At 59.1% G+C, this 53,430-nt stretch carries 51 protein-coding genes and 1 tRNA gene; 29 read left to right on the top strand and 23 right to left on the bottom strand.

Translation table 11 applies throughout. The features are described 5' to 3' along the window. Positions 1-98: 98 nt before the first annotated feature. Positions 99-1,397, bottom strand: a complete 1,299-nt coding sequence (gene argA / locus QMX84_RS11500) for an amino-acid N-acetyltransferase (protein WP_048366768.1) — start codon at positions 1,395-1,397, stop codon at positions 99-101. 135 nt (positions 1,398-1,532) lie between these two features. Continuing rightward, positions 1,533-2,684: an acetylornithine deacetylase gene (gene argE / locus QMX84_RS11495; protein ID WP_048366769.1), complete on the bottom strand. Its 1,152-nt coding sequence runs from the start codon at positions 2,682-2,684 to the stop codon at positions 1,533-1,535. Between the two features lie 156 nt (positions 2,685-2,840). On the opposite strand from argE, the gene QMX84_RS11490 reads away from it, so the two are divergent. After that, positions 2,841-4,229 (top strand): CYTH domain-containing protein, encoded by a 1,389-nt coding sequence (locus QMX84_RS11490; RefSeq protein WP_282363844.1) that lies wholly within the window; start codon positions 2,841-2,843, stop codon positions 4,227-4,229. 85 nt (positions 4,230-4,314) lie between these two features. Here QMX84_RS11490 and QMX84_RS11485 read toward each other — a convergent pair whose 3' ends face one another. The 4 genes from QMX84_RS11485 to QMX84_RS11470 all read right to left on the bottom strand — a co-directional run bounded on the left by QMX84_RS11485 (position 4,315) and on the right by QMX84_RS11470 (position 9,022). Further along, positions 4,315-4,878 carry a lipocalin family protein gene (locus QMX84_RS11485; RefSeq protein WP_282363843.1) on the bottom strand — a complete coding sequence of 188 codons (564 nt, stop codon included), beginning with the start codon at positions 4,876-4,878 and terminating at the stop codon, positions 4,315-4,317. Positions 4,879-4,897: 19 nt separating this feature from the next. Beyond that, positions 4,898-5,152: an outer membrane protein assembly factor BamE gene (gene bamE, locus QMX84_RS11480; protein ID WP_153438029.1), complete on the bottom strand. Its 255-nt coding sequence runs from the start codon at positions 5,150-5,152 to the stop codon at positions 4,898-4,900. A gap of 177 nt (positions 5,153-5,329) precedes the next feature. After that, positions 5,330-6,340 (bottom strand): class 1 fructose-bisphosphatase, encoded by a 1,011-nt coding sequence (locus QMX84_RS11475; protein WP_262123320.1) that lies wholly within the window; start codon positions 6,338-6,340, stop codon positions 5,330-5,332. A gap of 234 nt (positions 6,341-6,574) precedes the next feature. Beyond that, entirely contained in the window at positions 6,575-9,022 is a 2,448-nt protein-coding gene (locus QMX84_RS11470; protein ID WP_048366774.1) for a glycogen/starch/alpha-glucan phosphorylase, read from the bottom strand. Positions 9,023-9,276: 254 nt separating this feature from the next. Here QMX84_RS11470 and QMX84_RS11465 point away from each other — a divergent pair, with 254 nt between their 5' ends. Continuing rightward, positions 9,277-9,714 carry a YkgJ family cysteine cluster protein gene (locus QMX84_RS11465; protein ID WP_048366966.1) on the top strand — a complete coding sequence of 146 codons (438 nt, stop codon included), beginning with the start codon at positions 9,277-9,279 and terminating at the stop codon, positions 9,712-9,714. Between the two features lie 124 nt (positions 9,715-9,838). After that, on the top strand, positions 9,839-10,366 hold the full coding sequence (locus QMX84_RS11460) for a hypothetical protein (RefSeq protein ID WP_282363842.1): 528 nt from the start codon (positions 9,839-9,841) through the stop codon (positions 10,364-10,366). A gap of 91 nt (positions 10,367-10,457) precedes the next feature. Here QMX84_RS11460 and typA read toward each other — a convergent pair whose 3' ends face one another. Together typA and thiI are read right to left on the bottom strand one after the other, a co-directional pair. Next, positions 10,458-12,278: a translational GTPase TypA gene (gene typA / locus QMX84_RS11455; protein ID WP_262123315.1), complete on the bottom strand. Its 1,821-nt coding sequence runs from the start codon at positions 12,276-12,278 to the stop codon at positions 10,458-10,460. Between the two features lie 139 nt (positions 12,279-12,417). Further along, positions 12,418-13,872 (bottom strand): tRNA uracil 4-sulfurtransferase ThiI, encoded by a 1,455-nt coding sequence (thiI, locus tag QMX84_RS11450; RefSeq protein WP_282363841.1) that lies wholly within the window; start codon positions 13,870-13,872, stop codon positions 12,418-12,420. Between the two features lie 324 nt (positions 13,873-14,196). On the opposite strand from thiI, the gene glnA reads away from it, so the two are divergent. From glnA to ntrC, 4 genes are all read left to right on the top strand, one after another. Further along, positions 14,197-15,603: a type I glutamate--ammonia ligase gene (gene glnA, locus QMX84_RS11445; protein WP_048386455.1), complete on the top strand. Its 1,407-nt coding sequence runs from the start codon at positions 14,197-14,199 to the stop codon at positions 15,601-15,603. 174 nt (positions 15,604-15,777) lie between these two features. Continuing rightward, positions 15,778-16,197 carry a cupin domain-containing protein gene (locus tag QMX84_RS11440; RefSeq protein WP_262123309.1) on the top strand — a complete coding sequence of 140 codons (420 nt, stop codon included), beginning with the start codon at positions 15,778-15,780 and terminating at the stop codon, positions 16,195-16,197. A 525-nt stretch (positions 16,198-16,722) separates the two neighbouring features. Next, positions 16,723-17,808 (top strand): nitrogen regulation protein NR(II), encoded by a 1,086-nt coding sequence (gene glnL, locus QMX84_RS11435; RefSeq protein WP_048366779.1) that lies wholly within the window; start codon positions 16,723-16,725, stop codon positions 17,806-17,808. After that, positions 17,805-19,238, top strand: a complete 1,434-nt coding sequence (gene ntrC / locus QMX84_RS11430) for a nitrogen regulation protein NR(I) (protein ID WP_048366780.1) — start codon at positions 17,805-17,807, stop codon at positions 19,236-19,238. The genes glnL and ntrC overlap by 4 nt, the downstream gene beginning before the upstream one ends. Positions 19,239-19,752: 514 nt before the next feature. On the opposite strand, the gene QMX84_RS11425 is transcribed toward ntrC, so the two are convergent. Beyond that, complete coding sequence (locus QMX84_RS11425; protein ID WP_282363840.1) at positions 19,753-20,190, bottom strand: hypothetical protein; 438 nt, start codon at positions 20,188-20,190, stop codon at positions 19,753-19,755. On the opposite strand from QMX84_RS11425, the gene trmL reads away from it, so the two are divergent. Further along, the gene (trmL, locus tag QMX84_RS11420) at positions 20,189-20,644 is read left to right on the top strand and encodes a tRNA (uridine(34)/cytosine(34)/5-carboxymethylaminomethyluridine(34)-2'-O)-methyltransferase TrmL (RefSeq protein ID WP_048366782.1); all 456 of its coding nucleotides are present in this window, start codon (positions 20,189-20,191) and stop codon (positions 20,642-20,644) included. The genes QMX84_RS11425 and trmL overlap by 2 nt on opposite strands. A gap of 172 nt (positions 20,645-20,816) precedes the next feature. On the opposite strand, the gene secB is transcribed toward trmL, so the two are convergent. Genes secB through QMX84_RS11405 form a run of 3 tightly spaced genes read right to left on the bottom strand, consistent with a single transcriptional unit; the run spans position 20,817 to position 22,013 of the window. Next, the gene (secB, locus tag QMX84_RS11415; protein ID WP_048366783.1) at positions 20,817-21,302 is read right to left on the bottom strand and encodes a protein-export chaperone SecB; all 486 of its coding nucleotides are present in this window, start codon (positions 21,300-21,302) and stop codon (positions 20,817-20,819) included. A gap of 40 nt (positions 21,303-21,342) precedes the next feature. Beyond that, positions 21,343-21,597 (bottom strand): glutaredoxin 3, encoded by a 255-nt coding sequence (gene grxC, locus QMX84_RS11410; protein ID WP_048386465.1) that lies wholly within the window; start codon positions 21,595-21,597, stop codon positions 21,343-21,345. Between the two features lie 2 nt (positions 21,598-21,599). Then, on the bottom strand, positions 21,600-22,013 hold the full coding sequence (locus tag QMX84_RS11405; RefSeq protein ID WP_048366785.1) for a rhodanese-like domain-containing protein: 414 nt from the start codon (positions 22,011-22,013) through the stop codon (positions 21,600-21,602). 147 nt (positions 22,014-22,160) lie between these two features. On the opposite strand from QMX84_RS11405, the gene gpmI reads away from it, so the two are divergent. The 4 genes from gpmI (at position 22,161) to QMX84_RS11385 (ending at position 27,328) form a co-directional block, all read left to right on the top strand. After that, the gene (gene gpmI / locus QMX84_RS11400; RefSeq protein WP_282363839.1) at positions 22,161-23,696 is read left to right on the top strand and encodes a 2,3-bisphosphoglycerate-independent phosphoglycerate mutase; all 1,536 of its coding nucleotides are present in this window, start codon (positions 22,161-22,163) and stop codon (positions 23,694-23,696) included. A 210-nt stretch (positions 23,697-23,906) separates the two neighbouring features. After that, positions 23,907-25,193, top strand: coding sequence for a murein hydrolase activator EnvC (locus tag QMX84_RS11395; RefSeq protein WP_048366787.1), 1,287 nt, complete (start codon positions 23,907-23,909; stop codon positions 25,191-25,193). Positions 25,194-25,229: 36 nt separating this feature from the next. Then, positions 25,230-26,543, top strand: coding sequence for a S41 family peptidase (locus tag QMX84_RS11390; protein WP_153334308.1), 1,314 nt, complete (start codon positions 25,230-25,232; stop codon positions 26,541-26,543). Between the two features lie 2 nt (positions 26,544-26,545). Beyond that, positions 26,546-27,328 carry a divergent polysaccharide deacetylase family protein gene (locus QMX84_RS11385; protein WP_282363838.1) on the top strand — a complete coding sequence of 261 codons (783 nt, stop codon included), beginning with the start codon at positions 26,546-26,548 and terminating at the stop codon, positions 27,326-27,328. A 71-nt stretch (positions 27,329-27,399) separates the two neighbouring features. Here QMX84_RS11385 and QMX84_RS11380 read toward each other — a convergent pair whose 3' ends face one another. The 7 genes from QMX84_RS11380 to QMX84_RS11350 form a co-directional block, all read right to left on the bottom strand. Further along, entirely contained in the window at positions 27,400-28,155 is a 756-nt protein-coding gene (locus QMX84_RS11380; RefSeq protein WP_262126629.1) for an ABC transporter substrate-binding protein, read from the bottom strand. Positions 28,156-28,291: 136 nt separating this feature from the next. Continuing rightward, positions 28,292-29,062: an imidazole glycerol phosphate synthase subunit HisF gene (gene hisF / locus QMX84_RS11375; protein WP_048388931.1), complete on the bottom strand. Its 771-nt coding sequence runs from the start codon at positions 29,060-29,062 to the stop codon at positions 28,292-28,294. 10 nt (positions 29,063-29,072) lie between these two features. Next, the gene (gene hisA, locus QMX84_RS11370; RefSeq protein ID WP_123751027.1) at positions 29,073-29,810 is read right to left on the bottom strand and encodes a 1-(5-phosphoribosyl)-5-[(5-phosphoribosylamino)methylideneamino]imidazole-4-carboxamide isomerase; all 738 of its coding nucleotides are present in this window, start codon (positions 29,808-29,810) and stop codon (positions 29,073-29,075) included. Positions 29,811-29,849: 39 nt separating this feature from the next. Beyond that, on the bottom strand, positions 29,850-30,110 hold the full coding sequence (locus QMX84_RS11365) for a DUF2164 domain-containing protein (protein ID WP_048366793.1): 261 nt from the start codon (positions 30,108-30,110) through the stop codon (positions 29,850-29,852). After that, entirely contained in the window at positions 30,110-30,748 is a 639-nt protein-coding gene (gene hisH, locus QMX84_RS11360; RefSeq protein WP_123751026.1) for an imidazole glycerol phosphate synthase subunit HisH, read from the bottom strand. Before hisH ends, QMX84_RS11365 begins: the two co-directional genes overlap by 1 nt. After that, positions 30,748-31,341: an imidazoleglycerol-phosphate dehydratase HisB gene (gene hisB / locus QMX84_RS11355; protein ID WP_048366795.1), complete on the bottom strand. Its 594-nt coding sequence runs from the start codon at positions 31,339-31,341 to the stop codon at positions 30,748-30,750. Before hisB ends, hisH begins: the two co-directional genes overlap by 1 nt. 178 nt (positions 31,342-31,519) lie before the next feature. Further along, positions 31,520-33,181 (bottom strand): OFA family MFS transporter, encoded by a 1,662-nt coding sequence (locus tag QMX84_RS11350; protein WP_282363836.1) that lies wholly within the window; start codon positions 33,179-33,181, stop codon positions 31,520-31,522. Positions 33,182-33,475: 294 nt separating this feature from the next. On the opposite strand from QMX84_RS11350, the gene QMX84_RS11345 reads away from it, so the two are divergent. The 8 genes from QMX84_RS11345 (at position 33,476) to QMX84_RS11310 (ending at position 40,700) form a co-directional block, all read left to right on the top strand. Then, positions 33,476-35,689 carry an AsmA family protein gene (locus tag QMX84_RS11345; protein ID WP_282363835.1) on the top strand — a complete coding sequence of 738 codons (2,214 nt, stop codon included), beginning with the start codon at positions 33,476-33,478 and terminating at the stop codon, positions 35,687-35,689. After that, positions 35,686-36,753, top strand: coding sequence for an A/G-specific adenine glycosylase (mutY, locus tag QMX84_RS11340; protein WP_048388924.1), 1,068 nt, complete (start codon positions 35,686-35,688; stop codon positions 36,751-36,753). Before QMX84_RS11345 ends, mutY begins: the two co-directional genes overlap by 4 nt. After that, a complete protein-coding gene (locus QMX84_RS11335) occupies positions 36,750-37,022 on the top strand; it encodes an oxidative damage protection protein (RefSeq protein WP_048366799.1) in 273 nt (90 codons plus the stop codon). The genes mutY and QMX84_RS11335 overlap by 4 nt, the downstream gene beginning before the upstream one ends. Before the next feature lie 104 nt (positions 37,023-37,126). Continuing rightward, positions 37,127-37,202: transfer RNA gene (locus tag QMX84_RS11330), tRNA-Phe, on the top strand. Between the two features lie 167 nt (positions 37,203-37,369). Next, positions 37,370-37,840 carry a hypothetical protein gene (locus QMX84_RS11325; RefSeq protein WP_048366808.1) on the top strand — a complete coding sequence of 157 codons (471 nt, stop codon included), beginning with the start codon at positions 37,370-37,372 and terminating at the stop codon, positions 37,838-37,840. A 59-nt stretch (positions 37,841-37,899) separates the two neighbouring features. Further along, complete coding sequence (locus QMX84_RS11320) at positions 37,900-38,769, top strand: alpha/beta fold hydrolase (protein WP_262126626.1); 870 nt, start codon at positions 37,900-37,902, stop codon at positions 38,767-38,769. Positions 38,770-39,218: 449 nt separating this feature from the next. Next, on the top strand, positions 39,219-39,470 hold the full coding sequence (locus QMX84_RS11315) for a DUF3077 domain-containing protein (protein ID WP_262126625.1): 252 nt from the start codon (positions 39,219-39,221) through the stop codon (positions 39,468-39,470). 189 nt (positions 39,471-39,659) lie between these two features. Continuing rightward, positions 39,660-40,700, top strand: coding sequence for a PDDEXK nuclease domain-containing protein (locus tag QMX84_RS11310; protein WP_262126624.1), 1,041 nt, complete (start codon positions 39,660-39,662; stop codon positions 40,698-40,700). 3 nt (positions 40,701-40,703) lie between these two features. On the opposite strand, the gene QMX84_RS11305 is transcribed toward QMX84_RS11310, so the two are convergent. Then, a complete protein-coding gene (locus tag QMX84_RS11305; protein WP_082148605.1) occupies positions 40,704-40,949 on the bottom strand; it encodes a DUF1272 domain-containing protein in 246 nt (81 codons plus the stop codon). A gap of 170 nt (positions 40,950-41,119) precedes the next feature. On the opposite strand from QMX84_RS11305, the gene QMX84_RS11300 reads away from it, so the two are divergent. Beyond that, entirely contained in the window at positions 41,120-41,725 is a 606-nt protein-coding gene (locus QMX84_RS11300; RefSeq protein WP_262126623.1) for a biliverdin-producing heme oxygenase, read from the top strand. Further along, positions 41,722-43,959, top strand: coding sequence for an ATP-binding protein (locus QMX84_RS11295; RefSeq protein ID WP_282363834.1), 2,238 nt, complete (start codon positions 41,722-41,724; stop codon positions 43,957-43,959). The genes QMX84_RS11300 and QMX84_RS11295 overlap by 4 nt, the downstream gene beginning before the upstream one ends. Positions 43,960-44,049: 90 nt before the next feature. On the opposite strand, the gene gabP is transcribed toward QMX84_RS11295, so the two are convergent. Next, entirely contained in the window at positions 44,050-45,441 is a 1,392-nt protein-coding gene (gene gabP / locus QMX84_RS11290; RefSeq protein WP_123751017.1) for a GABA permease, read from the bottom strand. Positions 45,442-45,992: 551 nt separating this feature from the next. Here gabP and QMX84_RS11285 point away from each other — a divergent pair. The 5 genes from QMX84_RS11285 to QMX84_RS11265 are packed head-to-tail and all read left to right on the top strand — an operon-like array spanning position 45,993 to position 50,179. After that, entirely contained in the window at positions 45,993-46,766 is a 774-nt protein-coding gene (locus QMX84_RS11285; RefSeq protein WP_048366815.1) for an ABC transporter ATP-binding protein, read from the top strand. Between the two features lie 13 nt (positions 46,767-46,779). Beyond that, positions 46,780-47,535, top strand: coding sequence for a transporter substrate-binding domain-containing protein (locus QMX84_RS11280; RefSeq protein ID WP_282363833.1), 756 nt, complete (start codon positions 46,780-46,782; stop codon positions 47,533-47,535). Positions 47,536-47,593: 58 nt separating this feature from the next. Continuing rightward, a complete protein-coding gene (locus tag QMX84_RS11275; protein ID WP_123751016.1) occupies positions 47,594-48,286 on the top strand; it encodes an ABC transporter permease in 693 nt (230 codons plus the stop codon). A 2-nt stretch (positions 48,287-48,288) separates the two neighbouring features. After that, positions 48,289-48,978, top strand: coding sequence for an ABC transporter permease (locus tag QMX84_RS11270; RefSeq protein WP_048388939.1), 690 nt, complete (start codon positions 48,289-48,291; stop codon positions 48,976-48,978). Further along, complete coding sequence (locus QMX84_RS11265) at positions 48,959-50,179, top strand: methyltransferase (protein ID WP_282363832.1); 1,221 nt, start codon at positions 48,959-48,961, stop codon at positions 50,177-50,179. The genes QMX84_RS11270 and QMX84_RS11265 overlap by 20 nt, the downstream gene beginning before the upstream one ends. Positions 50,180-50,259: 80 nt before the next feature. Here QMX84_RS11265 and uraH read toward each other — a convergent pair whose 3' ends face one another. Together uraH and QMX84_RS11255 are read right to left on the bottom strand one after the other, a co-directional pair. Further along, complete coding sequence (gene uraH / locus QMX84_RS11260; RefSeq protein ID WP_048366820.1) at positions 50,260-50,670, bottom strand: hydroxyisourate hydrolase; 411 nt, start codon at positions 50,668-50,670, stop codon at positions 50,260-50,262. Positions 50,671-50,685: 15 nt separating this feature from the next. Beyond that, positions 50,686-51,168, bottom strand: a complete 483-nt coding sequence (locus QMX84_RS11255; protein WP_262126618.1) for a heme-binding protein — start codon at positions 51,166-51,168, stop codon at positions 50,686-50,688. Positions 51,169-51,303: 135 nt separating this feature from the next. On the opposite strand from QMX84_RS11255, the gene QMX84_RS11250 reads away from it, so the two are divergent. Next, positions 51,304-51,978 carry a heavy metal response regulator transcription factor gene (locus QMX84_RS11250; protein ID WP_123751012.1) on the top strand — a complete coding sequence of 225 codons (675 nt, stop codon included), beginning with the start codon at positions 51,304-51,306 and terminating at the stop codon, positions 51,976-51,978. Then, a complete protein-coding gene (locus tag QMX84_RS11245) occupies positions 51,971-53,401 on the top strand; it encodes a heavy metal sensor histidine kinase (protein WP_282363831.1) in 1,431 nt (476 codons plus the stop codon). The genes QMX84_RS11250 and QMX84_RS11245 overlap by 8 nt, the downstream gene beginning before the upstream one ends. The last annotated feature ends 29 nt before the right edge of the window (positions 53,402-53,430 follow it).

Raw genomic sequence — 53,430 nt, 5'->3', positions numbered from 1 at the left:
CGAAGGCGGCGATGGGTTGCGAAGCGACCCCGGACGGCGGTCCTGCGGCCCGCATCGCAGCCTTCGTGCCTCGTCAGCGGCTACAAGGCTTGGGTGTTTTACAGCGCCTTTTCAAAGATCTTGGAGTTGCGCTGGAAGTTGTACAGCGACGCTCGCGCTGCTGGCAGGCGTTCGACGCTGCTAGGCTCAAAGCCGCGCTCGCGGAACCAGTGAGCCGTGCGTGTCGTGAGGACGAACAGGGTTTTCAGCCCCTGCGCCCGTGCACGGCTTTCGATGCGCTCCAGCAACTCATCACCCCGACGGCCATGACGGTACTCCGGGTTGACCGCCAGACACGCCAGTTCACCAGCATCCGAATCCGCAATCTGATACAGCGCCGCACAGGCGATGATCATGCCTTCGCGCTCAACCACGCTGAATTGCTCGATCTCACGCTCCAGCACTTCCCGTGAACGACGCACCAAGATGCCCTGCTCTTCCAGCGGGCTGATCAGGTCCAGCAAACCGCCCACGTCTTCAATCGCCGCTTCGCGGGTGACTTCGAATTGTTCCTGGGCGACCAGGGTGCCGCCACCGTGGCGGGTAAACAGTTCGGTCAGCAGCGCGCCGTCTTCGGCGTAGCTGACGATATGGCTGCGGGCCACGCCACCGCTGCACGCCTCGGCAGCCGCTTCAAGCAATTCAGCCTGGTAATCGCTGCCCAGACGCTTCATGTGCGCCGGAATTTGTTGTGGCCGCAACTCACGCACCAACCGCCCTTGTTCATCGAGCAACCCGGACTCAGCGCCAAACAACAGCAGTTTGTCAGCGCCCAGGTCGATGGCGGCGCGGGTGGCGACGTCTTCGCAGGCCAGGTTGAAGGTTTCGCCGGTGGGCGAATAGCCCAAGGGTGACAGCAGCACGATGGAGCGCTCGTCCAGCAGGCGGTTGATGCCCTTGCGGTCGACCCGGCGCACTTCGCCGGTGTGGTGGTAGTCCACGCCATCGAGGACGCCAATCGGCCGTGCGGTCACCAGGTTGCCGCTGGCCACGCGCAAACGCGAGCCCTGCATGGGCGATGAGGCCATGTCCATGGACAAGCGCGCTTCAATTGCGATGCGCAATTGGCCCACGGCGTCCATCACGCACTCCAGCGTCGCGGCGTCGGTGATGCGCATGCCTTTGTGGTAATGCGGCTGCAGGCCACGGGCTTCAAGGCGGCTTTCGATTTGCGGACGAGAGCCGTGAACCAGCACCAGCCGCACGCCCAGGCTGTGCAGCAGCACCAGGTCATGAACGATGTTGCCAAAGTTAGGGTGCGCTACACCGTCGCCAGGGAGCATGACAACAAAGGTGCAGTCGCGGTGAGCATTGATGTAAGGGGAAGCATGACGCAGCCAGTTAACGTAATCGTGCATAACCAAAGCCTGTAAAAAATGAGCCGCCTAAAAAGGGCAAAAACAGCAAACGCACAGCAGGCTGGTAGTTATCGTCGAAACAAACTTGGCAACACGCGTGCTCTCCTTGTGTATACGGGTCGGGCCTGCGGCCATTTACTGGGCCGGGGTCAGGCAATAATGTTCGATCAGTTGGCTTAGTAGACGCACTGTCGGCTGCAAACGTGACATTTCGAGGTGTTCACCGGGCTGATGCGCGCAGGTGATGTCACCCGGGCCCAACACGATGGTCTCGCAGCCAAGCTGCTGAAGATAAGGTGCTTCGGTGCCAAACGCTACTGCTTCGGCGCGATGCCCGGTGAGGCGCTCGGCCACGCGCACCAGTTCGCTGTCAGCCGCCTGCTCGAACGGCGCCACACCCGCCGCAATCGGGGCGAAGTCGATTTTGACCTGATGGCGCTCGGCCAACGGGTCGAGTTTGCTGCGAATGATTGAACGCAACAGCGCCGGGTCCATGCCTGGCAAAGGCCGCAGGTCGAATTCCAGCGAGCATTGACCACAAATCCGGTTCGGGTTGTCACCACCATGGATGCAGCCAAAGTTGAGGGTCGGTTGCGGCACGCTGAACTGCGGGTTGCGGTACTCGTTCAGCCATTGCTGGCGCAGCCCTTTGAGCTCGGTGATTGCGTCGTGCATGGCGTCCAGCGCGCTGTGGCCCAGGCTTGGGTCCGATGAATGGCCGCTGCGCCCCAGAATGTCGATGCGCTCCATCATCACGCCTTTGTGCATGCGGATGGGTTTGAGCCCGGTCGGTTCGCCAATCACCGCGGCACGCCCCAGCGGCCGCCCGGCCTCGACCAGCGCACGCGCACCGGCCATGGAGGTTTCTTCGTCGCAGGTGGCCAGAATCAACAGCGGCTGCTTGAACGGTTGGTCCAGCAGCGGGCGCACGGCTTCGATGATCAAGGCGAAAAAGCCCTTCATGTCGCAACTGCCCAGGCCTACCCAGCGATTGTCCACTTCGGTCAACTTGAGCGGATCGGTCTGCCACAGGGCTTCGTCATACGGCACCGTGTCGCTGTGGCCGGCCAGTACCAGACCGCCGGGGCCGCTGCCGAAACTGGCGAGCAAGTTGAACTTGCCAGGGCTGACCTGCTGGATATCGCAACTGAAGCCCAACTCACCCAGCCACGTGGCCAGCAAATCGATCACGGCGCGGTTGGACTGATCCAGATGGGGCTGAGTACAACTGACCGACGGCGTGCCGATCAACGCAGCGAATTGCTCTTTGAGGGACGGTAAGGGCATGCGCTGGCTTCCTGTTGGCTGGGCGAAGCCCATCATAGAGCCATCTGCGCCACAGAATAAACCCGCGCAACGCGCCGGGGCGGTGAGTCCTGTACACTGCACGGCCTTGGCAGCCACACTTTCCCCGGCTGCGCACCGTTCCTGGATTTTCCGGCCATGCAAAAAGAAACCGAAATCAAGCTCCGCGTCAGCCGAGAAACCCTCGCCGCCTTGCGCGAGCACCCTTTGCTGAAAAAACGCAACAAAAGTGGCTGGGAAAGCCGTGAGTTGTTAAACCAGTACTTCGACACGCCTGAGCGCGATCTGGCCAAGGCCAAGGTTGCCCTGCGCCTGCGCCGCGATGGCGAAGAGGTGATTCAAACCCTCAAGACCCGCGGCCAAAGCATTGCCGGGCTGTCGGAGCGCAACGAATACGACTGGCACTTGCCCAAGGCCAAGCTCGACATCAAAAAGCTCGAAGGCGAATGCTGGCCTGACGAACTGGCCGAGCTGGACAAAAAAACCCTGAAGCCGATCTTCACCACCGATTTCGTTCGCGAGCGCGCTGAAATCTCGTGGGGCCGTGGCAAAGCCAAGGTGGTGATCGAAGCCGCGCTGGACCTGGGCCATGTGATTGCCGGCAAGCAGAAAGAAGAAATCTGCGAGCTGGAACTCGAACTGCGCGAAGGCGAGCCGGCTGCCCTGCTGGAGCTGGCTGCCGAACTGGCGGAAAAACTGCCGCTGATGCCTTGCGACATCAGTAAGGCTGAGCGCGGCTACCGCCTGTTCGACGCCAACAGCTACAACGTCACCCTGCCCGCTCCTGAATTGACCCCGGAAACGCCGCTGGACGACGCCTTTGCCGCGTTGGCCTGGCACTTGTTGGGCAACAGCCAGCGCTTGGCTGAGCAATACCGTTTCAATGGTCACTGGCGCTTGCTGCAAGACTGGCTGCACCAGTTGATTGACCTGCGTGCGTTGGTCAGCAGCCTCGGCCAGGCCGCCCCGCGCCAGTCGACCCACACCCTGCGGGCCGAGCTGGATGCCCTGCTTGAAGACTGGCGCCCGATTGTGCAAATTGGTCAGGACGATGAAGACGTGCGTAAAGCCGCCCCTGAGCAGTTCCTTGAAGAGCTGCAAGACCCGCGCTGGGGCCAGTTCTCGCTGAACACCTCACGCTGGCTGCTGGCCCGCAGCTGGACCATTGACCGTGGCACCACCCGTGGCAACCGTCAGGGCGCTGCACAATTGGCCAGCTGGCTGCCACGCCTGCTGTCGGACGAAGCCATTGCCCTGCGTCTGAACCGCTACCAGCAGCAGCCAGAAGACTTGGCCGAGCAACTGCCACGCATTGAGCGCATTCAGGCCTGGTTGCGCCTGGCGCGCGGCGTGCTGGAGATCCCGGAAGTGGATCGCTTGTACGGCGAGATGAACAAGTTGCAAGAATTGGCGAACTTGCCAATCACTGACGACGCCGAGAGCAATGACCTGCTGCTCAACGCGCGCAAGCAACAAGCCATTGCCGTGTACCAGAACCGCGCCTGGAAAACCCTGCTGCGCGCCTAAGCCAATAGCGCCCACCTCCCTGTAGGAGCGAGCTTGCCTCGCGATCTTTTGATCTTTAAAAGATCGCGAGCTCCTACACAGGGTTTTACTCTTTTGGCATATCCGCGTCGGGGGTTCGCCAGATCAGGCGGGTGGTGTCATAACCCTGCTGCTGAGCCTTGCTGAGCAGTTCGTCGCGGGTTTGCTGATCGATCTGCGGCTTGCGTGACAGCAACCACAGGTAGCGCCGGTCCGGGTTGCCGACCAGCGCGGTGCTGTAGCCATCCCCCAGATACAACACCCAGTAATCGCCCTTGGTCGCGCCGGGCAACAGCCTGGACACCCAGTTATCGAACTCGACCCACAGCTTGTCGGTTTTGCCCGGCACTTGCGGGCTAGCGGTGCCCTTGGCCTCTTCCCACTTGCCTTCTGCCGTTCGGCAACGGTTCAACACCGCGACATTGCCGTCAGATTTGAGCGTGTACTGAGCCTCGGATTGCGCGCAGTTACGCTGGAAGAACATCGGCAACCGCGCCTGCTCATACCACGTGCCCTGATAGCGCTGTAAGTCGACGCTACCCACCGTGTTCGGTGCCAGCGCGTCGTTGTTGGATGTCGAGCACCCGGCCAATAACCAGGCAGCCCCGAGGCAAACTAAAAGACGTTTCATCGTAAACGCTCCCTGCGCTTTATTTGAGGCCCTGCCCCGAGAACATCAGCACTTTGTCACCGGCGTATTGCACGCTGATAAAGCTGCTCTTATCGCCCCAGGTGCAACTCGACATTCCCAGCGCACCCGAGCAATCGGTTGGGCTGCCCAGCAGTTGCTCCACCTCGGCCTTGGTCATGCCCGCCGACAGTTTGGAGTAGTTTTCTTGATTGACCTTGCTGCAAGCCGCCAGCAACACACAGAACGACAACAACGCCAAAGAACGCAACCTCATGGAAAAGCTCCTGAATAAAAGAATCGGCATCGCTGCCTGCTGCAAGCTTAGAAGAGAAAAGCGCGGGCGGGTTCCCTGACCCAGAAACGACTGTAGGAGCGAGCTCGCCTCGCGATCTTTTAAACAGTCAAAAGATCGCGAGACAAGCTCGCTCCTACAGAGGGTGCGGCGATGTATTTACGCTTTGTGGTACGAGGTCACGCGCGCCACTTCTTCTTTCGAACCCAGGAACACCGCTACGCGCTGGTGCAGGCCTTCTGGCTGGATGTCGAGGATGCGCTGATGGCCGTCAGTCGACGCGCCGCCCGCCTGCTCCACGAGGAACGACATCGGGTTGGCTTCGTACATCAAGCGCAGTTTGCCCGGCTTGGACGGCTCGCGGCTGTCGCGCGGGTACATGAACAGACCACCGCGGGTCAGGATGCGGTGCACGTCAGCGACCATCGCGGCCACCCAACGCATGTTGTAGTTCTTGTTCAGCGGGCCGTCTTCGCCAGCCAGCAATTCGTCAACGTAGCGCTGTACCGGGGCTTCCCAGTGACGCTGGTTAGACATGTTGATGGCAAATTCCTGGGTAGTTTGCGGAATGCTGATGTTTTCGTGGGTCAGCACGAAGCTGCCCATTTCGCGGTCCAGGGTGAAGCCTTTTACGCCGTCGCCCAGGGTCAGAACCAGCATGGTCTGTGGACCGTAGATGGCATAACCGGCAGCAACCTGCTGGGTGCCTGGCTGCAAGAAGGCCTTTTCATTCAACGGCTCGTTCTGGCTCAGGTATTCGTTCGGGCAACGCAGTACCGAGAAGATCGTGCCGACCGGAGCGTTGATGTCGATGTTCGACGAACCGTCCAGCGGGTCGAATACCAGCAGGTAGGCGCCTTTCGGGTATTTGCCCGGGATCTGGTAGGCATTGTCCATTTCTTCGGACGCCATGCCGGCCAAGTGACCGCCCCATTCGTTGGCTTCGAGCAGGATTTCGTTGGAAATCACGTCGAGCTTCTTCTGCACTTCACCTTGCACGTTTTCAGTGCCCATGCTGCCCAGAACACCACCCAGGGCGCCTTTGGACACGGCGTGGCTGATCTCTTTGCAAGCACGCGCCACCACTTCGATGAGGAAACGCAAATCAGCAGGGGTGTTGTTGCTACGGGTCTGCTCGATCAAATAGCGACTCAGGGTAACGCGGGACATGTAAGGCTCCGAACAATGGGGAGGGGGCGAAAAAACCCGCGCAGTTTAACGCGTGTTGCCGTGCAAATCTTCTAAACAGACTCACAACCGACGGAGAGGCCGGTGCTGAACCCTTAAATCAACTTAAAACAGTAGCCGCTGCCGCAGGCTGCGATAAGGCCCGAAGGGGCTTCGTTGTTAAAAACGCGAGCCCTGCGGACTCGATCGCAGCCTTCGGCAGCGGCTACAGAGGTATTACAACGCCTTCCAGATGTCGGTCGCGTATTCACGAATGGTCCGGTCCGATGAGAACCAGCCCGCCCGTGCGGTGTTCAACACGGCCTTGCGCCACCATTCGTCCGGGTTGTGCCACAGGTGTTCAACGCGCATCTGCGCATCCCAGTAGGCATCAAAGTCGGCACACACCAAAAAGCGGTCGTACTCGATCAGAGAATCGACAAAACCGGTGTAACGCGCCGGGTCGTCGTGGGAGAACACCCCGCCGCGTATGGCTTGCAGCACATCATTGAGCCGATGCGACGCCGCAACGTCCGCCGAGGCGTGGAACTCGCCATTGAGCTTGCGGGCTTCGACCTGCTCGGAGGTCAGGCCGAAAATAAACATGTTTTCAGCGCCGATGCGTTCACTCATCTCCACGTTGGCACCGTCCATGGTGCCGATGGTCAGCGCACCATTGAGGGCGAACTTCATGTTGCTGGTGCCCGACGCCTCGTAGCCGGCAGTAGAGATTTGCTCGGACAGGTCCGCCGCCGGAATGATGTTCTCGGCCAGGCTGACGTTGTAGTTGGGGATAAACACCACTTTGAGCAGGCCGCGCACCGTGGGGTCGCTGTTGACGGTGCGGGCGATGTCGTTGGCCAGCTTAATAATCAGTTTGGCCTGTGTATAACTGGCCGCCGCCTTGCCCGCGAAGATCTTCACCCGGGGCACCCAGTTGTTGCTCGGCTCGGCACGAATGGCCTGATACAGCGCCACAGTGTGCAGCAGGTTGAGCAACTGGCGCTTGTATTCGTGGATCCGCTTGATCTGCACGTCGAACATCGCTTCAGGGCTGACCACAACACCGAGCCGCTCGTAGATCAGCGCCGCCAGGGTGCATTTGCTCTGCAGACGTTGCTCGGCAAACTGTTTGCGGAAGTCAGCGCGCTCGGCAAAGGGTTCGAGCTTGATCAATTTATGTTCAGTTTCATCCAGTACATCTTCGCCCAGTGCGTTTTTGAGCATCGCGGTCAGCGGCGGGTTGGCCTGGAACAGCCAGCGGCGGAAGGTCACGCCGTTGGTTTTGTTGTTGATACGGTCGGGGTACAGCTTGTGCAGATCGGCAAACACCGTGCTGCGCATCAGTTGGGTGTGCAAGCCCGACACGCCGTTGACGCTGTGCGAGCCGAGAAACGCCAGATTGCCCATGCGCACCCGGCGGCCGTTGTCTTCTTCGATCAGCGACACGGCCCGCAGTACGCCAAAATCGTGAATGCCTTTCTCGCGCAGTTGGTCGATGTGGTAGCCGTTGATCAGGTAGATGATCTGCATGTGGCGCGGCAGCAGGCGCTCCATCAGGCCCACCGGCCAGGTCTCCAGCGCCTCGGGCAGCAAGGTGTGGTTGGTGTACGACAGCGTGTCGACGGTGACCTGCCAGGCGGTGTGCCACTCGATGCCGTGCTCATCGACCAGAATGCGCATCAACTCGGCGACAGCGATGGAAGGGTGCGTGTCGTTGAGCTGGATCGAGACATGCTCGGCCAGGTTGAGCAGGGTGTCATGGACGTTCAGGTGGCGGCGCAGCAAGTCTTGCAGCGAGGCCGAAACAAAGAAGAACTCCTGACGCAAACGCAACTCTTGGCCAGCCTCGTTACTGTCAGCCGGGTACAGCACGCGCGAGATGCTCTCGGCCCGCACCACTTCGGCCACCGCGCCCAAGTGGTCACCGGCGTTAAAGCGCCCCAGGTTCAAGTCATGCAGCGCCCTTGCACGCCACAGGCGCAAGGTATTGACGCTCGCCCCGCGCCAGCCGACCACCGGCGTGTCGTAGGCGATGGCGCGCACGGTTTCGTTGGGCCACCAGATTTGCCGTGACAGGCCTTGTTCGTCCTGTTTGGTTTCAACCGAGCCGCCAAAGCCTACTGAGTACAGCACCTCGGCGCGTTCAAACTCCCAGGGGTTACCGAAGTCGAGCCAATTTTCGGTTTGCTCTTGCTGCCAGCCGTCGACGATGCTCTGGCGGAACAACCCGTGCTCGTAGCGAATGCCATAACCGTGAGCGGCGACGCCCAAGGTCGACATGCTTTCCATAAAGCACGCAGCCAGTCGGCCCAGGCCGCCGTTGCCCAGGGCCGCGTCGGGCTCCAGCAGGCGGATGCGTTCCAGGTCTACGCCCAGCTCGGTCAACGCCTCACGTGCGACGTCGAGCAGGCCCAGATTGCTCAGGCTGTCGTAGAGCAAACGGCCGATCAAAAACTCCAGAGACAGGTAGTACACCCGCTTCTGGTCTTTGCGGTAAATCTGCCGGGTATGGTCCATCCAGTGCTCGACCATATGGTCGCGAGCGGCCAGTGCAATGGCTTCAAACCAGTCATGGTCAAACGCGTGATCCGGGTCTTTACCCACCGCGTAAGTCAGTTTGGCCAGTACAGCGTCACGAAAAGCCGTTACCTGCGCGTCACGAACAAGCGGTTCCTGGGGCATCGATACAACCTCTGGCGGGATGGAGCGATTAGAAGGACGAGTGGTGTCAGCCTAGACCGTTCGACAGGAACAACGCGCGTTGATTCGGGCTTTTTTTTATTAAAAACAGACGAAATGAACAGCGCCCCAAAACGATGCACCCCGCCTGCTAAACGCTTCAACGCACACTTTGTACAAAAAACCGGCAAATGGTGATTCACTCTGCCATCAACCCCGGTATGATCGCGCGCCCTGATGCACGCTGGAATACACCCCTGATGAAGTCCAACCTGATTGCTGCCGCGGAAATCGACCGTCTCGATACCTGGGCCAAATACTCCGCACCCATGTGCGGCTCCTGCATTTCCAGCTGCTGCACCCTGCCGGTTGAGGTCAAGGTCAAAGACCTGATCCGCATTGGCCTGGTGGACGAATTCGAGCTGGGCGACCCACCGAAAAACATCGCCAAGCGCCTGCAAAAAGAAGGGATCGTGGAGCGTTTCAACCAGAAGTCAGGGATTTTCACCCTGCAGCGCATGAGCAATAACGATTGCCTGTACCTGGACCGCAAGTCGCGTATGTGCACCATCTACGACAAACGCCCCGACACCTGCCGCAACCACCCGCGAGTAGGTCCGCGCCCAGGGTATTGCGCGTACGTGCCCAAAGCTGTCGAGCGTAAAAACAGCAGCGAACGGCTGATGAATTTTTAAAGCAGCCACCAAGGCCGTAGCTCCACAACAAGCCCGCTCCTACGGCCAGCAGGTCAATCACCTGACAGAGAGCATGATCTGCAAACGCTAGTGTTGAGCATCTTTCATTCCAGGAATGATGCTCATGCTCTATTTAAAAGTAACTGCACAGGACCGCAGCGGTAACGGCAAGGCAGATACTGTGCTGCTGCATTTTCATGACGGACCGGGAAAACTGACGCACGAAGCCGTGGCGCTGGATATTTCAGGCAATGGCTCTATTGATTTCGGCTTTGCTGGTGACATCAACCATGATGGAAAGCAGACCTTTACGGATCAAACCCTGCTGACCACCTTTGCAGAGGCGTTTCTCCAGCTCAACTGGTTTAACACCGGCGATAACTGGGAACGCTACCTCAATATTCAGGCACACAACTATCATCAAGACGGCACACCCAATGTCGTCACGCTCCAGTTCAGCGAAGACGATGGCACGCCTTGCTGTCCTATCCGCATAAAGTCTGCCGCTGCCTATGATGGCGACAACGATGGCTATTTCGACTCGTTTACCAACAGCGACGTGAATATGGATGGGGTGGCCAACAAGGCAGACAAGGCTCTATTGCGCAAAATCGTCTTAAGCTTCCTGCCCTTTAAATGGTTCAGACCATAACCCGGTTAAAACGCGCACCGCTGCAGCGCGCATAAAAAAACGCCCCCGACCGCAAGGTCGGGGGCGTTTTTGTAACCGCTAACTAATTAACTTAGTTTTTGGCCTTTTTAGCAGCGCGGGTACGCTCGCCTTCGTCCAGGATCTTCTTACGAAGACGGATGGACTTAGGCGTTACTTCGCACAGCTCGTCGTCCTGGATGAATTCCAGTGCTTGTTCCAGAGTGAAGCGAACAGGCGGAACCAGAGCGATGGTTTCGTCTTTACCCGAAGCACGCATGTTGTCGAGCTTCTTGCCCTTGGTAGGGTTAACGCCCATGTCGGTGTCACGGCTGTTCAGACCAACGATTTGACCGTTGTAGATCTCTTGACCGTGCTCAACAAACAGCTTGCCGCGTGCTTGCAGAGTTTCCAGGGAGTAGGTCAGTGCCTTGCCAGTTTCAACCGAAACCAGAACGCCGTTCTGACGGCCAGACATTTGGCCCGACTTCATCACGTCGTAACGGTCGAAGATCGAGGTCAGGATGCCAGCACCGTTGGTCAGGGTCAGGAACTGGTTACGGAAACCGATCAGACCACGAGCAGGGATGTTGTATTCCAGACGAACACGGCCTTTGCCATCCGGCACCATGTTGGTCAGGTCGCCTTTACGCAGACCCATCTCTTCCATCACCTTGCCCTGAGATTCTTCTGGCAGGTCGATGGTGACGTTTTCGAACGGTTCGTGCTTCACGCCGTCAACCAGACGGATGATCACTTCTGGACGGCCAACGCCCATTTCGAAGCCTTCACGACGCATGGTTTCGATCAGTACCGACAGGTGCAGCTCACCACGGCCAGAAACCTTGAACTTGTCAGCCGAGTCGCCTTCTTCAACGCGCAGAGCAACGTTGTACAGCAGCTCTTTGTCCAGACGTTCCTTGATGTTACGGGAAGTCACGAACTTGCCTTCTTTACCGCAGAATGGCGAGTCGTTTACCTGAAAGGTCATGGAAACGGTTGGCTCGTCAACGGTCAACGGCTTCATCGCTTCAACGTTCAGCGGGTCGCACAGAGTGTCGGAGATGAACAGCGAGTCCATACCGCTGATGCAAACGATGTCGCCTGCCGAAGCTTCTTCAACGTCTACACGGTGCAGACCGTGGTGACCCATCAGCTTCAGGATACGACCGTTGCGGCGCTTGCCGTCAGCGTCGATTGCCACAACCGGAGTGTTCGGCTTGACGCGACCACGAGCGATACGGCCAACACCGATAATGCCCAGGAAGCTGTTGTAGTCCAGTGCCGAGATTTGCATCTGGAACGGACCGTCACGGTCTACAGCTGGCGCAGGTACGTTGTCGACGATCGACTGGTACAGCGGGGTCATGTCTTCAGCCATGTCGGTGTGGTCAAGACCAGCAATACCGTTCAGGGCAGAGGCGTAAACCACTTTGAAGTCCAGCTGTTCTTCGGTAGCACCCAGGTTGTCGAACAGATCGAAGATCTGGTCCAGAACCCAATCAGGACGCGCGCCTGGACGGTCAACCTTGTTGATAACCACGATTGGACGCAGGCCGGCTTCGAAAGCCTTTTTGGTCACGAAACGGGTTTGCGGCATAGGGCCGTCTTGAGCGTCAACCAGCAGCAGAACGGAGTCAACCATCGACATTACGCGTTCTACTTCGCCGCCGAAGTCGGCGTGGCCCGGGGTATCCACGATGTTGATGTGGTAGCCGTTCCAGTTGATGGCGGTGTTTTTCGCCAGAATGGTAATACCGCGCTCTTTCTCCTGGTCGTTGGAGTCCATCACGCGCTCGTCGTTGAGCTCGTTGCGCTCCAGAGTGCCGGATTGGCGCAAGAGTTTGTCTACCAGGGTGGTTTTACCATGGTCAACGTGAGCAATGATGGCGATGTTACGTAGATTTTCGATCACTTGTGTATCTCGATCAGAGGATTCGGTGTGCTGACAGGTCGTGGCAGCGATTAACAGTAGAGTCAGGCCTTGCCGTTACAACTTGACGGTGGCGTCGGGGGGCCGGTGACGCAGGCCACAGGCAAACAGCCCCGGGCTCTTAGCTCGGTCGATAAACGCGCACATTGGCATGTCCCTCACTGAGCAAATGGTGAGCATGCAGGCGACTCATCACGCCTTTGTCGCAATACAACAGGTACTGACGTGTTTCATCCAGTTCCTTGAAGCGGCTGTTCAATGCATAGAACGGCACCGCTTGTACTTCGATGCCAGCCAGTTCCAGCGGTTGATCCTCTTGGGCATCCGGGTGACGGATGTCGATGACGATCTGGCCCGCCAGCACTTCGCTGACCTCTTCGACTTGCAAGTCCTGGCCCAATTCGTCGATCACTCGATCGATCGGCACCAGTTTGGCCCGCTCAAGCGCTCGCTCAAGCACGGCCATATCAAACTGTTGTTCTTCGTACTCCACACGCGGGCGCTTGGCGTGGGTCTTGGGGTTGACCGAAATCACCCCGCAGTATTCAGGCATGTGCTTGGCAAAATCGGCGGTGCCGATCTCGGTTGCCTGATCAATGATGTCCTGCTTGTGGCTGGCGATCAGCGGACGCAAAACCAGCTTGTCGGTCACGCAGTCGATCACCGACAGGTTAGGCAAGGTCTGGCTGGATACCTGGGAAATCGCTTCACCGGTGACCAGTGCATCGATTTCGAGGCGGTCGGCAATACGCGACGCAGCGCGCAACATCATACGCTTCAAAATGACGCCCATATGACCGTTGTCGACTTTGCCGAGAATTTCACCCAGCACTTCTTCAAACGGCACGCTTACAAACAGCACGCGTTGCGAGCTGCCGTACTTCTTCCAGATGTAGTGCGCGACTTCCATCACGCCCAATTCGTGGGCACGCCCGCCGAGGTTGAAGAAGCAGAAATGGCTCATCAGGCCGCGACGCATGATCTGGTAAGCCGCCACGGTGGAGTCGAAACCACCGGACATCAGCACCAGGGTCTGCTCCAGCGAGCCCAGCGGGAAGCCGCCAATGCTGTCGTGCTGGCTGTGAATCACAAACAACCGTTGGTCGCGAATTTCGAAACGGACTTCGATTTCCGGCTTTTTCAGGTCAATTCCGGCCGCGCCGCATTCACGTCGCAGCTTGCTGCCCACGTATTTCTCGATTTCCATCGAGGTAAATGGGTGCTTGCCGCCACGTTTGCAACGCACTGAAAAGATCTTGCCGGCCAACGCATCGCCGAAGTGCAGTTTGCACTTTTCAACGACGTCGTCGAAGTCGCCCAACGGGTACTCGTCGACTTGCAGGAAGTGCGCGATGCCCGGCATGCAGCTCAGGCGTTCGGTCATCTCCTTCAAGGCTTTGGGGTCGCTCACACGGGTTTGCAACTCAATGTTGTCCCACACGCCTGTCACTACCACGGCCGGGTCCAGATCGCGGAGCACAGCACGGATGTTTTTAGCCAATTGACGGACGAAACGCATCCGAACCGGGCGGCTCTTGATAGTGATCTCGGGGAAGACTTTAACAATTAGTTTCATGAAAACAGCGCGCGAGCAGCCTGCCAAAAAAGGGGGGCGCGGATTATAGCGGAAATTGCTCAAGGTTTAACCAGTTATCGTACAAACGGTTTTCATCGCACCAAAATGGTTCATAAAGCACTTATTTCGCTTCATTTGAGTGCGATTAGGGCCGTGAATCCGTAGTCTTGTGGGCTGCCCTGCTTGAGATTGGGGCAAGTCGGGGCACTGGCATGCAATTTGCTCCCTTGTGAGGCAGGTTGCCTTGGCCGAGTATTCGCGCCGGCATCAACCACATTTAAAGGGCTACTCCACTACCAGCCCTAAGCCACCCCGGAGGACACTATGTCGAAGTCGGTTCAACTCATCAAAGATCATGACGTTAAATGGATTGATCTGCGCTTCACTGACACCAAGGGCACACAACATCACGTGACCATGCCGGCCCGTGATGCGTTGGACGAAGACTTCTTCACCGACGGCAAAATGTTCGACGGTTCCTCCATTGCTGGCTGGAAAGGCATCGAAGCGTCCGACATGATCCTGCTGCCAGACGACAGCACGGCTGTTCTGGACCCGTTCACCGAGCAGCCTACGCTGATCCTGGTGTGCGACATCATCGAACCTTCGAGCATGCAGGGTTACGACCGTGACCCACGTGCAATCGCCAAGCGTGCTGAAGAGCACCTGAAAGCGACCGGCATCGGCGACACCGTATTCGCAGGCCCGGAGCCAGAGTTCTTCATCTTTGACTCGGTTAAATTCAAGTCGGACATCTCCGGCTCGATGTTCAAAATCTACTCCGAGCAAGGTTCGTGGATGTCCGACCAGGACGTCGAAGGCGGCAACAAAGGTCACCGTCCAGGCGTTAAAGGCGGCTACTTCCCGGTGCCACCGTTCGACCACGACCACGAAATCCGTACCTCCATGTGCAGCGCACTGGAAGAAATGGGCCTGACCGTTGAAGTTCACCACCACGAAGTGGCGACTGCCGGCCAGAACGAAATCGGCGTCAAGTTCAACACCCTGGTGAAGAAAGCCGACGAAACCCAGACCCTGAAATACGTCGTGCACAACGTTGCCGATGCTTACGGCCGCACCGCGACCTTCATGCCTAAGCCTCTGTATGGCGATAACGGTTCGGGCATGCACGTTCACATGTCCATCTGGAAAGATGGCAAGAACACCTTCGCAGGCGAAGGCTATGCCGGCCTGTCCGACACCGCTCTGTACTTCATCGGCGGCATCATCAAGCACGGTAAGGCACTGAACGGCTTCACCAACCCGGCAACCAACTCCTACAAGCGTCTGGTGCCAGGCTTCGAAGCCCCTGTAATGCTGGCTTACTCGGCGCGTAACCGCTCCGCTTCGATCCGTATTCCTTACGTGTCCAGCCCTAAGGCTCGCCGTATCGAAGCACGTTTCCCGGACCCGGCTGCCAACCCGTACCTGTGCTTCGCTGCACTGCTGATGGCTGGCCTGGACGGCATCCAGAACAAGATCCACCCTGGCGATGCTGCTGACAAAAACCTGTATGACCTGCCGCCAGAAGAAGCCAAGCAGATCCCACAAGTGTGCGGCAGCCTGAAAGAAGCCCTGGAAGAGCTGGACAAAGGTCGTGCGTTCCTGACCAAAGGCGGCGTTTTCAGCGACGACTTCATCGACGCTTACATCGCCCTGAAAAGCGAAGAAGAAATCAAAGTACGTACCTTCGTACACCCACTGGAATACGAGCTGTACTACAGCTGCTAATCCAGACTCACCCGCGCTAGCGGCGTGATGTGAAAGGCCTCCTTCGGGAGGCCTTTTTTTATGCGAAACGTCTTACGCTAATGCGCGCAAACTCTCAGAACTTATCTCCTATGTCTGACAGCCACTTTAAAGCGCGATCTGTAATTTGAGGCAACTCATCATACGGACGCCGACATGACGCTTACTCCTAAAATAAAAGCCTTGCTGCTATCACTGGCCTGCCTGACGTTGTTGGGATGCACCAGCAAAGCGCCTGACGTCATAGTCGAGCAATTGATCAAAACCAGTGAATCCTGGGATGGCGAACCTTACGCCCCCTATCCACTTGGACCGCCTGAAATTACCGTTCTCAAAATCATCATCCCGGCCAATACCGCACTCGGTTGGCACACACATCCCATGCCCAACGTGGCTTACGTGATGTCGGGTGAGCTATTTGTAGAAACCCGGGACGGCAAACACAAACTGCTGCTCAAGCCCGGCCAGGTTCTACCCGAAGTGGTGCAAACAGAACATCGTGGAACCAGCGGTAACCAGCCCGTGGAGCTGATCGTGTTCTATGCGGGCGGTAAGGGCATGCCACTGTCGCAGTAATCGACTGGTGCGCTACTTTTTTGTAAGCCTCTGCGTGCTCGCACTGCCCGCGAGCGCGCAGGTGTACAAACACCTCGACGATCACGGCACGACTCACTACAGCAATACACCCCATGAGCCGTCAAATACCACGCCGATGACACTGGCACCCCTTAACCGCCAACCTGCCGTGGCAATTATCCCCGTCGACAACCCACAACACCTGCTGCCCGAGCAAGAACCCGCCGGCAGTTTTCCAACTGCCACACCCTCGCCTCATCCTCCCGCAAACCCGAACATCGGCGCTTTTGAGAGAAACTGAATCTATTCAGCCAAGTTGCACTATATTGGTGCAATAGATGCACGATGACGTCCTAACCAGCCCACTTTGGTTCAAAAAGCCTCATTGACCGAGCCGGTACGCGATCCAGACGGCCTCCAAGTCCTTATTTCAGGCAATTAGCGCTTCTTTTCGGAGCCTTGGTTTGTTTTTTGCATTTTCCTTGCACCAGCGCCTCACCCGCGCACGCAATCCGGGATCGGCCCATGACCATCAGTGATGCCCTGCACCGACTGTTACTCGACAACCTGACCACCGCCACGTTGCTGCTCAATGACGCTTTGCGCCTTGAGTACATGAACCCGGCGGCGGAAATGCTGCTGGCCATCAGCGGGCAGCGCAGCCATGGGCAATTCATCAGCGAACTGTTCACCGAGACCACCGAGGCCCTGCAATCGCTGCGTCTGGCGGTTGAGCAAGCGCACCCGTTTACCAAGCGCGAAGCGTTGCTGACCTCTGCCACCGGCCAGACCCTGACCGTCGATTACGCAGTCACGCCAATTTTGAGCACGGCGGGCACCATGCTGCTGCTCGAAGTGCACCCACGGGACCGGCTGCTGCGCATCACCAAAGAGGAAGCGCAGCTGTCCAAGCAGGAAACCAGCAAGATGCTGGTGCGCGGTCTGGCTCACGAAATCAAAAACCCGCTGGGCGGTATTCGCGGCGCGGCGCAACTATTGGCGCGCCAACTGCCCGATGAAAACCTGCGCGACTACACCAACGTCATCATCGAAGAAGCCGACCGCCTGCGTAACCTGGTGGACCGCATGCTGGGCTCCAACAAGCTGCCGTCGCTGGCCATGACCAACGTGCACGAAGTGCTCGAGCGCGTGTGCAATCTGGTCGAAGCCGAGACCCAGGGCGACATCACGCTGGTGCGCGATTACGACCCGAGCCTGCCTGACCTGTTGATCGACCGTGAACAGATGATCCAGGCCGTGCTCAATATTGTGCGCAACGCGATGCAGGCCATCAGCGCCCAAAACGAGCTGCGCCTGGGCCGCATCACCTTGCGCACCCGGGCCATGCGCCAGTTCACCATCGGCCATGTGCGCCATCGGCTGGTGACCAAAATTGAAATCATCGACAACGGCCCGGGCATCCCGCCAGAGCTGCACGACACCCTCTTCTTTCCGATGGTCAGCGGACGCCCGGATGGCACCGGGCTGGGCCTTGCCATCACCCAGAACATCATTAGTCAGCACCAGGGATTGATCGAGTGTGAAAGCCAGCCTGGCCACACACTCTTCTCGATCTTTCTACCACTGGAACAAGGAGCCGCATCGACATGAGCCGAAGTGAAACCGTGTGGATCGTCGACGACGACCGTTCAATCCGTTGGGTCCTGGAAAAAGCCTTGCAACAGGAAGGCATGACCACGCAGAGCTTCGACAGCGCCGATGGGGTGATGAGCCGTCTGGCTCGTCAGCAGCCGGACGTGATCATTTCTGACATCCGCATGCCGGGCGCCAGTGGCCTCGACCTGCTGGCCAAGATCCGCGCACAGCATCCGCGCCTGCCCGTGATCATCATGACCGCGCATTCCGACCTGGACAGCGCTGTCGCCTCTTATCAGGGCGGCGCGTTTGAATACCTGCCCAAGCCGTTTGACGTTGACGAGGCCGTGTCGCTGGTCAAGCGTGCTAATCAGCACGCCCAGGAGCAACAAGGCCTGGCCGTGGCGCCCGCAGCGGCCCCCACCCCCGAGATCATTGGCGAAGCGCCCGCGATGCAGGAGGTGTTTCGCGCCATTGGTCGCCTCAGCCACTCCAACATCACCGTGCTGATCAACGGCGAATCCGGCACCGGTAAAGAGCTGGTGGCCCACGCCCTGCATCGCCACAGCCCACGGGCCGCCTCGCCATTTATTGCGTTGAACATGGCGGCGATCCCCAAGGACCTGATGGAGTCCGAGCTGTTCGGTCACGAAAAAGGCGCCTTTACGGGTGCGGCCAACCTGCGTCGCGGACGCTTTGAACAAGCCGACGGCGGCACGTTGTTCCTCGACGAAATCGGCGACATGCCAGCCGACACCCAGACCCGCCTGCTGCGCGTGCTGGCCGATGGCGAATTCTACCGGGTGGGCGGGCATATTCCGGTCAAGGTCGACGTGCGCATCATTGCGGCGACCCACCAGAACCTCGAAACCCTGGTGCAGGCCGGCAAGTTCCGTGAAGACTTGTTCCATCGCCTGAACGTCATCCGCATCCATATTCCGCGTTTGTCAGATCGTCGCGAAGACATCCCGACGCTGGCGCGGCACTTTCTCAGCAGCGCGGCGCAAGAGCTGTCGGTCGAGCCAAAACTGCTGAAAGCCGAAACCGAGCAATACCTGCGCAACCTGCCGTGGCCAGGCAATGTGCGCCAGCTTGAAAACACCTGCCGCTGGATCACGGTAATGGCTTCGGGCCGCGAAGTGCACATCAGCGACTTGCCCCCCGAGTTGCTGAACCTGCATCAAGACGCGTCGCCGGTGACCAACTGGGAGCAAGCGTTGCGGCAATGGGCCGATCAGGCGCTGGGCCGTGGCCAGTCGAGCCTGCTCGACAGTGCGGTACCGACCTTTGAGCGCATCATGATCGAGACGGCCCTCAAACACACCGCTGGCCGCCGCCGCGATGCCGCCGTGTTGCTGGGCTGGGGCCGCAACACCCTGACCCGCAAGATCAAAGAGCTGGGCATGAAAATCGACGGCGACGAGGATGACGGCGACGACGCTTAAACGCCGTTTAATGTAGGAGCAGCCGGTCGACGCTCGATTGTCTCGCGATCTTTTGATCTTTTAAAAGATCGCGAGCAAGCTCGCTCCTACACGTTTACGGACACCGCACCACTCGTATGCATCTCGCCCCACTTCTGTGCACTGCACACCCCAACGCCTCTGACCTGCTGCGCACAACACACCCGCCCCACACACAAAAGCCCCGGATTCCGGGGCTTTTGCGTCTATGCAAAGAAAATAATAGCCAAAAAACAAAACTGGCACGCGCCCTGCAATAACCCTGTTACCTAAGCAACACCGGTTTAGGGGACCTTGGTACAGGCAGGCCAGGACTCCCCACTTTTACACCGCAGCCTTGATGCCATCTGCATCAACGCGCACAACGCTTTTAGGGAACCCGGTACAGGCAGGCCGGGACTCCCTTCTTTTACACCAGAGCCTTGATGCCACCGGCATCAACGCGTTCTACGCTTTTGGGGAGCCTGGTACAGGCAGGCCGGGACTCCCTCTTTTATTACTCATGCAGGTTCACCTGCAGCCGCCAGCGCCCATCCTGCGGCGCACCGGCCCAGTCGCCCTTCAAGGCGCGGGCCGCCACCAGGGTCAGCATCACGCCCGCATCGGTGCGCCTCACTCGCCAGTTCACATCCCTACCGTTCACCTTAAGCTGGCCATTTTGCGGCTGGCCCTTCGCCGCGAATAACAGCCCGAGGGTGCCATCCACCCATTCGCCGTGCAGCTTGGGCTCGTGGTTAAACCACACCACCAACCCCTGCGGCTGTACCTCTATCTGCTGCAGCTCAGTCGGCTCAGGCATCGTCAAACGGCCGATCATCATCCCGACCATCACACCGACTATCGCCAAAGAACCTAAAACCCGTGGCCATAGTTTCGGCCTTGGGTCCTCTTCAGGCGTAGAATGCTGCCCATCTTTATATTCGGAGCCGTGCATGTTTCACGTCATCCTTTTTCAACCAGAAATTCCGCCGAATACCGGCAACATTATCAGGCTCTGCGCCAACAGCGGTTGCCACCTGCACTTGATCGAGCCTATCGGTTTTGAGCTGGACGACAAGCGCCTGCGCCGGGCAGGCCTGGATTATCACGAATACGCGCCGCTCAAGCGCCATGCCGACCTGGCCAGTTGCCTGGAAAGCCTGGGCCATCCGCGCCTGTTCGCTTTTACCACTAAAGGCTCGCGGCCGTTCCACGATGTGCAGTTTGCTGAGGGCGATGCCTTTATCTTCGGCCCTGAAAGCCGTGGCCTGCCGCCTGAGGTGCTCGACGCGCAAGACAGCGATCACCGCCTGCGCCTGCCCATGCGCGAAGGCTGCCGCAGCCTGAACCTGTCCAACACCGTGGCCGTGGCCGTTTACGAAGCCTGGCGCCAGTTGGGGTTTAAGTAACCACACAACACTGTGTAGCCGCTGCCGTAGGCTGCGATAAGGGCCGAAGGACCTTCGCCTTTCATCAAAAGCAAAAGCGGGGCCGCTACGCAACCCATCGCAGCCTGCGGCAGCGGCTACAAGCCCATAAAAAAAGCGCCATTCAGGCGCTTTTTTATGGGCGGGGCGCTGTTTACTGAACAGTCGCGCTGCCTTCTTCTTGCATGCGCTGCAGCTCTTGGGCGTACAGAGCATCGAAGTTCACCGGAGCCAGCATCAACGCCGGGAACGAACCACGAACCACCAGGCTGTCCAGAGTTTCGCGGGCATACGGGAACAGCAGGTTCGGGCAGAACGCGCCCAGGGTGTGGCTCATCGAAGCTTGATCAAGGTTTTTGATCAGGAAGATGCCAGCCTGCTGAACTTCAGCAATAAACGCCACTTCTTCAGCGTTTTTCACGGTGACCGACAAGGTCAGAACCACTTCAAAGAAGTCGCCTTCCAGTGGCTTTTGGCGGGTGTTGAGGTCCAAAGCAACGCTCGGCTCCCACTGCTGACGGAAGATGGCCGGGCTTTTCGGCGCTTCAAACGACAGGTCACGTACGTAAATACGCTGCAGGGAGAATTGTGGAGCAGTGTCTTCGTCGCTAACAGCAGCGGTGTTCTGTTGGTCAGTCATCACAGATCCTTGATCATCTTGGGGCTTTAGAGAATGAGAGTCAGACGTTCAGCAGCGCATCCAATTTACCTGCGCGTTCGAGCGCAAACAGGTCATCGCATCCACCCACATGCCGGTCGCCGATCCAAATTTGCGGAACGGAGGTACGACCTGCTTTTTGGGTCATTTCTGCACGAACTTGAGGCTTGCCGTCGACTTTGATTTCTTCGAAGGCAACACCCTTTTTCTCCAGCAAAGCCTTGGCTCGCATGCAGTAAGGGCAATAGTCGCTGGAATATACGATGACCTTGGACATAGTTACTTCACCACTGGGAGGTTATCTGCACGCCAGGTCGCAATACCGCCGGACAGCTTGGCGGCGTTGTAGCCGGCTTTAAGCAGTTCGCGTGCGTGCGTGCCGGAGTGCTGGCCAGCCGCATCCACCAGGATCAGGGTCTTGCCCTTGTGCTTGTCCAGTTCGGCAATGCGCGCCATCAGTTTGTCTTGCGGAATGTTCAGCGCACCCACAATGTGGCCGGCAGCAAAGTCTTTGGCCGGGCGAATATCAATCACCACGCCTTCGTCGCGATTGACCAGACCGGTCAGTTCGCCGGTGCTGACGCTGCGGCCGCCGCGGCTCACCTCATGGGCGATCAACAACGCCAACAAGATGACAAACGCGCCTACAAGCAGGTAGTGAGAAGTGGCAAATGCAATCAGGTGATCAACCATCAGAAGGTTCCAGGGCGTGAAAATGTGGGCCAGTATACACAGGCACCATGGCCCGCCAAACCCCGCCCGGCGGTGACGCCACATGAACTTCGCTTTAAACTGCGCATCTTCTTGATACTTCTATTAACCACGCCACGAGTGGGATCTATGACTACCACGCCTAAACCTCTGATCCTGATCATCCTGGATGGCTTCGGTCACAGTGAAAGTCACGATTACAACGCCGTCTATTCAGCCAAAAAACCTGTGCTCGATCGCCTCACCGCCAGCATGCCAAACGGCCTGATCTCAGGTTCGGGCATGGATGTAGGGCTGCCGGACGGCCAAATGGGTAACTCCGAGGTCGGCCACATGAACCTCGGCGCCGGGCGCGTGGTTTATCAGGATTTCACCCGCGTCACCAAGTCGATCCGCGACGGCGAGTTCTTCGAGAACCCGACCATTTGCGCAGCCGTGGACAAAGCCGTTGGCGCGGGCAAAGCCGTGCACATCATGGGCCTGCTGTCGGATGGCGGTGTTCACAGCCATCAGGACCACTTGATCGCGATGGCCGAGCTGGCCGTTAAACGCGGCGCTGAAAAAATCTACCTGCACGCCTTCCTTGATGGTCGCGATACGCCGCCTAAAAGCGCTGCATCGTCGATCGAGCTGCTGGACGAGGCCTTCAAAACCCTCGGCAAAGGCCGTATCGCCAGCCTGATTGGCCGTTACTTCGCCATGGACCGCGACAATCGCTGGGACCGTGTGGCGCAAGCCTACAACCTGATCGTCGACGGCAAAGGCGAGTTCAACGCTGCCACCGCGCAACAAGGCCTTGAAGCCGCGTATGCCCGCGGCGAAAGCGATGAGTTCGTAAAACCCACCACCATCGGTGAGCCTGTGACCGTTGAAGACGGCGACGCCGTGGTCTTCATGAACTTCCGTGCCGACCGCGCCCGTGAGCTGACCCGTGTGTTTGTGGAAGACGGCTTCAAGGAATTCGAACGTGCACGCCAGCCGAAACTGGCCGGCTTCGTCATGCTGACCCAATACGCGGCCAGCATCCCGGCCCCGAGCGCCTTCGCACCGGGCAGCCTGGAAAACGTGCTTGGCGATTACCTGGCAAAAAACGGCAAAACCCAGCTGCGCATTGCCGAAACCGAAAAATACGCCCACGTGACGTTCTTTTTCTCGGGTGGCCGCGAAGAACCGTTCCCCGGCGAAGAGCGCATTTTGATTCCGTCGCCGAAAGTCGCGACCTATGACCTGCAGCCAGAAATGAGCGCGCCTGAGGTCACCGACAAAATCGTTGATGCCATCGAGCACCAGCGCTACGACGTGATCGTGGTCAACTACGCCAACGGTGACATGGTCGGCCACAGCGGTGTGTTCGACGCCGCCGTCAAAGCCGTTGAATGCCTGGACGCCTGCGTGGGTCGTATCGTTGAAGCGCTGGACAAAGTGGGCGGCGAAGCGCTGATCACCGCTGACCACGGCAACGTTGAACAGATGGAAGACGAGTCTACTGGTCAGGCGCACACCGCCCACACCTGCGAACCCGTACCGTTCATCTATGTTGGCAAGCGTGCGCTGAAAGTCCGCGAAGGCGGTGTACTGGCTGACGTCGCACCGACCATGCTCAAGCTGTTGGGGCTACCACAGCCCAAAGAAATGACCGGCACCAGCATTCTGGTCGACGCCTAAGCACCCTGTAGCCGCTGCCGCAGGCTGCGATGGGGCGCGCAGCGGCCCTGCTTTATTAAAGGGCCTTCGGCCCTTATCGCAGCCTGCGGCAGCGGCTACAACGTCCTCAACACACTGGATTCAGGCCACAATTTCACCTTCATCCATTCCTTATAGACAACGTTGGCGGGCATACTAGGCCGTCCCGTTCCTCCAGGTGTCGCCCGCCCCATGCTTCGCGCCCTTATAGCTCTGACCCTCACATGCCTGCTCCAACCGGCGTTTGCCGACGAGCGCGCGCAAACTCAACAGCAGCTGGAAGCCACGCGTCAGGACATCGGCGAGCTGAAAAAGCTCCTCGGCAAGCTCCAGGAAGAAAAATCCGGCGCGCAAAAAGACCTGCGCAGCACCGAAACCGAAATCGGCAAGCTGGAAAAGCAGGTGGAGGCCCTGCAACAAGAACTAAAAAAGAGTGAAGGCGAGTTGCTGCGCCTTGATAGTGAGAAGAAAAAACTCAACAGCGCAAAAGTTGAACAGCAACGTCTGATCGCCATTCAAGCCCGGGCCGCGTATCAAGGTGGCCGTCAGGAATACCTCAAGCTGCTGCTCAACCAGCAAAACCCCGAGAAGTTCGCTCGAACCCTCACCTATTACGATTATCTGAGCCAGGCCCGTCTGGCCCAGCTCAAAGGGTTTAACGAAACCCTGCGCCAGTTGGCCAATGTCGAATCCGACATCAACACTCAACAGGCACAACTGCTGACACAAAAAAGCAGCCTGGACAGCCAGCGCGCCGAACTCGACAAAGTCCGAGCTGACCGCCAGCAAGTGCTGGCCAAGATCAACGCCGACGTCAAAAACCGCGATCAAAAGTTACAAGCTCGCGAGCAGGATCAGGCAGATCTGGCTAAAGTCCTCAAGACCATTGAAGAAACCCTCGCCCGTCAGGCCCGCGAAGCCGAAGAGGCGCGGCAAAAAGCCCTGATCGCGCAACAGGAAGCCGAAAAGAAACGCCAGCGTGAGGCTGAATCGGTAGCTACTGACGCCCCACGCAAAGTGGTCAAGTCCACCCCAGGTGCCTTGGTTTCAAGTGCAGGCGTCTCTTATGGCGGACCTTTTTCTCAGGCACGGGGCAAACTTCCTTGGCCGGTTGATGGTCGATTGCTTGCCCGCTTCGGTGAAAGCCGTGGCGATGACGCCCGTGCCAAGTGGGACGGGGTGATGATCAGCGCCAATGCGGGCACCCAGGTGCACGCGGTGCACGGCGGTCGGGTGGTGTTTGCCGACTGGCTGCGCGGCGCCGGGCAACTGGTCATTCTGGACCACGGTAACGGTTACTTAAGTTTGTATGGCCACAATCAGACCCTGCTTAAGTCCGCTGGAGACATTGTGAAAGCTGGCGATGTGATCTCCACCGTGGGCAACAGCGGTGGGCAAGCCACACCAGCGCTGTACTTTGCTATTCGTCAGCAGGGCCGCCCCAGCGACCCTGCACAATGGTGCCGCACTCAAGGATGAGTGCCATCACCTTTAATACGTAGGAGTTCGTTCAACATGCCGCACTTGTCCCGCCTCAACTCGCTGGCCCTGACGATCGCTCTGGTGATTGGATCACCCATGGTGTTTGCTGCCCAGCCAGTCGCTCAGCCTGCGGCCGCTGCCAGCGCCAAGGCACCGCTGCCGCTGGAAGAGCTGCGTACATTTGCCGAGGTCATGGACCGCATCAAGGCCGCGTATGTTGAACCGGTAGACGACAAGACCCTGCTGGAGAACGCCATCAAGGGCATGCTCAGCAACCTTGACCCGCACTCTGCGTACCTGGGCCCCGAAGACTTCGCCGAGCTGCAAGAAAGCACCAGCGGCGAGTTCGGTGGCCTGGGCATCGAAGTCGGCTCGGAAGACGGCAATATCAAAATCGTTTCGCCGATCGATGACACCCCCGCCAGCAAGGCCGGCATCCAGGCGGGCGACTTCATCGTCAAGATCAATGGCCAGCCTACCAACGGCCTGACCATGACCGAAGCCGTGGACAAAATGCGCGGCAAGGTCGGCCAAAAAATCACCCTGACCCTGGTTCGCGGTGGCGGTGCGCCATTCGATGTGACGCTGACCCGCGCCAATATCCAGGTCAAGAGCGTCAAGGCACAACTGCTCGAAGACGGCTACGGCTATATCCGCATTACCCAGTTCCAGGTCAAGACCGGCGAAGAAGTCGCCGCGGCGCTGGCCAAACTGCGCAAAGAAAACGGCAACAAGAAGCTCAAGGGCATCATCCTTGACCTGCGTAACAACCCGGGCGGCGTGCTGCAATCAGCCGTTGAAGTGGTCGACCACTTCATCAAGAAAGGCCTGATCGTGTACACCAAAGGCCGCCTGCCAAACTCCGAACTGCGCTTCTCGGCCACCGGCAAAGACTTGAGCGAAGCTGTGCCGCTGGTGGTGCTGATCAACGGCGGCAGCGCCTCGGCATCCGAAATCGTCGCCGGCGCCCTGCAAGATCAAAAACGTGGCGTGGTCATGGGCACGCCAAGCTTCGGCAAAGGCTCGGTGCAGACCGTCTTGCCGCTGAACAACGACCGCGCACTGAAGATCACCACCGCGCTGTACTACACCCCGAACGGGCGCTCGATTCAGGCCCAGGGCATCGTGCCGGACATCGAAGTCAATCGCGCCAAGATCACCCGCGAGCAAGACAACGAGTACTACAAAGAGGCCGACCTGCAAGGTCACCTCGGCAACGGCAACGGCGGTGCAGACAAACCGACCGGCTCCGGCACCAAAGCCAAACCCATGCCGCAAGACGATGACTACCAGTTGAGCCAGGCCTTGAGCCTGCTCAAAGGCTTGAGCATCACGCGCGGCAATTAAAGGTGCGCTTCTGGTCTGTCATCGCCCTGCTCTGCTGCCTGAGCGGCGCCGCCCACGCGGCGCCTGCCAGCAACCCCGAGGCACCGCGCAAGGCTTACCTGACCCTGATCATCGACGACCTGGGGCAAAACCTGCCCCGTGATCGGCGTGTTCTGGCCTTTGCGGGGCCGGTGACCACGGCAATCATGCCCGACACCCCGCACGCCGCTGAATTTGCCCGTGAAGCGCACAAGGCGGGCAAAATCGTCATTCTGCACATGCCGATGGACCCGGCCACAGGGCCGTTTGCCTGGCACCCCGACCTGCCTCTGGAGGAACTGGCCAAACGCCTCGATGCGGCATTCAAGGCCGTGCCCTACACCAGCGGCATCAACAACCATGAAGGCAGCCGCATGACCGCTCAGCCGCAGGCGATGGCCTGGTTGATGGGCGAGTTGCAACAGCGGCACAAATTCTTCGTCGACAGCCGCACCAGCGCCAAAACGGTTGCCGCGGCCGAGGCGCAAAAAATTGGCCTGGCCAGCGTGTCGCGGGACGTGTTCCTGGACAACGTGCGCACCGAAGACGCCATCACCCAGCAGCTCAACACCGCGATCAAACACGCACGCAGCCACGGCTCGGTGGTCATGATCGGTCACCCCTACCCGCAAACCCTCGCTGTGCTCGAACGCGAACTGCCCAAGCTCAAAGCCCGGGGCATCGACTGGATCGACATCAAACAAATGATCGGCGTGCGCAGCAACCAAGCGATGGACGCGCATGGCAAGAACGGGGTTTATCGCTGAAACATCTTTGTAGGAGCGAGCTTGCCTCGCGATCTTTTTAAAGATCAAAAGATCGCGAGGCAGAGGTTGAGTTAGAGGTAGCGAGCGCGGATTTTGTCCAGTTCGCCTTCGGCCTTGAGCTGATCCAGCGCGGTCTGCAATTTGCTGACCACGGCGTCGGGCACTTGCTTGTTCAATGCCAGAAACAACTGCGCCTGATTAAACCGCAGCACCGTCTTGAACCCTGAAATACCCACCTGCCGGGCCAAAAACTGCCCCGCCGGATCACCTGTGGCCCACAGGTCGATGTGACCGGCCTGCAGCTTTCTGGCGTTGTCCTGGTCGCGTAACACAATGACCGGCGCGTAGCCCTGCTTCTCCAGGAACATGGCGATCACATCGTCCTTGTAAGCGCCTATTCGATAGGCCCGCGCTTGCTCAAGCGTGGTCAGTTCAATGGGGCTATTGGCCCGCGCCAGCAGCACCCAGTCGTCCGGGCCAAGCGGGCCGACCCACTTGAACAGGTGTTCACGCTCAGGCACCCGCGCCGTTACAAACACCCCGTAGTTGGGGTTATCCATCGCCAGGTTGTAAATACGCTGCCAAGGGAAGCGCAAGGTCATGCTGTAGTCGACGCCTGCACGCTCGAACGTTTCACGCAGAATATCGACGGCAATGCCTTCAAGATTCTGGTTCTGCGCAAAGTTCTTGCCGTTTTTGGCCATGTTGTAAGGCGGGAAATTTTCAGTCAGCAGCACCAGCGATGGCCGCTCGGCCGGGGCCGCAAACACGCTACTCACCAGCAACATCGTGCAACTGGCAAGCAAGAAACAGAGACGCTTAAACATAACGTTTACCCAAATCCATGGTGTGCAAAGAGTGCCGTGGGCTTGCCATGCTGTCCAGTAGCCTTTGGACGTGTGGCCGGATTGGGTAAAACGATGAAGCATCAGCGCCCATTGCAGGCGCTGAAGGGCCAGGCTATTAGCGCACTACAATCCCGCGCTCAGCCATATAGGCCTTGGCTTCTGGCACGGTGTATTCGCCGAAGTGGAAAATACTGGCGGCCAGCACGGCACTGGCGTGGCCTTCCAGGATGCCATCGGCCAAATGCTGCAGGTTGCCGACGCCCCCGGAAGCGATGACCGGAATGCCCAGCGCGTCGCTGATGGCACGGGTCACGCCCAGGTCAAAACCGCTTTTCATGCCGTCCTGATCCATGCTGGTCAGCAGGATCTCACCGGCGCCCAAGCCTTCCATCTTCATCGCCCACTCGACCGCGTCGAGCCCGGTCGGCTTGCGCCCGCCATGGGTGAAGATTTCCCAACGCGGGGTTTCACCCGGCTGCGAGACTTTTTTCGCATCAATGGCGACCACGATGCACTGCGAGCCGAAATGCTGCGCGGCTTCGCCCACAAACTCCGGGTTGAACACCGCCGCCGTGTTGATCGACACCTTGTCGGCACCGGCATTGAGCAGGTTGCGAATGTCTTGAATGCAACGCACGCCGCCGCCCACGGTCAGCGGGATAAACACCTGGCTGGCCATGCGCTCAACGGTATGCAGCGTGGTGTCGCGGCCATCGACGCTGGCGGTGATGTCGAGAAAGGTAATCTCGTCAGCCCCTTGCTCGTCATAGCGACGGGCGATCTCGACCGGGTCACCCGCATCGCGGATGTTCTCAAATTTAACGCCCTTCACAACCCGACCGTTATCCACGTCCAGGCAAGGGATGATGCGTTTGGCCAGCGCCATGCGGTTCTCCTCAGCCCTTGTAGCTGTCGCAGAAGGCTTGCGCTTCGGCGACATCCAAGGTGCCTTCGTAGATGGCGCGGCCAGTGATGGCGCCCACGATGCCCGGCGCCTTGGCGTCCAGCAGGGCTTTGATATCGCCCAGGTTGTGGATACCGCCCGACGCGATCACCGGGATGCTAGTGGCCGCGGCCAAGGCTGCGGTGAACTCCACGTTGCAGCCCTGCATCATGCCGTCTTTGGCGATGTCGGTATAAACGATGGCCGACACGCCGTCGGCTTCAAAGCGCTTGGCCAGGTCGATGACCTGCACGTTGCTGACTTCAGCCCAGCCGTCAGTGGCCACGAAGCCATCTTGCGCATCCATGCCGACAATGATTTTGCCGGGGAAGGCACGGCAGGCTTCAGCCACGAACTCCGGGTTCTTGACCGCTTTGGTGCCCAGGATCACATAGCTCACGCCCGCCTTGACGTAGTGCTCGATGGTCTCCAGCGAGCGAATGCCGCCGCCAATCTGGATCGGCAGGTGCGGGTAACGCTTGGCGATGGCAGTCACCACCTCACCGTTGACCGGCTGGCCTTCAAAGGCGCCGTTCAGGTCAACCAGATGCAGACGACGGCAACCGCCTTCTACCCATTTGGCGGCCATGCTCACCGGGTCATCGGAGAACACCGTGGAATCTTCCATACGGCCTTGGCGCAGACGTACACAGGCACCGTCTTTAAGATCGATAGCGGGGATAATCAGCATCTGGCAAACCTTCAAATTCGGGAGTCAGTGACTCGAAAATCAATTCTTTTCAAGTGCCCACAGGTCGCTTTCGATGCTCTCGAACCTCTCTTTGAGGTGCGTCTGCACATCGAAAATCGCGCGATTGTAGTAATGCGGCGCGATTTCGCGAGTGAACAGCTCAAGGATTTCAGCCGCTTCAAACGAACCCAGGTCCAGTTCGAAGCGGTCTTCCATAAAGCGTTTAATTTTGCTGGTGGCTTCGCTCTCTTGCTCTGGGGTGAGCGTGAGAATCGGCAGCTTCGGCTTGCGCGGCGCCATTACCAGCGGCCGTCCCAGGCAACGAAGTTTTCCAGCAACTGCAAGCCGTGGGTGTGGCTCTTCTCGGGGTGGAACTGCACCGCGAAACGCGAGCCTTCGGCCAGCGCAGCCGCGAAGTCGACGCCGTAATGCCCGCCACCGACCACCTGGCGAGGGTTGCCCGCCGAGATGTAGTAGCTGTGCACAAAGTAGAAGCGCGCCAGGTCCGGAATGCTGTGCCACAGCGGGTGATCGACCTTCTGCTGCACTTCGTTCCAGCCCATGTGCGGCACCTTGAGGTGCTCGCCCTCTTCATGAAGGTCTTTGCCGAAAAACTTCACCTGGCCCGGGAACAGGCCGATGCAGTCGACGCCGCCGTTCTCTTCGCTGCTGTCGAGCAGGGCTTGCATGCCGACGCAAATACCCAGAAAAGGACGGTCCTGGCTGACTTCACGCACCAGCGAGTCGAAACCCAAACGGCGGATTTCAGCCATGCAGTCGCGAATCGCGCCCACACCCGGGAACACCACGCGGTCGGCTTCGCGAATCACGTTGGCATCGCTGGTGATCAACACCCGGCCGGCGCCCACGTGTTCCAGCGCCTTGGCCACCGAGTGCAAGTTACCCATGCCGTAATCGATAACCGCCACTGTCTGCATCAGAGTACGCCCTTGGTCGATGGCATTTGCCCGGCCATACGCTCATCGAGCGTGATCGCCATGCGCAGTGCGCGGCCGAAAGCCTTGAACACGGTTTCGATCTGGTGGTGGGTGTTGGTGCCGCGCAGGTTGTCGATGTGCAGTGTCACGTTGGCGTGGTTCACAAAGCCCTGGAAGAACTCTTGAAACAGGTCAACGTCGAAACCGCCGACGGTGGCACGGGTGTACGGAACATGCATTTGCAGGCCAGGACGGCCCGAAAAATCGATGACCACGCGCGACAGCGCTTCATCCAGCGGGACATAAGCGTGACCGTAGCGGGTCATGCCTTTTTTGTCGCCGACCGCTTGGTTGAAGGCTTTACCCAGGGTAATGCCAACGTCCTCGACGGTATGGTGATCGTCGATATGCAGGTCGCCTTTGCACTCGATGTCCAGGTCGATCAGCCCATGCCGGGCGATCTGGTCGAGCATGTGCTCAAGAAAAGGCACACCGATATCGAATCGGGCCTTACCGGTACCATCCAAGTTGATCGAGGCTTTGATCTGGGTTTCCAGAGTATCGCGCTCGACTGACGCCTTACGTTCGGCCATCACCAGCTCCGCAAAATCATTGGGCGAAAAAGGTGGCCATTATAGGCACGGGTCAGGCAAACAGAAACATGGAAGGGGATGAGCGTACGCAAAACACTGTAGGAGCGAGCTCGCCTCGCGATCTTTTGATCTTTAAAGCTCGCGAGGCAAGCTCGCTCCTACAGATTAACCACGGGTATTAGTGAAACAGCACCGCTGTTTTCTGCACCGTGACCCACACACCCCACAACAGGGGAATGCCCACCGCCAACCACGCGGCAATGGTCAAGGGACGGCTGCCCGGCGCGGCTTTCCATTCCAGCGAGGTCGTCACATCGGCGCCTTTGTCATGCCCCAGCGCTTGCTCAGCCGCCAGTTGCGCGTCGGTCATGAAGTACTTGTCAGCCACCGGGCGCACCAGCAGGTTGCAGATAAAGCCCAGCACCAGCAGGCCCGCCAAGATGTACAAGGTGATGTCATAGGCCGCCGCGCGTGGCACCCCGATGCTCAACTGGTACTCGCGCAGGTAGTTGACCAATACCGGCCCCAACACACCCGCCGCCGCCCAGGCGGTCAGCAAGCGGCCGTGAATGGCCCCGACCATTTGCGTGCCGAACAAGTCCGCCAAGTAAGCCGGCACCGTGGCAAAACCACCGCCGTACATCGACAAGATGATGCAGAACGCCGCCACAAACAGCGACACGTTGCCCAGATGCCCCAGGTTGGGAACCATCGCGTACAGCGCAAAGCCCAGCGCGAAAAACACAAAATAGGTGTTTTTGCGCCCCAGGTAGTCCGAGAACGACGCCCAAAAGAATCGCCCGCCAATGTTGAACAAGCTCAACAAACCGGTGAACCCGGCCGCGATGGCCGCGATCTGGCCCAGTTGCACAGCGTCCAGCTGGCTGAACGACAGGTCGTTGCCCAGCAACTTGCCGGCGAACACCTCCTGCAACAACGGCGAGGCCATGCCCAGAATGCCGATACCGGCCGACACGTTCAGGCACAACACCAGCCACACCAAAGCAAACTGCGGTGTTTTCCAGGCCACGCTCACGTGCACATGGCGCTTGGTGATCATCGAGTTGGCCACCTTGTTCGGCGAAGGCGTCCAGCCTGCGGGCTTCCAGCCGGTCGGCGGCACGCGGTACGACAAAGCGCCACCGATCATGAACACGAAGTAAATCGCCGCCATGGCCACAAAGCTCTGCCACACACCCACGCCATCCGGCCCGGCAAAATGCCCCATCAACGCAGTCGCCAACGGTGCGCCCACCATGGCCCCGCCGCCGAAGCCCATGATCGCCATGCCGGTGGCCATGCCGCGTTTGTCCGGGAACCACTTGATCAGCGTCGACACGGGCGAGATGTAACCCAGGCCCAGACCGATACCGCCGATCACCCCCGAACCCAGCCACATCAGCCAGATTTGGTGGGTATAAATGCCCAGCGCCGAAATCAGCAGGCCGCCGCACCAGCACAATGCCGAGACCACACCCGCCTTGCGTGGCCCGGCATGTTCCAGCCAACCGCCCCACACCGCTGCCGAGCAGCCCAGAAAGATGAAGAACAAGGTGTAGATCCAGCCGAGCATCGAGATCGGCCAGTCGCATTGCGATGAGAACACCTGCGCGATAAAACTCATGTCCGGCGCGCAAGCAACGGCTTGGGTGATGCCTACCGCTTTAGACAATGGCAGCCAAAACACGGAAAAACCGTAAGCCATACCGATGCACAAGTGAATGGCCAACGCGGCAGGCGGAACCAGCCAGCGGTTGAAACCGGGTTTGGCGATGATGCGTTCTTTGGACAAAAACGCAGGCTGCGAGGCAGGGTTGCCCGCGACAGTACTGGTTGTCATTGTTATCTCCCCCATGGATGGAATGTTCCCCAGGTACGCTCAACCCCCGACTTTGGCGCCTTATAGCGCACAGCCATTTTGTAGGATTCAGATCAAGGCAAGACACTACGCCCTGGAAGCCCTGGAAAACGGACGGAGATTACCATTTGAGCGTAGGCCAAAGCCTGCGCTGATGCGGTCTTTCATCGGCAAACTGTTCTGACACTATCCGCGCCCCAGTCCGTCATCGCGTGGCGCTATACTCAGCGGCTAAATTTGAAACTCACCTCCCAACAGACTTACAAGGACTCGCCCATGAAAGCGTTCGGCAAAATCCTGGGTCTGGTGCTTCTCGGGTTGTTGCTGATCATCGTGGCGCTGGGCTTTGCCCTCAGCCACCTGTTCGATCCCAACGATTACAAAGACGAGATCCGCCAGATAGCCCGTGACAAAGCCCACATTGAGCTGACCCTCAATGGCGACATCGGTTGGAGCCTCTTCCCGTGGCTTGGCCTGGAACTGCACGACGCCAGCGTGGCGACCCTGACAGCCCCCGACCAGCCTTTTGCCGACCTGCAAATGCTCGGCCTGTCAGTGCGCGTGCTGCCGCTGCTGCGCAAAGAAGTGCAAATGAGCGACGTTCGGGTCGAAGGCCTGAACCTGCACCTGACGCGCGACAAAGACGGTCGCGGCAACTGGGAAGACATCGGCAAGCCTGCACCCGCTGCGCCCGGCACTGAAACAGCCGCCACCGACAGCACCAAGCCTGCTGCCGCAGACACCGCCAGCCAGCCGATCAAGCTCGACATCGACAGCCTGACCGTGAACAACGCCCGCGTTGAATACAGCGACGAGCAGACCGGCAAGCAGTTCAGCGCCGAGAGCATCCAGCTGAGCACCGGCCCGGTTCACGAGGCCACCAGCATCCCGGTCAAATTGACCGCCTTTCTGGGCACCAACCAGCCGGTGATGCGGGTCAAGACTGAACTCGACGGCAAGCTGCGTTTTGACCGCGTGCTCAAGCGTTATCAGCTCGAAGACATGAAGATCGTGGGCGAAGCCTCGGGCGAGCCGCTGCAAGGCAAAACCATGAACTTCTCGGCTTCTGGCCAGCTTTTGGTCGATATGGCAGCGAACGTCGCCGAATGGAGCAGCCTGAAGATTTCTGCCAACCAGTTGCGCGCCCTCGGTGAACTCAAGGCCAACAGCCTCGACAAAACTCCACAAATCAGCGGCGGCCTGTCGATTGCACAGCTTGACCTGGCCAAGTTCCTCGACAGCATCGGCCAGCCCCTGCCCACCATGGCGCCGGGCAGCCTGAGCAAGTTCGAACTGGTCACCCAGCTCTCCGCTACGCCGACTAGCGTGAGCTTTGATGACCTCAAGCTGAGCCTCGATGACAGCACCTTCAATGGCCGCATCGCCGTCGAAGACTTCGCCAAGCAAGCCTTGCGTATTCAGCTCAAAGGCGACACGTTCGACGCTGATCGCTACCTACCGCCTAAATCAGCCGAAGCCAATGGCGCCAAGGCTGCGCGTCAGGCCGAAGTGCAAGGCAGCGAAGCCAGCGCATTGACCGCCTCGGGTGACAGTCCGCTGCCGGATGCGCCAACCAAAAGCGGCTGGAGCACCACCAAGATCATCCCCGTCGAGCGCCTGAAAACCCTGGACCTGAACGCCGACATCAGCTTTGGCCAACTGACCCTGAGCAAATTGCCCATTCAGAATGCAGCACTCAAAGCCAACAGCAAAGACGGTGTGCTGACCCTCGAAAATCTCAGCGGCAGCCTCTACAAAGGCACGTTTGCCGCCAACGGCAGCCTGAATGTGCAGCCGGTGTTGCCGGTGGTCAAACTGCAAACCCGCATCACCAGTGTGCCGGTCGAGAAGATCCTCCAGAGCCAGGGGCAAACATCGCCCGTCACCGGCTTGTTGACCCTCAACAGCAACGTGACCGGCAGCGGCAACAGCCAGAGCGCGCTGATCCAGAGCCTCAACGGCACCGCCAGCTTCGCCCTCAACAACGGCGTGCTGCTCAATGCCAACATTGAACAGCAACTGTGCAAAGCCATCTCCACGCTCAACCGCAAAACCCTGAGCGGCGCCCCGCTGGGCAAAGACACGCCCTTCAACGAACTCAAGGGCAGCCTGGTGTTCCGTAACGGCGTGGCCAGCAACCAGGACCTGGTGGTGCGCATTCCCGGCCTGAGCGTCAAAGGCGATGGCGACATCGACCTGCGCGTATTGGGCATGGACTACCGCATTGGCATCACCATCGAAGGCGACACCCGCCCCATGCCCGACCCGGCGTGCCAAGTGGGCAAAAACTTCGTCGGTATCGAGCTGCCCTTGCGCTGCCGTGGCCCGCTGGAACTGGGCGCCAAGGCCTGCCGCCTGGACAAAGAAGGCTTGGGCAAAGTCGCCGTTAAAGCCGCCGGCAACAAACTGAGCGAAAAACTTGAAGAAAAACTCGGTGACAAAGTCAGCCCCGAACTCAAAGACGCGCTTAAAGGGCTGTTCAAACGATGAGGGATGAGCAGTTCGCAAGTGCCGTGCTCGATTGGTATGACCGCCACGGCCGCCACGACTTGCCCTGGCAACAGGGCATCACCCCTTACCGGGTGTGGGTCTCGGAAATCATGTTGCAGCAGACTCAAGTCAGCACCGTGCTCAACTACTTCGACCGCTTTATGGCCTCATTGCCAACGGTCGAAGCCTTGGCCGCAGCCCCCGAAGACGAAGTGCTGCACCTGTGGACCGGCCTTGGTTACTACACCCGCGCCCGCAATTTGCAAAAGACCGCGAAGATCGTCGTCGAGCAGTACGACGGCGAATTCCCGCGTGACGTTGAAAAGCTGGTCGAGCTGCCCGGCATTGGCCTGTCTACAGCCGGGGCGATTGCCAGCCTGAGCATGGGCCTGCGCGCGCCGATCCTCGACGGCAACGTCAAACGGGTGCTGGCCCGCTTTACCGCGCAAGAAGGCTACCCGGGCGAGCCCAAGGTCGCCAAACAGCTGTGGGCCACCGCCGAGCGCTTCACGCCCTATGACCGGGTCAACGCCTACACCCAGGCGATGATGGACATGGGCGCCACGCTCTGCACCCGCAGCAAGCCCAGTTGCCTGCTGTGCCCGCTGGAAACGCACTGCGAAGCGCACATGCTCGGCCTCGAAACGCGCTACCCGATTCCCAAGCCGCGCAAAACCATCCCGCAAAAGCGCACGCTGATGCCGATGCTGGCCAACGCCGACGGCGAGATTCTGCTTTACCGCCGCCCGTCGACCGGTTTGTGGGGCGGCCTGTGGAGCCTGCCCGAGCTGGATGACTTCAATGACATCGAGTCGCTGGCCCAGCAACACGCGCTGGCCCTGGGCGAGCATCACGAACTGCCTGGCCTGACCCACACCTTCAGCCACTTCCAACTGGCCATTGAGCCCTGGTTGATCCAGGTCCAGGAGGCAGGCCATCACGTGGCCGAGGCTGACTGGCTCTGGTATAACCTCGCCACCCCGCCGCGCCTGGGCCTTGCTGCCCCGGTGAAGAAGCTGCTCAAACGTGCAGCCGACCTAATCCACGCAGGAGAGACCTCATGACCCGCACCCTCATGTGCCGCAAATACAAAGAAGAACTGCCCGCCCTCGAGCGCGCCCCATTCCCGGGCGCCAAAGGTCAGGACATTTTCGACCACGTCTCGGCAAAAGCCTGGGCTGACTGGCAAAAACACCAAACCTTGCTGATCAACGAGAAGCGTTTGAACATGATGAACGCCGAAGATCGAAAATATTTGCAGGGCGAGATGGATAAGTTCTTCAGCGGTGAAGAATATGCCAAGGCAGAAGGCTACGTTCCGCCGAGCGAGTAAACCCCGGTTTTAAAGGGTTTGGTCCGTAAGCGACGGTAATAATTAAAATTTTTTGAAAAAAGTGTTTGACGGACCCTCAGAAAAAGCTTCTAATGCGCCCCGTTGCCCAGATAGCTCAGTCGGTAGAGCAGGGGATTGAAAATCCCCGTGTCGGCGGTTCGATTCCGTCTCTGGGCACCACATTCAGCTTTGATGTGGTGTTCACGCCACGCCAAAGCAAACAAAAAACCCGCCTAGTGCGGGTTTTTTGTTGCGCGCGATTTTTATCCGTAAGCGCCACCTCTCTTGGCGATTGCAAAGAGATGAGGTTCAATCCTCTCTTCAGCCTGCAAGGACACACCCTTTTAATGTCATCGCCTAAAAAACAGCAAAAGAATGCGCAGCGGGCCAAATCCAAGGCCAAGCAGAACCGCATCGGCAAGCCGGCCAAAACGTCGGCCAGCAGCTTGATGGATCATCCGTTCGATGACGTCAAAATCGATCTGAGTACGTTTAACTTCCAGGACATCCTCGACAACGGTTTTGACCCGGCCGATTACGATGATCTGTTCCAGGTCATGAAGGCCGCCGAGGCCATTAACCTGCAAGCGATGTGCACGGTGTTCCTGCAGTACCCGGTGCTGGAGTTGGTGATTTCCGAAGAGGAAGAAGACAGCGCCACGGACTTCCTGATGGGCTTGTTGATCGAGTACCGCATTGCCATTCATGGCGATGACGAAGACAGCGCCGTGGCCTGGATCGAAACACCGGCCTTCCAGAAAGCCTATGTCGAGGCCTCGCGCTTGCTGCAAGAGCGCAACACCCGGAGCGCGCACTGACCGCAGCGCTGACCCCACCTGTCAGCCGGGCGTTTACCGAGCCCGCCGCTGACGGTTATGTGCTGGGCGGTGTTGAGTGGCGCCATGGCGCTGGCGACCCGACGCGGGCAGTGGTGATCATCAACGCCGCGACGTCGGTGCGCTGCACGTATTACTCGCGCTTTGCTGAGTACCTGTTTAGCCACGGGCTGGACGTGATGCTGTTTGATTACCGGGGCATCGGGGTTTCACGTGCCGGGTCGCTGCGCGGGTTTCAAGCCTCATGGTCGGATTGGGGCGCGCTCGACTTTGAAGCCTTGCTCCAGCGCGCACAGCGCGAATACCCCGGCCAACCTGTCGATGTGGTCGGTCACAGCTTTGGCGGCTGTGCAGCGGGCCTGGGGGCGTCCGGGGCGGTGATCCGCAATCTGGTGACGGTGGGCGCGCAGTTTGCCCACTGGCGCGACTATGCGGCTGATCAGCGCTGGTCCATGCTCGCCAAATGGCATGGGGTGATGCCGCTGCTGACGCGGGTGTGCGGCTACTTCCCGGGCAAACGCCTGGGCTGGCTCGAAGACACACCGGCAGGCGTGGTTGGCGACTGGTGCGGCCTGGGCACGCGCTACGAGCAGTTGCCCAGCGCACGCAAACGGGCTGCCCTGCCCTTTTCATCGGTCACGGCCAACACCCTCGCTATCAGCCTTAGCGACGATCCTTTTGGCACAGTGGCAGCCACTGAGCGCCTGCTGAGCCATTTCAGCGCCAGCCCGCGTACGCACTTGCGCATAGCCCCCCAAGAAATCGGCGAGGCGGCCATTGGGCATTTCGCGTTTTTTCATAGCCGTTTTCAAGACAGCTTGTGGCCGATTGCGTTGCAATGGTTGCGTCAGGGGGAATTGGCGACGGGGATGCCGGGGCGGGTGTGTTCCTTTAAAGCGCCCTCACCCTAGCCCTCTCCCGGAGGGAGAAGGAACTGATTGGGGGATGCTGAAGGCTTTCTGCACGCTGACGGTACTGCACTGAATCTGAAAACACCTCGGTAAAGCTCTGCGCGGAATCTGAAAACACCGCGGTAAAGCTCCCTCTCCCTCCGGGAGAGGGTTGGGGTGAGGGGCTTTTGGGCCTATTGCCAATAGCGGGTGTGAACGTTAGAGTCCGCTGCGTCGCGGTCAATCCCGTGGCCGGGTGTAGGAACCCGATAAAAGTTGGCGCGTAGCGCCCAAGACTGTATCTCCGGCGTTTTTTTATGCCTGAGATAACGCTCTATGGCAGCTGTGTGCGGGCAGACTTCGGTCTGGCCGGGTGCCAACTTTCCCGGTATTCCTACCCCGCACATGGCTGCCACCCAATCTCGTAGGAAGGATCGTGTCAGCTCTTACTCAAAAAGTTGGAGAAATGCATGACCCAATCCCACACCAACGCCCTCGCCTTCCATGAAACCGGTCGCGACCATTTGCTGTTCAGCGTCAGGCCCGACATCCCCGCTGCCGATGCGTTACACAGCGCCTCTGAACTGCTGTCTGCCGCCGCTCACTCACTGGACGCCGTAGCCACCGGCACCGCCCTGATCGACGCCCATCAAGCCTTCCTGCTGTGCCACGCCCTGCGCGCGGCCAAAGCGACGGTCGATTCGCTGATCCCTGACGCGTAAACACCCGCTTTACCTCTGCGAGCGAATCCCAAGGTCAAAAGATCGCGAGACACGCTCGCTCCTACAGAGTGTCGCCAATCCAATATTTTCACCGTCAAATCAAAGAGATATCCCACAAAAAACCAGCAGCTAATACGAATTGGCAGTGACATCCTCATTGGCTCTTTAGGTCAATGCGCGGCAATAACAATGAATCCTCCGCTACCTGTCCCTTGCGACTCCGATTTAGCGCCCTTGCTGGGTTCTTTGGGTGAACTGATTCGCCAGGCACGACAAAAGGCCCTGCGCGTGGTCGATACGCTGCACGTGCACACCTGCTGGCACATGGGCCGGCATATCATCGAATACGAACAAGTCGGGGCTGCCCGTGCCGCCTATGGCAAACAACTGCTACCGACGCTGGCCAAAGCCCTGACACTCGAGTTTGGAAAAGGCTTTGATACGTCCAACCTTCGCTACATGCGGCTTTTCTATCAGGCCTTTCCAAAGTGTGACGCACTGCGTCACGAATTGAGCTGGACCCATTACCGCACCCTGTTACGCGTTGAAAACGACAGCGCACGCCAGTGGTACATGAACGAATGCGCCGTGCTGAATTGGTCGACCCGCGCGCTTGAGCGTCAAATCGGCACGCTTTACTACGAACGGCTGTTGGTCAGCCAAGACCGCACAGCCGTCAAGCAAGAAGCAGCAACCAACGTAGCGCCGCTGAATAAAAGCCCACGCGAATTTGTACGCGACCCGGTACTGCTGGAATTTTTGGGGATGCCCACCGTTACCGGGCTTTTTGAGACCGGGCTGGAGCAAGCCTTGATCGATCACCTGCAAGGCTTTTTGCTGGAGCTCGGTAAAGGCTTTGCTTTCGTTGCCCGCCAGCAGCGAATCAGCACCGAGAGCAAAGATTTTTACGTCGACCTGGTGTTCTACAACTACTTGCTCAAATGCTTTGTGATCTTTGATTTGAAACGCGGCGAGTTGACCCATCAGGACATTGGCCAGATGGATATGTACGTGCGCCTGTATGACGACCTCAAGCGCGGTCCCGAAGATTGCCCGACAGTGGGCATCATTCTGTGCGCACAAAAAGATGCCTCGGTGGTGCGCTACTCGGTACTCAATGGCAATGAGCAACTATTTGCCAGCAAGTACACGCTTGTTTTGCCGACCGAGGACGAGCTTCGCGCCGAGCTCGACCGCGAGCAAGCGCTGATCGAGGCCTCTGGCGCTTAAACCTCACCGGGCAAAACACCCGTCGGGTTTGTACACCCGTGCCGTCGACGGCGGGTTGTTTGCGAGTTTGCTCGCGGGGCGGCGCGGGCGTGGCAACAGCTCGCCTTCACAGTTAGGGCAAATGCCGCCCAGTTTCTGTTCAACGCACGCCGCACAAAACGTGCATTCGAACGAGCAAATCCGTGCTTGAGCGGAGTCTGGCGGCAGGTCCAAATCACAACATTCGCAACTGGGGCGTAGTTCGAGCATGAGTACCTCTCTGTCGACAAAAAAAACGTTCCTGTGTGCAGTTAAGACGTTTCCTACAAAAAACCAACTGCTAACCTGCTAGCAAAATAATTGCACTTTTTACACACAGTGCATTCAAACAGACATGAGCGCCTTTTCATAAGCGCACACAGAGAGCCCCGTAACACCGTATGCCACATGACACGCTTACCCCATCACTGCCTTCGGTTTTGGCCGAGTTACGTTCTGGTACTCACACCCTGCATGTCGCCCTGGAGAAGCGCTTGCCGTTTTTCTCGGACAGCCTTGATACGGGGCTCTACACACGTTTACTGGCAGCCTATTACGGGTTTTATCAGGCGATAGAAGACGCACTCTTACACAGTGCATGGATCCCGCCGGGCTTTGATCTGCACGCCAGGCTCAAGACCCCCGCTCTGGAGCAAGACCTCCAGGCCTTGAACATCAACCCCGGCACCTTGGCACAGTGCCCTACCCTGCCGGCCATGAATAGCCAGGGCAGCGTGCTTGGGGTGTTGTATGTGCTTGAAGGGGCAACCTTGGGCGGCAATGTGCTGCGTAAACGAATCGCTGAACACCTGGGCCTGGACGCCCACAACGGGTGCGCTTTTCTTTACGTGTATGGCGAAGCCACTGGCCGCCAGTGGAAGTCTTTTCTGGATTTTCTGAGCAGCGTTCCGCTGGACGCCCAAGGATGCGATGAAGCCGTCAACGTTGCCTGTTCCACTTTTAGCTGTTTCGAGCGCTGGCTCGAACGTCAGGAGGTGTTGTTATGACCCCACTCGATACGCAAACCTTTGAAACCCTGTTGGCCAATTGCGCCGACGAGCCGATTCGCTTTCCGGGCGCCATTCAGCCCCACGGCCTGCTGCTGACCCTGTCTGAGCCGGACCTGCACATCCAGCAGATCAGCGCCAACGTCGAAAACTTGTTCGGCCTGGCACCGGCTGCGCTGCTGGATCAGCCGCTGACGACCCTGACTGGCCCGCACGCGTCGACCATCGTCGAGCAAGCGGCGCAGTTCGCCGGGCAGGTCGATGTGCCGCCCCTGGAGCTGACTCTGCAAGGCATTGCCTACGAAGGCCTGCTGCACAGAGACAATGGCCTGTTGATTCTGGAGCTTGAGTTAAAGCCTGATCAGGCTGCGCTGGTGGGCACCATGGCCAAGATCCGCAACCTGAGCCGCGTGCTGCAAAGCCTGCAAGCCGCCAAGACGCTGCCTGCGCTGTACGACATTTGCGTCAAGGAGATCCAGGCACTGACCGGGTATGACCGGGTGCTGATTTATCGCTTCCAGGAAGAGGGCCACGGCCAGGTGATCGCCGAGGCCTCGTCGCCGTCGATGGAGCTGTTCAAGGGCATGTTCTTTCCGGCCTCAGACATTCCTGAGCAGGCCCGCGAGCTGTACCGCACGCATTGGTTGCGCATTATCCCGAATGCTGACTACACACCGGTTGAGCTGGTGCCCCGATTGCGCCCCGACACGCAGCAACCGCTGGACCTCAGCGGGGCGACGTTGCGCAGTGTGTCGCCGATTCACTGCCAGTACATGAAGAACATGGGCGTGTTGTCGTCGATGAGTATTTCGCTCATGGATGGCGACCGCTTGTGGGGCCTGATCAGTTGCGGCCACCGCACGCCGCTGCATGTGCCGCACGAGCTGCGCATGGCCTGCCAGACCATCGGCCAGGTGCTGTCGCTGCAAATCAGCGCCTTGCAGACCCTGGAGATCAGCCGCCAGCGTGAAGCCAAAATGGACGCCTTGGTGCGCCTAAACAGCGCAATGGTGCAAGGCCCGGAAAACGTCTTCGACGGCCTGGCGCAAGAACACGCCTTGCTCATGGACCTGACCCAGGCCAGCGGCGTGGCCATTCTTGAAGACAACGTGCTGCACCGTTATGGCCAGTGCCCCAAGCCCGAGCAGATTCGTGAGCTGTACCAGTGGTTCAAGCAAAACGATGCGCCCGTGTTCTCCACCCACAACCTGTCCACGCTGTTCGCCCCGGCAGCAGACTACAAGGACATTGCCAGCGGCCTGTTGGCCATGAGCCTGCCCAAGCCCGTGGACAATGGCGTGCTGTGGTTTCGCACCGAGGTCAAAGAGAGCATTCCCTGGAGCGGCGACCCGAGAAAGCCGCTCAATCTGGAGTCGAGCGAGACCGGTTTGCGCCTGAGCCCGCGGACTTCGTTCGAGCTGTGGAAAGTCGAAATGGACGGTATTTCGACCAAATGGAGCCATGGTGACCTGTTCGCTGCCAATGACCTGAGGCGCTCGGCGCTGGAAAACGACTTGGCCCGCCAGGTGCGTCGCGAGCAACAGGCGGTGCGGGCACGGGACGAGCTGGTGGCCGTGGTGTCCCACGACTTGCGTAACCCCATGACGATCATTTCGATGCTCTGCGGGATGATGCAAAAAACCTTCAGCAGCGACGGCTCGCACGCGTCCAGGCGCATCACCACGGCCATCGATACCATGCAGCAGGCCAGCAGCCGCATGAACATCCTGCTGGAAGACTTGCTCGACACCTCCAAGATCGAGGCGGGCCGCTACACGATCTCGGCGCAGTCTCTGGACGTGACGCAGATTTTTGAAGAGGCCCTGTCGCTGCTGATGCCGCTGGCGAGCGAAAAGCAGGTAGAGCTGACCTTTCACGCCGAGCCCGACCTGCAGATTCACGCCGACCCTGAGCGCTTGTTCCAGGTGCTGTCCAACCTGATCAGCAACGCGATCAAGTTCACCCCGGCCGACGGCAAAATCGTGGTGGCCGCCATGTCCAACGGCGATGACATCGTGTTCAGCGTGCGTGACTCCGGCAAAGGCATCCCCGCCGAACAACTGCCGCATATCTTCGACCGTTACTGGACGGCCAAAGAAGGCAACGCCACGGGCACAGGCCTTGGGCTGTACATCTCACAGGGCATCATCAAGGCCCATGGCGGGCAGTTGCTGGCCGAGAGTACGCCGGGCGAAGGCAGCGAATTCCGCTTTACGGTGCCTAAAATCAGCTGACCGCACACGGTTGTAACGCCCACAAAAAAGGCCGCCATCGCGAACGATGGCGGCCTTTTTCTGGACTCAACGTTGAGGGCCGTCCTGGCCTCAGTTAAGTACCGATGCCCCCGCTTTCTCTGCACTGCGACGACGTGTGACCAACAGGCCCGCCGCCACCACCAAAATGCTCAACAGGCCGGTGGCCATGATTTCAGCCTGATGCTCTGGCTGGAACAGCATGATGGTCAAAATGGCCACGATAAACACGATCACCGCCCAGGTCAGACCCGGGAACAGCCACATTTTGAACTCGATTTTCTCGCCCTTTTCGGTGCGCTTTTTGCGCATGCGCAGTTGCGACACCGCGATCACCAGGTACACCAGCAGCGCGATGGCGCCGGAGCTGGCGAGCAGGAATTCAAACACCGCAGCAGGCGCCACGTAGTTGGCAAACACGGCCACGAAGGCTGCGCCAGTGGACATCATGACGGCCCAGTAAGGCGTGCCGCTGGCGTTGGTGCGCTTGGCCGCGGCCGGTGCGTCACCGCGCTTGCTCAGGGAGAAGAGCATGCGCGAAGCGGTGTAGAGCGCCGAGTTCAGGCAGCTGGTAACCGCAATCAGAACCACGATATCGACGATCAGCTTGGCATTCGGGATGCCCATGCTCACCAGTGCAGTCTGATAAGAGCCAACGCTGGCCAGGCTTGGGTCGTTCCATGGCACCAGGGCCACAACGATGAAGATCGACACCAGATAGAACAAGCCAATCCGCCAGATCACCGAGTTGGTGGCCTTGGTGATTTGCTTGCTCGGGTCTTTGGATTCCGCCGCCGCGATGGTGACGATTTCGGTGCCCATAAACGAGAACATCGTGGTCAGCATGGCGGCCAGTACAGCGCCCATGCCGTTAGGCATAAAGCCGACGGTGTCGACCAGGTGCGACACACCGCTGACGCCGCTGGTGGGCAGCAGGCCGAAGATGGCCGCAAGGCCCAAGCCAATGAAGCCCACGATCGCCAGCACTTTGACCAGCGCAAACCAGAACTCGAACTCACCGTAGTTCTTGACGCTGAACAGGTTGGTGATGGTCAGCAACAAGGTGATGACCAGGGTAAACACCCAGATCTCCACGCCCGGGAACCAGGCATGCAGGATGGTGCCGGCCGCCACCGCTTCCAGCGGGATAACCAACACCCAGAACCACCAGTACAGCCAGCCGATGGTGAAACCGGCCCAGTGCCCGATGGCACGGTCGGCGTAAGTGGAGAATGAACCGGTGTCCGGCGAGGCGACGGCCATTTCGGCCAGCATGCGCATCACCAACACCACTAACGTGCCTGCTGCGGCGTAGGCCAGCAGCACGGCAGGGCCCGCCTGGGCAATCGCGTGTCCGGAGCCGACGAACAAGCCGGCACCGATGACCCCCGCGATAGACAGCATGGTCACATGCCGTGGCTTGAGCCCTTGCTCCAGGCCGTTAGAGGTTTGTGTATTGCTCATTGGGACTACCTTTGCAGTGAAAGCCATTCCGAGCGCCGCGCTTGATTACCTTCTCGTAAAAAGTAACCAACGGGGCGTTTAGAATTATTTACGCAATAAATGAGCCAAAATGTGACAGGTGCACGGTTTGCGTGGCCTGTAAGGCATTTGCGTTATGTTTGTAACCTGTTGAGCGTAATGGCTTTTTGCCTATTTGTTACCGTAACACTCAGTTACAGGGAACCTCGCGCACCAAAAAAAAGCAAATCTACCCATCTGGCCCTAAACCGGTGCGCATCTTTGACCTTTAGTAGGTTCGTGCTTCCAACACAGGGCCAAAACTGGCAACATCGCGACCTTTTTTACGCGACACCTCTCTGGCCGAACGGCAAAATACGGGGCTTGGTTGTTGTCGGCGCGACAGTCTTCTATCGCGATGCGACAAACGACCACACTCGTGCCTTTTGGGCTGGTGGTGCGGCTGGTTGCCTTGGCGACCCTATGCTAGCTTGGCCCTCGCCAGGAAGGCCGCCCAATAGCAGGATCGCACCCGAACACAATGAGGACCGCACATGGCTTTGGCCACGCCCGCGCTTGAAATCCGCAATTTGCATAAACGCTACGGCGAGCTTGAGGTACTTAAAGGTATCTCGCTGACCGCACGCGACGGCGACGTGATCTCGATCCTGGGTTCTTCCGGTTCCGGCAAGTCCACTCTGCTGCGCTGTATCAACCTGTTGGAAAACCCGCACGAGGGCCAGATCCTCGTTGCCGGTGAAGAGCTCAAACTCAAAAAAGCCAAATCGGGTGAACTGGTTGCCGCCGATGGCAAACAAATCAACCGCATGCGCAGCGAACTGGGTTTTGTGTTTCAAAACTTTAACCTGTGGCCGCACATGACCATCCTCGACAACATCATCGAGGCGCCACGCCGCGTGCTGGGCCAGAGCAAGGCCGAAGCCATCGAGGTGGCCGAAGCGCTGCTGGCCAAGGTAGGCATCGCTGATAAACGCCATGCCTACCCGTCGGAACTGTCCGGTGGCCAGCAGCAACGTGCTGCCATCGCCCGTACGCTGGCCATGCAACCTAAAGTGATCCTGTTCGATGAGCCCACATCAGCCCTTGACCCGGAAATGGTCCAGGAAGTACTTAGTGTGATCCGCGCGCTCGCCGAAGAAGGTCGCACTATGCTCATGGTCACCCACGAAATGGGCTTTGCCCGTCAGGTGTCCAGCGAAGTCGTGTTTTTGCACCAAGGCCTGATCGAAGAGCAAGGATCGCCTGACCAGGTGTTTGATAACCCGGTCTCAGCGCGCTGCAAACAATTCATGTCCAGCAATCGCTAACGGAGCAATACGAATGCAGAACTATAAAAAACTTCTCCTGGCTGCTGCCGCCACTTTGGTGTTCAGTGCTAATGCCTTGGCTGTTGATAAGTACACCGTCGGGATTGAAGGGGCCTACCCCCCGTTCAATAACAAGAACGCCAGCGGTGAAGTGGTGGGTTTTGACCCCGATATCGCAATGGCCCTGTGCGCAAAAATGAAGGCCGAGTGCACCATCGTGACCTCCGACTGGGACGGCATCATCCCGTCGCTGATGGCAGGCAAGTTCGACTTTGTAGTGTCTTCGCAATCGATTACCCCGGAGCGTCTGGAAGCGGTCGACTTCACCAACCCTTACTACTCCAACAAGCAGCAGTTCATTGCGCCTAAAAAAGTCGACTTCAAAACCGACAAGGCTGACCTGAAGGGCAAGACCATCGGTACTCAGCGCGCCACTCAGGCGGCAACCTGGCTGGAAGACAACCTGGGCAATGACATCACGCTCAAGCTCTATGACACTCAGGAGAACGCCTACGCTGACCTGGTTGCAGGTCGTGTTGATGCCCTGCTGGCTGACAAGTACGCCAACTTTGACTGGCTCAAGAGCAAAGACGGCCAAGCGTATGAGTTCAAAGGCGAGCCGGTTAACGACGATGACAAAGTGGGCATTTCGCTGAAAAAAGGCAACACAGCCCTCAAAGAAAAGTTGAACACCGCGCTTAAAGAAATCGTTGAAGACGGCACCTACAAGAAGATCAACGACAAGTACTTCCCGTTCAGCATCTACTGACCTGCCTGACCGGTGCTGCCTTGCGCAGCGCCGGTCCCTAGCAAAGCCTGCCTAACCCATGACTATCGATTTATACGGATTCGGCCCGGCGCTTGCCGCTGGCGCACTGATGACCGTCAAACTGGCACTCACTGCGCTGTGTCTGGGCCTGGTGCTCGGCCTGCTCGGTGCATTGGCCAAAACTTCGCCGTACAAGCCGCTTAAATGGCTCGGTGGCACTTATTCAACGCTGGTTCGCGGCGTGCCGGAACTGCTCTGGGTGTTGCTGATTTACTTCGGCAGCGTGAACGCAGTGCGCGGCCTCGGCGAACTGATCGGCATGCCCGACCTCACCCTCAGCGCCTTTGCGGCCGGTGTTATCGCGCTGGGTCTGTGCTTTGGCGCGTACGCGACCGAAGTGTTTCGTGGCGCCATTTTGGCGATTCCTAAAGGCCATCGCGAAGCGGGCCTGGCTCTGGGCCTGAGCAAACCGCGCATTTTCACCAAGCTGGTGCTGCCACAAATGTGGCGTATCGCCCTGCCCGGCCTGGGCAACCTGTTCATGATCCTGATGAAAGACACCGCGCTGGTCTCGGTCATCGGCCTGGAAGAAATCATGCGTCAGGCGCAAAACGCCGTGACCTTCGCCAAACACCCCTTCACCTTCTACATGGTGGCTGCCGTGATGTACCTGGGCCTGACCATATTGGCCATGGGCACCCTGCACGTGCTTGAGAAACGCGCCGCACGCGGCTTCGTGAGGAGAACGTAATGCTGGTGTGGGAACTCTTCATCAAGTGGCTGCCCAAGCTGATTCAAGGCGCGACCCTGACGCTGGAGCTGACGGCACTGTCGGTCATCGCCGGTTTGATCGTGGCCATTCCGCTGGGCATCGCCCGCTCCTCCAAGCTGTGGTACGTGCGCTCGCTGCCGTACGGTTATATCTTTTTCTTTCGCGGCACGCCGCTGCTGATCCAGCTGTTTCTGGTGTATTACGGGCTGGGGCAATTTGAGGTGGTGCGTGAAAGCGTGCTGTGGCCTTACCTGCGCGACCCGTTCTGGTGTGCGGTACTGACCATGACCCTGCACACGGCCGCTTATATCGCAGAAATTTTGCGGGGCGCCATTCAGGCCATTCCGCCGGGTGAAATCGAAGCGGCCCGTGCGCTGGGCATGTCACGCGGCAAAACCCTGCTGCACATCGTGCTGCCGCGTGCTGCACGCATCGGCCTGCCGGCGTACAGCAACGAGGTGATCCTGATGCTCAAGGCCAGTTCGCTGGCGAGCACCGTGACCTTGCTGGAACTGACCGGCATGACCCGCACCATCATCGCCCGCAACTACCAGACGGTGGACATGTTCCTGATCGCCGGGGTGATCTACCTGGTCATGTCGTTTGTGCTGATCCAGGGGTTCAAACTGCTGGAGCGCTGGTTGCGCGTCGATGCCTGCCAAGGCCGTTAACCTTGAGGGCGAGCGACTGCTCGCCCGCTTTGAGGCACTGGACGCGTTTTTACGTGAGCACCAGTCGCTGTGGCGCCCACGGCCATTCACGCAACTGAATATGCCGTGGGAAGCCCACCATCCTGAATTGTCCCAATGGTTGCGCCAGCGCTCGTTGCACGACGCTGAAGCCAGCCATAACCAGCCTCATCAGCTAGGCGCCCCCGCACCGTTTACGGCACTGGCAGCCACCGCCCTTGCACTGAGCCGCCTTGAGCGTTTACCCGTTCAGGCCCTGGCGCCAGCCGCGCCGCGCTTGCAGGTGGATGTACCGGGGCGCAAATGGCAGCAAATCGAAGCCTTCGCACAAAGCCTGACCTTTAAGCAGCCCCCCACGCACTGGCTGGACTGGTGTTCAGGCAAAGGCCATTTGGGCCGCCGCTTGATAACCGCAGAGCAACAATTGACGTGCCTGGAATACGACCCGGCGCTGGTCGAAGCCGGTTTGGCGCTCAGCCAGCGGCATCGGCTCAATGCCCGGCATGTGCAACAGGACGTTATGGCGGCGCTTGAACTGCAACCCGACATGACCCCCGTAGCCCTGCATGCCTGTGGTGATTTGCACGTGCGCCTGCTGCAACTGGCCAGCGCGGCGGGCTGTGCACAACTTGCCCTTTCGCCGTGCTGCTACAACCGCATCAGTGCGCCGCACTACACGGCGTTATCCACAGCCGCCAAGGCCTCGGCTTTGCAGTTATCGCTGGAAGACCTGAGCTTGCCGATGAGCGAAACCGTGACCGCCGGCAGCCGCGTGCGGCGCCAGCGCGATGAATCGATGGCACGGCGTTTGGGGTTTGATGGGCTGCAACGCCAATTGCGCCAGTGCGATGAATACTTATCCACACCCTCGCTGCCCAGCGCCTGGCTGAACAAGCCGTTTGCCCAGTACTGCGAAGACCTCGCGGCGTTGAAAAACTTATCCACAACCGGGACAGAAGACTGGGCTGCGCTTGAAGCGGCGGGCTGGGAGCGGTTGGCGCACGTGCGCAATCTGGAGTTGGTACGCGGCCTGTTCCGCCGCCCGCTGGAGCTGTGGCTGGTACTGGATCGGGCGCTGTACCTGCAAGAGCACGGCTATGACGTGCGCGTGGGCGAGTTTTGCGACAGCAGCCTGACGCCGCGCAATGTGATGGTGATTGCGCAGCGCACACAGCCTCTGTAGGAGCGAGCTTGCCTCGCGATCTTTTAAAAAGATCAAAAGATCGCGAGACAAGCTCGCTCCTACAGGGGTTAGTCAGTGGCCTACGACCCGCGATACGTCGAGAAGCCGTAAGGGCTGAGCAGCAGCGGGATGTGGTAATGCTGGTCGGCGTTTTTCACTTCGAAGATCACCGGGATCTCCGGGAAGAAGGTGTCACGCCCGGCCTTTTTGAAGTATTCGCCGGTTTTGAACACCACGCGGTATTCGCCCGCTTTAAGCGTCTGCTGGGCCGGGAACAACTCGCCAATGCGACCTTGTTCGTTAGTCACACCTTGGCTCAGCATCTGCCAGTTCTGGCCCACCTGCTGCTCCAAGGTGACGTGAACGCCCGGTGACGGTAAACCGTTCTCCAGGTTGAGTACGTGCACGCTCAGCGGGTTGCCCGCCGCCCATGCGACGCTCGAAACAGCGCTCAGGCCCAAGGCCGCCAGTGTAATTTTCAACCGTTTCATGTGTGATCCTCCGGGTTAATTGCGTTGTGTGGTCAAGCCGATCTGTTGGGCAGCGCTCACCGCGCAGGCTTCGTCCTGCTCGGCGCCGCCCGCCCCGGCCACGCCCATGGCGCCGACCAGTTCAGTGCCGGCAAACAGCGGCACGCCACCGCCCAACAGCAGCAACTCAGGGATGGAGTTGAGGTTGGCGGCCTCCGGGTTGTTGCGAGCACGTTCGGCAAACAGCCGGGTTGGCGTTTTGCTCGACAGCGCGGTGTAGGCTTTGCGCTGGCTGGCCAACAGGTTGTGCGGCCCGACGTTCTCCGGGCGCAGCGCCAGCAACACGTTGCCACCGCGGTCCAGCACGTTCAGCGCCCCGCTGCAGTGCTTGAGCGCAGCAGCGGCCAGTTGCTGGGCCGTGGCCAGATCGAGGTCGGCATGGCGTGGTAGATCCGGCGCGGCCTGGGCGGCGCCAGCGGTGCCCAAGGCAGCCCACAACAGCACATTTTTCAGCATCATCGACAAGCTCCTGTTCGAATGACGCCACCTTAACCAGCAACCCCCGTCAGAACCTCGTCAGTTGGATTACAAGTTTGTAATAGGCAATAACGGCGAACGCGCCTAGCCTGTTCAGACGATTGATCGAGGTGTGCGATGCGCTTGTTAGTAGTAGAAGACGAAGCCAAGACTGCTGAATTCCTGGCCAAGGGCCTTAAGGAGTCAGGTTTTGTCGTGGATGTAGCCTTGAACGGGCTGGACGGGCGCTACCTGATTGAGCAGCAGGAATACGACCTGATCATTCTTGACGTGATGCTGCCGGGGCTTAATGGCTGGCAACTGCTGCAGCTGATTCGCCAGCGCGGCGCCACGCCGGTGCTGTTTTTAACCGCCAAAGACGCCATCGAAGACCGCGTGCGCGGCCTTGAACTGGGTGCAGACGACTACCTGCTCAAGCCATTTGCCTTTGCCGAGTTGCTGGCCCGGGTGCGCACGCTGCTGCGTCGCGGCCCGATGCGTGAGGCCGAGTCGTACAGCATTGCCGACCTTGAGATCGACGTGCTGCGTCGCCGCGTCAGCCGAGGCGGTCAGCGCATCAACCTGACCAACAAGGAGTTTGCGCTGCTGCAGTTGCTGGCCAGCCGTCAGGGCGAAGTGTTGTCGCGCACCTTGATTGCCTCGCAGGTGTGGAACCTGAATTTCGACAGCGACACCAACATGGTCGAGGTCGCCGTGCGCCGATTGCGCGCCAAGGTCGACGACCCGTACATGCCAAAACTTATCCACACCGTGCGCGGCGTCGGCTATCAGTTGGAAGCGCCCGATGAATAGGTCCATCGCTTGGCGGCTGGCCCTGGCCATTGCGCTAACGTGCGCGCTGGTGCTCAGCGTAATCGGCGTGTTCCTGTACCGCTCACTGGCCTCGGAGCTGAGCTTTCGCGATGACATGGCATTGCTCGGTCGCCTTGAGCGCATGCGCGCACTGCTGCACGACAGCGACAGCCTCGAAGCCCTGCAAGAGCGCCCCAGGCTGTATCAAAACATGTTGGGCAACCGTGACAGCCTGTTGTTGGTGACCCACAGCGACGGCCGCCCGGTGATCACGATCAACCCGCACCAGCAAGCGCTGCCGCCTGTGCAGCCCTTAAGCCAGGACCGCATGCCACAGCGCAGCGATATCCAGACGGTGGGCAACCTCGACTTGCTGAGCGGTGTGGCCGACGGCCCGTCGGACGAGCGCTTGAACGTGACCGTGGGCATGCATCTGCAAGAGCGTGAGCAGATGCTCGCCAGTTACCGACTGCGTCTGTACATGGCGGTCGGGCTGGGCGCCCTGCTCGCGTTTGGCCTGGGTTTGCTGCTGTTGCGCCGAGGCCTGAAACCGTTGCGGGAACTGGCCCAGGCCATGCGCGGCATTAACCCGCGCAGCCTTGACCAACGCATGCCCGTCGACCACGTACCCACAGAATTGAAAGAACCGGTGCTGGCGCTCAACGCCATGCTCGCGCGCCTTGAGGACAACTTTGCGCGGCTGTCGCAGTTCTCGGCGGATCTGGCCCATGAGATCCGCACGCCGCTGCACAACCTGCTGGGCAGCAACAGCCTGGCCCTGAACCAGACGCGCAGCCCGGCGGAGTATCAGGACGTGCTGGCGTCCAACATTGAAGAGTACGAACGCCTGAACCGCATGGCCGAGAACCTGATGTTCCTGGCCCGCGCCGAGCACGGGCAACGGCCTGTGCACCTGCAAAACGTGGACCTGCGCGCGGTGGGCGACGAGCTGTGTGATTACTTTGACGCGCTGGCTGAAGACCGTGGCGTGCGCTTGGGCAATTCGCTCAGCGGCACGCTGACGGCGGACCTGCATCTGTTGCAGCGGGCCTTGAGTAACCTGCTGGCCAATGCCGTACGGCACGCCGAGCCCGATTCGGTGATCAGGCTGGTGCAGCGCGAAGACGCCGAGTATTGCTGGATCGGCGTGCACAACATCGGCCCCGCCATCGCGCCGCAACATGTGGGCAAAGTGTTCGATCGTTTTTACCGGGTCGACCCTTCGCGCTCACAGCCAGAGGACTCAGGCGGGCTGGGCTTGGCGATTGTGGGGTCGATCATGCAACTGCATGGCGGTGAAGTGCGCGTGCAAAGCGACGACAGCGGGACGCTGTTTGAGCTGGGGTTTGCTAGGCACATGACCAAAACCACACCTTGTGGGAGCGGGCTTGCTCGCGATGCCGGCCACTCGGTCTATCAGTAAAACCTTGTCGGTCCAATCGCGAGCAAGCC

The sequence above is a fragment of the Pseudomonas sp. PS01297 genome (assembly GCF_029959305.1).
Classification (GTDB): Bacteria; Pseudomonadota; Gammaproteobacteria; order Pseudomonadales; family Pseudomonadaceae; genus Aquipseudomonas; species Aquipseudomonas helleri.
Note: the sequence above shows the minus strand (reverse complement) of the source record. Positions and strands in the feature narration are given on the sequence as shown.

Bases quoted from the DNA above. Each gene is read 5' to 3' on its own strand.
- argA (WP_048366768.1), bottom strand. From the start codon at position 1,397: ATGCACGATTACGTTAACTGGCTGCGTCATGCTTCCCCTTACATCAAT.
- argE (WP_048366769.1), bottom strand. From the start codon at position 2,684: ATGCCCTTACCGTCCCTCAAAGAGCAATTCGCTGCGTTGATCGGCACG.
- QMX84_RS11490 (WP_282363844.1), top strand. From the start codon at position 2,841: ATGCAAAAAGAAACCGAAATCAAGCTCCGCGTCAGCCGAGAAACCCTC.
- QMX84_RS11485 (WP_282363843.1), bottom strand. From the start codon at position 4,878: ATGAAACGTCTTTTAGTTTGCCTCGGGGCTGCCTGGTTATTGGCCGGG.
- bamE (WP_153438029.1), bottom strand. From the start codon at position 5,152: ATGAGGTTGCGTTCTTTGGCGTTGTTGTCGTTCTGTGTGTTGCTGGCG.
- QMX84_RS11475 (WP_262123320.1), bottom strand. From the start codon at position 6,340: ATGTCCCGCGTTACCCTGAGTCGCTATTTGATCGAGCAGACCCGTAGC.
- QMX84_RS11470 (WP_048366774.1), bottom strand. From the start codon at position 9,022: ATGCCCCAGGAACCGCTTGTTCGTGACGCGCAGGTAACGGCTTTTCGT.
- QMX84_RS11460 (WP_282363842.1), top strand. From the start codon at position 9,839: ATGCTCTATTTAAAAGTAACTGCACAGGACCGCAGCGGTAACGGCAAG.
- thiI (WP_282363841.1), bottom strand. From the start codon at position 13,872: ATGAAACTAATTGTTAAAGTCTTCCCCGAGATCACTATCAAGAGCCGC.
- glnA (WP_048386455.1), top strand. From the start codon at position 14,197: ATGTCGAAGTCGGTTCAACTCATCAAAGATCATGACGTTAAATGGATT.
- QMX84_RS11440 (WP_262123309.1), top strand. From the start codon at position 15,778: ATGACGCTTACTCCTAAAATAAAAGCCTTGCTGCTATCACTGGCCTGC.
- glnL (WP_048366779.1), top strand. From the start codon at position 16,723: ATGACCATCAGTGATGCCCTGCACCGACTGTTACTCGACAACCTGACC.
- ntrC (WP_048366780.1), top strand. From the start codon at position 17,805: ATGAGCCGAAGTGAAACCGTGTGGATCGTCGACGACGACCGTTCAATC.
- trmL (WP_048366782.1), top strand. From the start codon at position 20,189: ATGTTTCACGTCATCCTTTTTCAACCAGAAATTCCGCCGAATACCGGC.
- QMX84_RS11425 (WP_282363840.1), bottom strand. From the start codon at position 20,190: ATGCACGGCTCCGAATATAAAGATGGGCAGCATTCTACGCCTGAAGAG.
- secB (WP_048366783.1), bottom strand. From the start codon at position 21,302: ATGACTGACCAACAGAACACCGCTGCTGTTAGCGACGAAGACACTGCT.
- grxC (WP_048386465.1), bottom strand. From the start codon at position 21,597: ATGTCCAAGGTCATCGTATATTCCAGCGACTATTGCCCTTACTGCATG.
- QMX84_RS11405 (WP_048366785.1), bottom strand. From the start codon at position 22,013: ATGGTTGATCACCTGATTGCATTTGCCACTTCTCACTACCTGCTTGTA.
- gpmI (WP_282363839.1), top strand. From the start codon at position 22,161: ATGACTACCACGCCTAAACCTCTGATCCTGATCATCCTGGATGGCTTC.
- QMX84_RS11395 (WP_048366787.1), top strand. From the start codon at position 23,907: ATGCTTCGCGCCCTTATAGCTCTGACCCTCACATGCCTGCTCCAACCG.
- QMX84_RS11390 (WP_153334308.1), top strand. From the start codon at position 25,230: ATGCCGCACTTGTCCCGCCTCAACTCGCTGGCCCTGACGATCGCTCTG.
- QMX84_RS11380 (WP_262126629.1), bottom strand. From the start codon at position 28,155: ATGTTTAAGCGTCTCTGTTTCTTGCTTGCCAGTTGCACGATGTTGCTG.
- hisF (WP_048388931.1), bottom strand. From the start codon at position 29,062: ATGGCGCTGGCCAAACGCATCATCCCTTGCCTGGACGTGGATAACGGT.
- hisA (WP_123751027.1), bottom strand. From the start codon at position 29,810: ATGCTGATTATCCCCGCTATCGATCTTAAAGACGGTGCCTGTGTACGT.
- QMX84_RS11365 (WP_048366793.1), bottom strand. From the start codon at position 30,110: ATGGCGCCGCGCAAGCCGAAGCTGCCGATTCTCACGCTCACCCCAGAG.
- hisH (WP_123751026.1), bottom strand. From the start codon at position 30,748: ATGCAGACAGTGGCGGTTATCGATTACGGCATGGGTAACTTGCACTCG.
- hisB (WP_048366795.1), bottom strand. From the start codon at position 31,341: ATGGCCGAACGTAAGGCGTCAGTCGAGCGCGATACTCTGGAAACCCAG.
- QMX84_RS11350 (WP_282363836.1), bottom strand. From the start codon at position 33,181: ATGACAACCAGTACTGTCGCGGGCAACCCTGCCTCGCAGCCTGCGTTT.
- QMX84_RS11345 (WP_282363835.1), top strand. From the start codon at position 33,476: ATGAAAGCGTTCGGCAAAATCCTGGGTCTGGTGCTTCTCGGGTTGTTG.
- mutY (WP_048388924.1), top strand. From the start codon at position 35,686: ATGAGGGATGAGCAGTTCGCAAGTGCCGTGCTCGATTGGTATGACCGC.
- QMX84_RS11335 (WP_048366799.1), top strand. From the start codon at position 36,750: ATGACCCGCACCCTCATGTGCCGCAAATACAAAGAAGAACTGCCCGCC.
- QMX84_RS11325 (WP_048366808.1), top strand. From the start codon at position 37,370: ATGTCATCGCCTAAAAAACAGCAAAAGAATGCGCAGCGGGCCAAATCC.
- QMX84_RS11315 (WP_262126625.1), top strand. From the start codon at position 39,219: ATGACCCAATCCCACACCAACGCCCTCGCCTTCCATGAAACCGGTCGC.
- QMX84_RS11310 (WP_262126624.1), top strand. From the start codon at position 39,660: ATGAATCCTCCGCTACCTGTCCCTTGCGACTCCGATTTAGCGCCCTTG.
- QMX84_RS11305 (WP_082148605.1), bottom strand. From the start codon at position 40,949: ATGCTCGAACTACGCCCCAGTTGCGAATGTTGTGATTTGGACCTGCCG.
- QMX84_RS11300 (WP_262126623.1), top strand. From the start codon at position 41,120: ATGCCACATGACACGCTTACCCCATCACTGCCTTCGGTTTTGGCCGAG.
- QMX84_RS11295 (WP_282363834.1), top strand. From the start codon at position 41,722: ATGACCCCACTCGATACGCAAACCTTTGAAACCCTGTTGGCCAATTGC.
- gabP (WP_123751017.1), bottom strand. From the start codon at position 45,441: ATGAGCAATACACAAACCTCTAACGGCCTGGAGCAAGGGCTCAAGCCA.
- QMX84_RS11285 (WP_048366815.1), top strand. From the start codon at position 45,993: ATGGCTTTGGCCACGCCCGCGCTTGAAATCCGCAATTTGCATAAACGC.
- QMX84_RS11280 (WP_282363833.1), top strand. From the start codon at position 46,780: ATGCAGAACTATAAAAAACTTCTCCTGGCTGCTGCCGCCACTTTGGTG.
- QMX84_RS11275 (WP_123751016.1), top strand. From the start codon at position 47,594: ATGACTATCGATTTATACGGATTCGGCCCGGCGCTTGCCGCTGGCGCA.
- QMX84_RS11265 (WP_282363832.1), top strand. From the start codon at position 48,959: ATGCCTGCCAAGGCCGTTAACCTTGAGGGCGAGCGACTGCTCGCCCGC.
- uraH (WP_048366820.1), bottom strand. From the start codon at position 50,670: ATGAAACGGTTGAAAATTACACTGGCGGCCTTGGGCCTGAGCGCTGTT.
- QMX84_RS11255 (WP_262126618.1), bottom strand. From the start codon at position 51,168: ATGATGCTGAAAAATGTGCTGTTGTGGGCTGCCTTGGGCACCGCTGGC.
- QMX84_RS11250 (WP_123751012.1), top strand. From the start codon at position 51,304: ATGCGCTTGTTAGTAGTAGAAGACGAAGCCAAGACTGCTGAATTCCTG.
- QMX84_RS11245 (WP_282363831.1), top strand. From the start codon at position 51,971: ATGAATAGGTCCATCGCTTGGCGGCTGGCCCTGGCCATTGCGCTAACG.